The sequence below is a fragment of the Klebsiella sp. CN_Kp066 genome (assembly GCF_040065135.1).
Taxonomy (GTDB): Bacteria; Pseudomonadota; Gammaproteobacteria; order Enterobacterales; family Enterobacteriaceae; genus Klebsiella; species Klebsiella oxytoca.
Genome location: NZ_JBEAIU010000043.1, coordinates 1 through 50,223, shown reverse-complemented (window position 1 = coordinate 50,223; position 50,223 = coordinate 1). Strand labels below are relative to the sequence as shown.

Genomic DNA, 50,223 nt, shown 5'->3' with positions numbered 1-50,223 from the left:
GCTCCTGCAGCAGCGGCCGCACGTCTTCCGGCGTCACGCTTTTACCGTCCTGCGGTACAGGCATGGCGGCCACTGCCTCGCTGACCATAGCGCCGATATCCGGCAACTGGGGAATATCGGGAGCCGGTAATGATGCTACTGCGTCCGCCAGCAGTGCTGTAAAGTCAGGCGCCGGAGAGTCCTTCAGGGTCGCAACTTCAAGAGAGAGCCGGGTCAGTTGTTCGTTCGTTGCCCGCTGATAGTCACTGAGGCTTCTTTCGAAAGACTGACGAAGTTCGCCAAGCGCCAGGGAAAATTCTTCCCCAAGAGCCCTGATAAGGGAAAGTTCACGTTCATTCATTTTGCTAACAATCCTCTCAGCATAGCTTTTGCCGCCGTCAGTTCAGATTCAGACATAGCCTTCCCACCAGTGTCGTCAGGCTGGGTGCTGATGGTGCCAGATTTAGCAAACGGATCTTCAGAGGCATCACGTCGTGCCAGAGCTTCAAGGCTGTAGTTTTGTTGCTGAAGATACAACGCATCACCACCGGGTAAAGGAGGGAGATTTTCACTCCTTCGCGCCTCATTTGGTGTCAGGATGGTATTTTTTACGCCTTCGCCGAGAGACTTGATACGGCGCTCACTGTCCATGCGCAGCAGAGCATTTACATCAAACTCCGTACCCGTTTCGCCTTCCAGATCAAAGGCTTCATCCAGAAGCAACTCTATCGACTCAATGAGCGACTGAAGGCACTGCGAATAATATTGCTGATCCTGCGCTTCGATATTGTCGTGAGTGGGGAGTTCGCCAACACCAACTTTATAGGCCGGAACGTGAAACACAGAACAGATGATCTGTGCCGTCATACTCAGTTGTTCGACGGTCTGCGCATCAGCAGCAGATACCGTTGTGGGATTGTACTTAGCCCCGTTACTCAGAATGGCGGTCTTGCCGGCATTCTTGCCAGAATATCCGGAGTCCCAGTTTTCCTTTATTGTTTTGGCGTTTTCTTCAGTGAGGGAACCAGGCACCTCAATCACGCCGCTGGGCTTTCCACCGTTACGAAAAAAAAAGGCGGAGTTTTCCTGAATATGGTGGCCCTGCATTGCCGCCAACCCAGCTGCGTAAATGGGTGACAAACCGATGAGAGGATGAAAGAGGCAGTTGAAGCGATCGTGAATCACCTCGCGCGCCGGGACAGTAACTGACGATTCAATACCGGTCATGTTATCAGGGTTTATCTGATAGAAGACAGATCCATCATCCGCCACCAATGGGGTAACCTTGTTCCAGTCAAGTAGCCTGAGTTCAGTAATTTTTCCGGCGTTATTGCGGATTTTTAACGCCACCGTATTTCCGTGACACAGTTTAGAGTTCAGCCAGTTCTCGAAGAACTGGATCCGGTTTTGAAAGGCATTTGGCCTTTTGTATAACGCCGGAATGTCCCCTGATTTTACCTCCTGCATGACTCCCTTTGAGTCGCGCCGCATCAGCCGCGGCGGCATTTTGGCAATATCACTCGCAATCAGCGATATGCAGGCAAAGACAGCATAATAAGAAAGAACGGTATCCTGCCTGATTTCAAGGTTACGCTGCCATGCCCCAGCAAACGGCTCATGGATAAAGCTGAATAACGGGTTCCAGCCTCCGCGACTGGCAGGCTGCTGCAGGGCTTTTTCATTTCCCTGTTTTCTCCGGAAAGGATTCCACATTAGCCATTCTCCGCTTTTCGCTTATTCTTTTTGCCATCGGTACGCACGACGGTGCAATATTCAGCCTTACCAAGCAGCACCAGCACCTTTGCGCACCGATCGTCCACGGCTTTCACGTCGCCCGGTATCGAGTCATGGGTACGTTGCAGATATCTGATTTTTGCCATGCAATACGGCGGGGTTTCCCCCGCCCTCCTTCCACCGTTTAGCTGCCCTGGTTAGAGCTGTAGTTCACACCAGAAATAACCGCTACCGCAGCTGTGCGGCGTCGTTTCCAGTTAATCCAGCGCTCAGCGCGAATAGCGACGCTATTGGTCTGGAACATGGATACCAGTTCGGTGCCGGTCGGGGTGATGCTATCGCCGGTGGGTTCGCTTTCCATTTCCAGCGATGCTTCACGCGACATATCCACTGCCACACCACCATCATCTGCCAGGTAAATATCTGGTGCATTCACCAGCACCAACTGACTGCCAACGTACTGAGATACAATGACCGGAAGCCCCTGGAAGGTACCGCCAAGCAGCGTCATTTCAGGGTATTCTTTCTGACCAAGAGCATTCTTACGCATGGAAAGTGCCAGCGCGGTCGTGCTGGACATCAACCAGACCGCACCGTTTGGCTGCAGATTTGCTGCAACGAATACCCCAAAGGCAGCTGCAGCATCATCATCCGGGATGCCGGTAGTCGGTATCGCAGCAATGCCATTAGTGACAGATGCAGGAGAAACGTTAGCAACTTCAGCTTTCGCCGGATTGATAAAGTCCGTATCCAGGCGGGCAATAACCGCTTCAGCAAGTGCATTACGCACCAGTGCATCGGCAGCCGGATTAGAGAAGCGGATCAGTTCGTCAGTCAGCACTGCGATGGCGGAAACTTTCGCAAAGCTAAAAGTGATCGGCTCGAAGTCAAAACGGGTAAGCGGCTTTGCCTTACCCTGGCCTACCCAGTTAGCTGATCCACCGGAGGTTTGCGCAGTTATACGGATATTAAACGGTACCTGGCGAAGAGCTGGAATAGATCCCTGACCAAAGCGGCCAACAATGGTTTGCGGTCGGAGGAAATCGACAAAATCCTGTGCGTAGTCCTGGTATTCAACCAGTGCACCGGCCCAACTAGGATCAGTGGTGGTACCTGCCCCAACGGCTGCCTTTAGGACATGATGAAGTTTGGCATCATCAGGATACTGCTTACGTGCAATCTCCAGCGCCTCGGAACGGCTGCCGTTACCAGCGGCTAGTGCTTTCGCGAAGCGGGCAAAGGCGATACCTTTTTCCAGCTTCTGTTCGACACGGATAATACCTGGCGCACCAGTCTTAACCGTGATGACTTCGCCATTAGCGGCTTTTGATACCGGTGTAGCGGTCGATGCCATATTGCGTTCCATGTCGTGGAGGCGTTTCAGATGCTCATCAACCGCCTTAATTTCGGTAGATGTGTTGTCGTAGCTTTCGGTTTCTTCTGCGTCAAGCGTACGGCCTTCATCTGCTGCTTTACTCATGATGTCGCTCAGTGAGGCTGCCAGCGCTGAACGCTTCGCTTCGAAGCTCTTAATTTGTTCTGAGATATTCATCGAATTGGTTCCTTTTTTGGTATTGGTTGCTGTAGCGCCAGCGGTTTTAGAGGTTTTCACTACCAGCTTCTCAATGCCAGACGCGGCAAGAAGCTGGCGATCGAAAGATTTAACGGTCTGGATGGAACATTCTGCGTTTGCAGGAATAGTCACCGCCGAGACTTCAAGCAGGTCCCAGGACAAAAAGCGGATACCGCCTTCATCCAGGAAGGAGTACTCGATCGGCCGAAAGCCAATAGACAGCCCCCGGACCAAACCCGCCTTTATTGATGCCCATGCTTCATCAAGACGGGCAACCAACTGCGACGGCATGTCAGAGGTTGGTTTCACCAGCTTGGCGGTGATCTGCAATCCTTCTTTCACCATTTTTGGTGTGCATGTGCCGATAGGTTGCGAGCGGTCGTGCTGCCAGAGGAACGGCGTGTCACTGCGGAATTTCGCCCCCTCTGGCTCCATGATGTCACCGTCACGATCTGGTGACGGTGTGGAGGCGATGCCGGTAATAATCCGATCATCCTCGTTTACCGACTTCACCGTCATGAGGGTACAGGCGCGCTTAAGCGTCATTTACTGTCCTCCAGAAATGAAAAAACCCGCCTGAGCGGGTCATTAACTGACGTGTTTGTTATACGAAAAATACCTGGTAATCTTTTTTAGCCGGTTCAGGATTAAGGGCCATGAGAGAAACGGCGTTAAACAATGCCATCAGCGGATCAATCTTGCCCTTACCACTGGCCTGTTTGGTAATCAGAATGGCGTTGCCTTTCGGCTCAACTCTGGCGTTTCCAACACACCACGCCATCATCGGTTGACCTCCATGTATCAATATGCCTTCAGCTAGTTTTCTCTCGGTGGTTTTAATCGCTCCACCAAGGCGCCAGCCCTGACTGACTCCAACTACCGCATCGGCGGGAATTCCCGCCTCAATCAGCGCATCGAGTATTTGCCCGACACCGGACGGGTCAATACCGATCTTGTCGAGCAACTCGGCCTCGTAGATACGGCTGACGTATTCAGCCACCTCCTCCGTATCCTGTCCGACGCGCTTCACAATGGTCAGGTCTCCGGCTTTCACGAAGTCGTTAAATCGGGACTCTTCACTTTTACGCCGGCGGATCGCTATCTCATGTGCCCACGCATGACACCAGCAGAGCCACTCTCTTGTTTTGGCATCACGCCCAACCGCAGAGGCACCCAGCAGGTCATCAAGGCCGCCGCCATCTATACCGACGGTGATCACCTCTGAGCGTCGTAATAAATCTTCAAAACTGACACGCTGCGCCTGCTGTTCCCAGAAATCGACGCCTGCCCAGCGGTCGCTGCGCAGGTTAAGGCCAATCTCGATGTTGAGATGCTTTGCCAGAAACTGCTGCAGCGTGCCGTCAGTTTTCGCCTGGTTCTTTCGCAGGTTATCGGCAATCCACTCCGGACTGACGGAAAGCCCGATGTTCGGGTTGGTGATATAGAAGTTCTCAGGCTGCAGATAGGCCTTGCTCTGGATCATGCTCTCCGGGAATTCATAGAGGATGCCCAGCGTTTTAGGATCGCTGATTTTGCCGTCGCGCACATCGCGCCAGTAATCGAGACGCTCTTTAAACACGCCAGCCGGCGGGTCATCGCTCTGCGTGGTAAGGTAAATAACCCAGCCCTCATTACGCGATACCTGGCCGCCAAGAGCCTCCATAAACATCGCCTCTGCGTTGGCACGCTTTCCGAAAAGCCAGAGTTCGTCGACGAGGATCCGGCCTGATTTCTTCCCGGAGACCGTGTCGGTATCAGCGGCCACCACTTTCAGCGTATTTCGCGTCACCCGGTGGGTGATCGTGCGGATATGATCCTGAATCTGGAACATATCCGTCAGTTCTTCATCCGCGCGTATCATGCCGGCGGCGGGTTTGAAGCTGTTGTCGGCCACCTCTTTTGTCGGTGCCAGAATGAGATGCTCCTCATCCTCACGCCAGCAGAGAATGAGCGCAGTCAGCATGATGCCAGCGGCAATCGTCGACTTGGTGTTCTTCTTCGATATCAGCAGGCCGTATTCACGGATAAGCTGATTACCGGTCTCGGCGTCATACCCGCCGAAGATAACTTTTACAAAGTCGAACACCCACGCCTCTGAACACTCACCGAAAGTGGGCTTGCCCGGCAGGTCTGACACACGAAGTTCTCGGAATATACTCAGCGCCTGTTCAGCCTGGTCAGCAAATATTGGCGGCGGAATAATGGACTCGCCGTCGATGAGGCGATTTTCCCAGTCGGTGCAGGCCGTGGACCACTGCGCCATGGATTACCCCTTTTTGTTGTTTACCACCAGCTTTGGCGGTGCCATGGACCCGAACTTGCTCACGCCTGCGGCTACTTTTGCCGCAGCATTGCGTGCTTCTTTTTTGCCAGTCTCCCCTTTTTTGGGGTGAACGTAAGGCAGCATGGCTTTGGCCGCATCCTTCCGGGTGTCGATGTCTTCAGTGGAGTCGTTCATCACAGCCATTAGAAACTGAAGAGGATCGTCAAACTCGCCGACAACCGCAGGGACCACTGGTGACGCTACAACCCTCTCTTTTTTTTGGGGCGAGTTTACTGATGGGGTGTAAACCTTTTTACCGTAGGTAGGTACGGCATCTGTCTCGATGACTTCCTGTTTTTTTCGACTTATAAACGCGATGACCTCCGGGTCTTTTGCAAGCTGCGACCCCTTGGACCGTGCGGATTTCTCCGAATACCCCGCCTTTATTGCCGCATCTTTTTGAGACATACCGGACATCAGCGCGACAGCGAATTTCCGCTTTTGCGCTGTTAACATGTTTACACCCTCCAAAAGGGAATTTTTTCTGTGCGTGAGAGGGGGCGCGGTGTCCAGGTCGATCGAGGTTAACACCCACTCCTCCCCCCCCTCGCAAATGAGAATCGGTATCATTTCAAATGAAATGATTTCAAGAACAATCAATTCCAATGGTACTGAGAGTCGTTATCAATTGACGTCAGATCACCACGATGCCTGGCGCCTGGTCGTCATCGTTGATGTAATGGTTCAGAGCCTCTCCATCTGGTTGGCCCGTCGAGGCTTCACGCGATGATTTAGCTGAGTGACATTCAATGCAGAGCGTCCAGAGGTTGTGCTCGCCGTTATCGCCGCCGAACTGCAACGCCACCCGGTGATCCAGTTCGCTATAGTGAAGGTCAACGACACGGCCACACATGCAGCAATGACCACCGTCACGCGCATATATGCGCCGCTTAAGGCTTACCCTTGCGCTGCCGCTTACACGTCTCTGCTCGCCAAATACCGGCTTTATCCTACGGGTGTCGATGGCTTTCAGCCTGGGCTGCAATGTCTTCAATCTAGCCATGTAACCTCCAGGCTCTGCGGCGTTCAGTCCGGGATGAACCATCAGGGTGGCGCTCTACCGGCTCAGCATCGGCATGGTCAACCAACGAGTAACATGGGTAGATGACGCTACCTCCGTATGCATCACCCACTGCATAATCAGCAGGCTTGCTGTTGTCCCAGCGGGATAGCACCCGACCGATATGCTGCGGCGGTACGGTATAACAGACGCCGTGAATCAGTCGCGGCAACGTGATGTAATCCGCGCGGGTCTTGTCAGCCACTATCAACCGCTCAACAATCTGCAACTGGTACTGCGGCGGGCGTCCAGTGCCAAGATAGAAAGAGCATAAAGCGTCAGGAAAGCGCTCTAACCATCCAGCAATCAGGGCCACAAAACGCGGTACTGGTATCGCATCATCCTCAATGATTACCACCCGGCAATCCTGTTCAGCAGCCCACTCCAGAGCCCGCCGGTGATTCCATGCTGCCCCATGATTGCCAGGGTCGATCATCACGTGGGCACTCGGTCCAATTTGGTAAGCCAGTGCTCGCGCCTGAGGTTCTCTTGAGTGATGCCCGACCACCGCAAATTTCATTTGTGCTTCCAAAAGGCATACTCCTTACCGATACCATCCGACTTAAACACCGTGTGGATGCGCGGGCCGGTTACTATCCGATCGCCAAAAGATTTAGCGACAATGCCAAAGGCAATCATGTCCCCTACAGCGGCATTCGCCTGTTCTTTCTTCCAGAAACGATAACTCTCGATCCGGTAGTAAAGACGTATAATGCCGTGAGCGAACGACATTACATCAGCGCGGGAACCACCCAGAAGACCAGCGTTAAGCATCACATCGTTGCTGTGCTCGTCGATGAACTCCTGATAGATACGCTCTGGATGGTTCTGCTTTGCCCAGATGTCGGCATAGGTCTTAGGTTCTGAACCAACATAGACCTTACCGGAAAGCATTTCTTCCCACGGCGCGCAGAGCATTTCGACATCGGCACCATCGGTACACCAGACGAACCGATATTCAGGATGCTCACGAAGATGCTGCCAGATGTGCAGCCAGCGCCGGAAATAGACATTCATTGCGACATCCGGGACCGTCACCAACTGAGCGCCATCAGGAGCGGAGGTTAGCTGGTCGGCCAGCACTACGGCATCGGCACCCCGGATTGATTTAGCCCAGGTGGCCAGCGCCGCCGGGTCAGGCTGCATTCGGCTACCGCGCTGCGGGTCAGGCTGACTGGTCAGCAACGTTGTGATTACCACGTCGCGCTGCTGCCGGTACTCAACGTAACCAGTAAAACCGGCATCTCGCCGTTCGTTGTGGATCTTCACGTTACGTTCCACCAGCGCCTGTCGGTCTGGACGCGGTACCGAACGCTCTACAGCTTCATGCTCATCGAGAGAATGAATCAACTTTTCTGAGCCAGTTACATCGGCATAAGTCCAGGTAGTCAGCCCGGCGTTATGGATGCGCAGGGCAAGGTCGCTGTGTTCGTACATGCCGCGGCCGTAAACCGGATCGAATCCACCTACTTTCTCAATGGCGCTGCGGTGGTAGTAAAGCATCACGCCGCGCTGCCCGGTATATGCCACATGCTGTTCGTCTCGGTAAAGCGCCGCAATGTCATTCAGCTTATTGCGTCCAGCCAGATCAAGAAACTGGTAAGCCAGGTGCGGCTCTGGTGATTCGATGTAGGGAAGATGCCAGCCATCGGTGATGGGCCAGGCATCATCATCCCACAGGAAAAGGTGTTCACACCCGGCATCCATCAGCGCAGATAAGCTGGCGTTCTTCGAGGCAACAATGCCCAGAGATGTTTCATGCCGGAGCAGCTGCACGCCATCGGGGACTACTGCAGCAGGTTTGGAACCATCATCGATGACAACCACCAGCGCGCCGGCGGGCAGATACTTCATGTGCTGCTCAATAGCTCGCTTCAATACCTCTGGGCGCTGGTGGGTGGTTATCGCTATCCCTATACGCGCAGGGACTGAGCTTTCAGGAACAAAACGAACTCCGCCTATCAAGACCTCCATACCCCACCCTCTTACAATTGATGTCGGGCAAGGAAGTCATGCAAAACATTATTAAGCTCTTCCAGATGCGTAGCTGTTAGTGTTCTTTTGGGATGAATGACAATCTGAAATTCGTTTGAAACACGGGGGTCTTTTAAATCAATATGCGGCTGGTTTTCTAAATGTTCACTCTTCAGGTTGAATGTCGCAATAACGACAGGTCTTCCTTCTGTCGTGGTTTCTACCGTTGTTGACACTTGATCTTCAAGAAGCAATCCAGCAGCAGCGATACCATACCCGAAGAAGCGGTCATCCCAGTACAATTTTGCGAGTTGATATTTCATGTGCGTTTCCTTTAAGACGTGAGCCTGTCGCACAGCAATGCCGCCCGAGGGGTAAACGCTACCTAACGGCATTACTCTGGCTCACTACTGAGAGACTCTCTTTGAGAGGGTGTATGCGATGCGCATCAAAATGCCACTAAATATTGGCTGTTGTCGTCATAGAAGGGTATTACTTGACATTAACCTTGGGTAAGGTAGTTGTTCAGCCCAACTGTGGTGGGACGCAGTTGAACAAAGAAAGGTGTAGTGGCTGATCACCTCTGAAAAGGAAAAATATGGCTATTACGACATGTCCTAAATGCCCTTCAACTTATTTTGAATTGAAGGAGGCAAAAGTGAGCGGATCACGATATAGAACATTTTTCGTTCAATGCTCAAGTTGTGGTGCTGCTATTGGAATAAAGGACTATTACAACGAAGCTGACTTACTTGTGAAAATTTGTAAGAAACTCGGCATCCCGACTTAAATGGTCCAAAAGCCTCTAAAGTATTCTCCAAGAGCTCATCAAAGTGAGCTCTTTTTTATTAAATAATTTATTAAAGATCATTATCGAAACTATCTTTGGGAGTGGATCTGTAATGCCTTAGCTGGACTCTTCAGCGCCGGTATCGAAGAGCGGCAGCGCTTCAGTTGCTTCCTGCACAGCTTTCATCGTCTTTGCAACCACTTCAGTTTCTGATGTGACGCGGCTGTATTGCTGGATGAATAGCTGGTACTTAAGCGAGCTGTCCTGAACAAATTCTACAGCGACTTTTGCGGCGGCAGTGTCATAGTTCAGGGTGGATAGCAGGTTCAGGCGAATCTGCTGGGCGTCTGTGATTTCGACCATGTCGTACCTCTATGCGAGTGGGAGGCTTTATCAAACCACTTCGGAAAGCGGCTCCGTAATGCCATTAAAAAAGCCACCCTGAGGTGGCCTTTGTGATGGCTATGAAAAAGGCCGCAAAAGATATGCGGCCTTTTGTCATGCACAGTTATCGATTAAATAAACTCTCAGGAGCCATCCGGGAGAGCATCACTTAAACGAGTAACTGACCCCCGACAGACTGGTGTTGGGACGGAGGTGCAATGAGAGTAGTGTGTTTCATTTTTTTTCATACCAGCAACCACACAATAATGGCAGTTCTTCTTGTTAATCGATAACTGCTATTCAATTAGTCTGGCCAGACGGATGATTATCCTGCCAGGGGTCATCACACTCATACGATGAAAATCTTTAAAATAAAACATTAGCCGGTTCACTCGCCTTCGAACAGGTGCAATGGCCTTGCACTGACGAAATTAGATTTAATTGTTCGTTGCCATCTTCCGTACGAACAAAATAGTCACAAAAAAATAAAGGTTAAAAAGTGAGCTATTTACTGTCCTGTGGTGTATGGTTAGCAATCACTCACGAGGATAAAACCATGTCTATGCTCAAAGACAAGATACGTACACTCAGGCCTGTAAAAAGCACTTGTCCTCACTGCTCTCGCCAGTCCACATATAGCCTGTCAAGGATTAAAAACGATATAACATTGATCTGCCCATACTGCGGAAATATTTTCCTCCCCTCAGAAAGTAAACCTATCAAGTAACTGATCGACTACTTTTCTGAAGCTTAAGTACACTCTTAGGCTTCAGAAATCGAAACGGCTCAGCAATCAGCATCAGGACGCGCTACAGCTCGGCAAGCCCACATACAGGCTTCCTGCATTTTGGTGCGGGCGATTGCCAGGCAGCGCAAAGCTTCATCAATCTCCCGAGCCTGCTCAGCACTTAACATTGCCGGGCCATTACGGACAGCCAACAATTCACCTCGCTCGGTATCAAGCAAACTACAGAAGTGGCGGCTGACGCTTTTGAGGCGGTTCATGCGCTCAATGTCGCCCGCGGTTAATGTGCGGTAGCCCTTTACTGTGGTGCCGTTCTGCGGTTTTGCTTCACTCATTTCGTAGCCTTTTCGGTTGATTGCGGGCAATTGGCCTGTACTGCTTTGTTGTGCGCCAGAATGTCGCGTTTGGTCTGCTTATCCAGCACGTCGATATCGTGGCCAGTCAGGTAGATGATCCGCACCCAGTTGCAGGCGGTATCAACCACCACCGGGGCGGGTAAATCTTTCGCGCAGCTCGCGATCAACATCATCATCAGGCATATGGCTAACAGTCTGCTGTACATTGCTGGCCTCTTTGGTGACTTCTGCTTTTCTTTCTGCTGCGGCAACGGTAGCAGCGGCGTTCTCTTCGGTTCGCTGCTGCTCGGCTTTGGATTCTGCCTTGCTGCTGCCGCGTGAATGGCCTAACCCAAATGCGCCAGCGACAATGGCCAGCAATGCAGTTGCCAGACCAATAATCATTTCAATGCCCATGAGGACCTCACACCAGCGTTGATTTAGCCTGGTTAAACAGCACGCGGCGTTTATCCAGACCGTTGCGGCCACCGTTAATAAGCAGCGTTACGCGCTCAACATCACCGGAATGAAGCAGGCAACCGTGGGAGACATAAAACCATGCGGCCGAACGTGCAGCGTAATCATCTCGCTCCAGCAGCTCAGGCTGGGTGACAAGGTCAAGTTTCAGCGCTTGTCCGCAGCTGCGATAGTTGCTCAAGCCAGTAACTTGTTTCAGGCCGCGACCGCGATATTTCCAGCCATCACCGGCAACCTGATTACCGAGATTCTTTTTGCCCCACTCGCCCCCATACACCAGGTTAGCGATAGCTCGCTGATTCGCTGGTTGTGTTGCCGTTCTGCCGAGTGCTGCGGCCTGCTGGGCGGTGATACGGTGTTTACCGAACGTAGGCACAAGGCTATCTGCTGCATAGTTCAGATTTTCCACCAGCCGGGTAAAGCCTCCGGACTCGTGCCCCATCTGGGCAATGAACATCGCCTGATCTAGTGGAGCTGTGATACCGAATTCTTTCATTGCAGTATCAATGTGCGGAAACCAGCGCGCAGCTAACCCGGCGCTAATACCAGCCGCCCGTTGAAATTGTGATTGGTTCATCAGTGCCTCAGTGCATCAACCAGTCGCGCCACATTCCCCCTGAACCAGAGAACCGCGCCGCAGATAAGAATGTTAGCCAGCACCACCAGCCAGTGGGATGACTCGTACAGGCCAAACAGGAAACGGAAAGGGATGCTGGCATAAACCAGCACCATGAGATAAGCCAGAACGGATATGCCCGGACGGTGTCTCGCACTACCTCGTTGGTAGAACATCAATGCCAGCACAATGACGGCGCAAATGACTGCATTGGCCAGCGCTGAAGGATCATTTACCACTTGAACCTCCTCCCCGGAACCGGGTCAGCATATTGAACAAGCTATTTAGATCCTGGCTGTTAAGAAACGTCAGAACTTTGATGATAAGCGCTGATATTAATACGGCTCCCAACGCATCAAGCGGACGGTCGCTGTAGCCAGTCCAGCTTGAAAGCTTGGAACCCACCAGACCGGCGCCCAGAACACCAACAATGAATGACGTCATAAAGTATGCCACCAGCTTACCGCGCGATATGTTAGCTGCCGTGGCCACGTAAAAAACCGCCCCGGCGAACGCACCAAACACCACGCCGTAATCTATTCCGGTAGCCAGACCGAACATGCTGGCCCCCATCAGGCCGCCGGCCGCAACTGAAGTACCAGAGACAGGATCGGACATTTAGCCCCCTCTATTGCTGTGAGTCCTCTCATGAACGAGGGGAATAAAAAAAGCCTGCTCAAAATGAACAGGCTCAAGAAAAATGACTATCGAGGTTTGTGGTGCCGGGTGCCTCCCGGTGAGCATGCCCCAACAGACATTACTCGCGCGGTATTCACAGGGCTTTCGCTCTATTAGTTGGACGCCCCTCCGCATAGGGGGATTCACCACACGGATAATTTAGGATGTAGTCATAGGCGGCGTCAATAACTGACACTCTGTCAAAGGCACCATTACGATGCCTTTTGCACAGTGCTAATCACTGGATCTAATAAGGGGCCAGAGCAAAGCGATTACCCCGGCTACCAGCACGCCATCAGCCAGGATTGACATCATTTTGCTGGTGAAGTCGATAGCAACCACCAGAAACAAAAGCACCCCGGCTGCGGCCCAGCGAAGTTTACCGATCACAGGTACTGGTCCAGAGGAAGTTGCAGAGCCTGGGCAATTTTCTTCAGCTGTTTCTCTTCTTCTTCCCCGATGCCGTCGTTATCAGCTACATCAAGACACAGGCAAAGAACATCGACAGCGTCATCCGTCCCGGCAACGTCAGCCAGTTCGCGCAACGCCTGAGCATTGGCTGAACGTGGTGATGCTTCATAGCGAGCGCGAATATTCGAACTCATCTGGGCAATTTCACCAGCAAATGGCGCAAATGCAGGGAGGGCCGAAATAGTCTTCTCCAGCACTGCAATCTCTTTTGCATCGCAGGTACCATCAGCGTATGCAATCGAGTACGCTCCCCAGACCGTGGCTTCTACGGCATCGCGGTTTTCCATTTTTTTCACTTCAACAACGGCTTTACGGGCTTTCTTTTTAAAAATACCAAACATAGTGACTTTCCTTTTAGCGGGTGAGCCAGCGCTCAGGAATGATCAGCCCACAGAGACAGTCACACTGACTATTCCCTATGGCTCACCCCTGAAAGGCTCTGTGGTTAAATAACGCCGAGCGTGGCGCAGATACGAAAAAGGCCCGCGAATGCGAGCCAGGTGGATCCGCTTACTGATACGGAGCGACCAACCTAAGTTGTCGCAGATTCAAATTGTGGCCCTGCCTTTAAGTCACTTTGCGCGCAGCTGGGACATGTAGTTTTCGCATCGTGATCGGGATTCGCTTCAGACGCCGGCCCCGCAGCCATATAAGTGCCGGTTACGGTTCCGGCCAGGCCTCTTCCTCAACGGGTTATTCTCCATACGGATTACCGTTTGTTGGTCGTTCCTGCGAGTTCATTACGCCGGTTACGTTTATCCGGCGGCTTTCGCCCGGTTAAGCCCTAAGGTAAGGGATTTGGTTGTGGTGGCTGGCGCCCATCTCCTGCTTAACGTCAATCAACGCTTGCACATCGCTACGTTATGGGCCGGGATAAACCGATATGTTCTCTCACCACAACGGAAAGGGCACCGGTTTTAAAAACAAACATCCGCTGCAACCGCCAAGAAGCTCGGATATTTATCCCACCGCTCCATGACCAATGCCCTTACCTGTTATGGGCTCCGTTTCGTGGAGCAACGACCAGGTGATCAGCCTGGTACCGGCAGAGACTTATTTTAGGCCCTTCAGCCTTTGCTCAGTTCTGGTGCTGATTGACGGAATCGAACCGCCGACATCCTGCTTACAAGGCAGGCGCTCTACCTACTGAGCTAATCCAGCAAATTGCGCATTTCACTGACCGTCTGTTCAAACCGCTCGGTTTCCAGCTCAACGCCTATACCACGCCGCCCGAGCAGAGCAGCTTGCTTTAGCGTTGAACCAGAAGAACTAATTGAAAGAGAAGAAGATTTTATCGATTTTAGCCCATAAAAAAACCCGCTCGCTGGCGGGTTAATCAACGTTGAACATACAAAGCCCATCGTTATAGATAAAATTACACAAAAGCGGCAACTTTGCAAGTAACGTGTCGCTAAATTATGCGATATTTATCAAATCAGACACCTTTGTCACACGTTTAAGTTGTGAGTCGGTATAACTCTCTTCCTCAAAGCATTTTGTAACCAGACTTTCATAGAAAGGTTTCCAGCTGTATCGCCAGGTACGTTCTGGCAGACCAGGCAGCTCAGAGAGCATACCTCTGTAAGCATTTGAAGACTTAGGACGACTATAACCGCGGCCTTCACAACGTTTACATACTTTGTAGACAGGCACTCCCTGCAGCTCTGACTCTTTACGGTCCAGGGTTTTTCCCGTACCGCCACACTGGCATCGCTTGCTGATTTTCCCGGTGCCGCCGCATTTGAAGCAGAGAACATGGTCAATCTCTTCCACCTGACGTTTTACTTCAAAATCCGAAGGTGACTGCCCGAGGTCTTTTGCCCATTGCGGTAATCTCATTTTGTAGTGGCTTTTTTCCACCATTGAGGTTTTTTTTATGAAGCCTGAACCAGAACACTTCCTGCAATCTACGCTGTCAGCTGCAGACGAGGCATAGTCGTTATAAGCGAACCGAGCTATTATCAGCATACACAGCGGGAACTTCTTCCCTGCTGCTTTTCTTATCGATCGAGGCGCTTTTGATTTTGCATATTCAGCCAACCAACTGACGGATGCCTTTCTGTCATGTTCGCTGATTCCAGCTTTACCCAAAAACATTGACAGGCCTATTCCTGCCTCTGCCTGTGTCATCCCCAGTGCGGCCATTACATCTGTCACCGTGAGTTGCTCGCTGGCGGTTGCACGACCGCTATCGGAAATATGCATTCCTTTGGGCGCGAAAAATTTGGGAATTGATTCAATATTCATGCTCAGTACTCCATACACTCAAGCTTTTACAATGACGCCGATACCCATTACCCGATCCAGAAAACGAGCCCACAGCTCTAACTGAGTGCCATATTTCTTTTCGAACTCTGATGTATTGGCGTGTAATTCATCGTGATGCACTCTGCACAGTGGTATCACGAAGAGATCATGGGCCTTGGTGCCAGTTCCCCCCAGACCATTCCCTATTATATGGTGTGGATCGTCTGATGGTTGCCTACAGCATTCACATGGCTGAGTTTTAACCCAACGTGTGTAAACTTCGCAGATCCAGCGCCGGCGCTTTGGGCGGCGCATAAATGATTCGGGGCTGTTCGGATCGACACTAAGCCTCAGAATGGGTTTACTTTCAATCTGAGGTTGCTCAATGAGTACGCTGGCGTCCGCCAGGTCTATGCCCTCAACAAGATCCTGAAGGATTTCACCTGCAGCAAATGACGGGACAATATCGCTATCCTTATAAACTGACAGGAAAGGTTCCTCAGGCAGTCTTAAGGCCTGTTGCGCCATCGTCTCGGTTATTGCGTCAGCAATGCCGGATTTCACAGCCCACCAGCAGAGCTCCGCCATCGATAATTCGCGCTCCTTATTGTATCCAAGGCTGATCAGCACCCTTTCAATCACCCACTGAACCAGATTCTGATAAGCCAGCTCTGACAACATTTCGGTGGTCTGCTCACGTAATTCATTATCACAATGCCAGCAGACAACCATGGCGCCAGGCGGATGCCGCATAGTCACTAATTCATGGTGGTGATAGTGGGAATGCGGGTACTGGCACTCTCTGACATGTCGTAGAAGCCAGGCCTCAAGAGCGTTAATTCCACCAGCTGCGTTAATTACCCTCTCATCCCTCATGAAAAAACGCAGAATGTCCATTTCTGCAAGCGGCTGACGTGCATCGGCGATCCGCCCAGTGGGCAGTGTTTTCATCTTGTCTGGCTGACGCTCTATCAGGACACGGCCGCCGGTAAAGAGAGGCATCAATTCATGACCGGGTTTGAAAAGAACAACACCGAGACGAGACACGACTTCAGGGGTCAGTAATGCTCTCACTGAATGCCCCCAGAAAGCTCTTTATCGTGGGTATATTCCCCATTCCAGGATTGCTTCATCGGCAGTTGTCCCTTCAGATACTTGCGATAAAGCCAAACAGCCCCATCGCGTAGGAGGACGGGCTGGTATGTTGTGAAACTGGCGGCGGCGCTCGGTGAAACTTTTGTGCTCTTCTCGGTGAGATACTTATCCCTGACCTGAGATCTGACACGCCATTGCGCGTGATTGCCGTTAGGATTGTCATCGTAAAGCCAGTTAGCGCTCTGTAGGAAGGCGCTGACTTTACTGACGTTGACACCATTCAGACGTTTGCAGAACTGCACTGGGGATAAGCCGTCGGTAAACAGGTTTTCAAGATGATCGATATATTGAGCCTGCCGGTGACTTAAAGCCTCAATCCTCTGCCTGGCTTCATACTCATCAGCCCACGCCCTGGCAGCCAGCGCCGGGTTGGAAAAATCAGGATGCGTATGGCTTATCGCTGATTTTGCCTGCTGCTCGCAACTAATGAAATAGCGCCTTACCTGACGACCTTTTTCATTGCGTTCTACCATCGCTAACTCTTTACCCATATCGATGGTGACCATGTAATCCACTGCCGGGCGCCCGCCGAGTGGGTTTTCGCCAGAACTGGCGATAACTGTATAATCGATGTTTTCAGTAAAACCGTACTGGCTAATACGAGACTTTATCCAGTTGCTGAAGTCACGACCGACCCCAAGAAAATTATGCAGTCGCCTGGCGCTTACCAACGAAGCTCTCTGATCGCCGATTGTGCCCTGCATTACCGGAATTACCTGATGCAATTGATTATCGACAGGCGTAGCTACGCCCATAACATGGTTAGCCATATTTATCTCCATACACTTTGAAGTGACGAAAGGGCCTGCACGCCCGTTTCGTTTGCACCATTCGACATTACTGCCAACTCGCAAATCTTTCAACCCACAGCTGTACATACATCCACCACTTTTTGATAGCAGACTATGGTGATTTCTACCCTGCCTCCTTTGACGATTTCACCCCATTCAATAGCCATACGCTTAACCTGGTTGTCGTCCTCCCAGATACCGGCATAAGTCAAAGCATCAAGAAGTGCCTTGTTGTAATTGTCCAGGTCACGCCGGCGATAGTCTGGCGGATAGAGAATAATTTCTACCGCTGCTGGCGCAGTAGATGGTTTTGGTATTGCACGCAGTTGCTCAATGATCGCTGACCGTACTGCATGTTTGAATTTACGGCCGGCTGCGCTGACAAGATGTTTACCTTTTGCGGGCCCCTTATTTGGGGACCGCCAGTAGGTGTTCACGCTGGGTGGGAATGGAAGAATAAATTTCATTCTGCCTCCAGCACTATTTTCAACTCAAACGGAACATCTCCTCCGCAATAGCAGAGCGGGCCAAGGTCAGACATGAGGCTCCACAGGGTCATTGACGTATAGCCATTTTCGTCTGTTACCGGGGGCGAAAAGTCCCCGAAGATCCCCGGGTGCTGGATTCGATTCTGCTCGTGTTGTTTTTCCAAATGCCTGAGGGAAACTTCATTAAGTTTCACTTTTACGATGCTGTTGAGATTGACCGATATTTCTCTGGCCAGCAGCGAAGGGGTAATACTGATACCGCGAGAAACCCCGCGGGTGATTGTGATAACACCCTTTTTCTCCAACGCCTTGAGGTGCGTTGCTGCTGCATTGGGGGACCGGCACCCCAGCATGCCGGTCAGTTCGTAAGTTGTAGGCGGAAAACCATGTTTACGCTGATATTCGATCAGGAGGTCCAGGACCTCCTGCTGCCTTAAGGTCAAGGAAGTCATGCTGCCTGCTCCTCTCTGTTCACGCACATTTCTGGTAAGTTGGCGCGTACCAGCGCTTCGGCGAACGGCGGCGGGACAGCATTGCCACAGCGCGCAACCTGCTTATCTTTCGCGTATTTCACGCCGCGGTAATCCTGGTCAATGATGTACCACTCGGGGAAGCCCTGCGCCCGGTAAAGTTCGTGTGGCTGCAGCATGCGCATGCCGATATCAACGATGCGGTAAGTCACTCCGCCGATTTCCACCAGCCCGGTGCATTCCTCTCCGCAGTATTCCTGCAGGAACGACAGCACCTGCTGCGCTCGATCTTCGTCATAGTCCTCGACCGCCAGAGTCGTTTTAACCTCGCCTACGTGCTGACCACCAGCAGTGATAGTCGGCATCGGCTCGTCAGTGCGCTGGCCATCGCGGCAGGTTCCGCGCAACTTAACCAGATGAGAAGCGACTAATGCGTGGTGATCGACAGTCGTTACTGAATGCGCTGGCTCATCCAGCCCCACGCCAGCGCCCTGATAATTCCCTCCGTAGTGTTTTGCCAGGAACGCACCAACTACGGCATGTTTCCCGCCACCAGCCACAACGGTGCCCAGCGGCTTATCCAGTCCTGGCACGCGAGGTGCCTGTCCTGGCCGTTCCCCGTATCCCATTTGAATGAGCGTCGGCACAACCAGCTGCGATTTACCTCCGCCGCCCGCGGTGATTGTTGCGCTAGGCTCATCCGCCCGGTGTCCGATGCTTGCGCCGAACTGCCGGGCGATAACCGGAGCGACGACACAGGCGCGCGATTCTTTCAGGATGGTGTGAGCGGGTTTATCGAGAGGGCGTGGTTTAGCCTGGTACTCGCTGCCGCCATTGCCAGCCAGGAACGGCGCCAGCTCTGCTTCAACAATACCCAGAGCGTGACCATTCCCGCCCGGGCGTTTTGCGGTACCGGCCGTCACCGTCGGCAACGGATCGGTGACTTCCTGCCCGGTAGCTCCGGTTCGGAATTTTGTCATATGAGGTACCGCAATTGCGTAGCCGTGGGTTTTCGTAATCGTCTGTAGCGGATCGTCCAGCGCCTGTCCCCGGAAACAGTCGTATTTGCCACGTGTCGTTGTGTGATTGCACTTCACAATGAATGGCGAAGCACTTTCGATAACAAAGCGCTGAATGCCGCGGGCAATCCGTTTTAGCGTATTCTCTGCCAGTGACTTTTTGCGACCGAAGATGCTCGGCGCGGGGATTGACCAGTCTATGCATTCCGCAGCTGTACGCCACGGCTCAAGCTGGCCCGCCAGCACGGTGGCAGACTTCGGATCCCCGTGCGTGGCTTCCGGCCAGACTATCGGTTTCCCGTCCCGGCGCATCACCATGAAGAACCGCTTACGGATGGTCGGCGCGCCATAATCGCAGGCGCGCAGCTCGCGAAAATCGACGACATAACCCAGCCCGGCAATTAAGCGCTTGGCCTGCTCGCTATCCGCTGAAAACTCCAGAAACTCGCAACACTCCACCAGTGCAGGATGATCTGCTGGAATACCGGTGGTAAGCATCCCGACAAATGCATTGAAAGTTTCACCGATGCGTGCCGGATCCGGTCGCATTTCTGCCGCGAGTAACGGGCCCCACGTTTTAAACTCTTCGACGTTTTCAAGCATCATGACTCGCGGGCCAACATCCAGCGCCCAACGAATGACGATCCATGCCAGCCCTCGAATAGCTTTCTCTACTGGTTTAGCACCTTTCGCTTTAGAAAAGTGACGACAGTCAGGCGAGAACCATGCCAGGCCGACAGGCTTGCCACTGGTAGCGGCTAATGGGGATACATCAAACACACTTTCGCAATAGTGAAGCGTGTCGGGATGGTTAGTGCGGTGCATAGCAACGGCGTTAACATCGTGGTTAATCGCGATATCAACGCTACGCCCTATCGCCAGCTCAATACCTGTACTGGCGCCACCGCCACCAGCAAAATTATCGACAATAATCTCACGCATGAGCGGTCCCCCTCATGCTGCCGACCAGCCCACCAGCAACGGTGATGATTTCGCTGGTGGGCACGCGCTCCAGCCACAACTGGTTAATGTGGGCCTTCAGCTTGTTCTGCTGGGAGAACTCCAGATCCTCTGCGCCTTGTACCTGTCCAAAGACGAGTCCAACTTCCAGTGGCCAGATCCGGGATTCAGGCTCAGCCAATGATGCAACAGCATCGGGGATGATCACTTCAGGAGACTGAACTGGCGAAACTGGTGACAGGAATTTTCCTGCAGCAAACTCAGCCAGCGCCATACTTGCGCGCCCTTTTGCTTCCAGCTCAACGCGATCGATATAGCTAAAATGTTCACCGCGCCAGGTCTTATCAAATACCGCAATAGCCCCGGCAAAGAAGGCGCTGGTGGGCTTCTGCTTTTCGTCGGCCGGCACAAACCACGTTGGGAGATCGAATCCGATACGACCACGAATAAACATGATGTGATCGGCATATTCCGGCCACCATGTTTCACTTGTTGCTGACTTCACGAGGTAAATGTAACGACCACCCTTTTCACGCTGCTCGGCGGTATAGTTCATAATATGAGTCATGCCAGTGATGGCTTGTTTTTCATGGTACTGCGAACGGCTGTACGGCGGATTAGCAAAGGCCGCTCCTCCGAGTTCTACCAAACGACCAGACCAGTCCTGCGTCAGCGCATTATCTTCAGCGGTATACCATGCCGGACATTTTGTATTGCTGTCGTCTGCAAACAGGTCCAGTACCAGCGGGCCAAACATAGCGTTAACGCCCCAGAACAGCAGATCAGGGGTACGCCATTGATCCCCGACTTCTTTTAAATAATGCGCACTACGCTGGCGCTGTTCCTCAAGTGCCAGGCAATAAGGGCTGACGGTTTTTGTTAAAGTTTGCTCTTCTGCGGTCATAGCTTCTTGTACTTCCTGACTCATAGTTTTCCCCTGCGCTGATCAGCATCAACAAGTGCTCTCAGTAACCAGTAACGGCGATCAAAGCTGAAAAGGTCATTTCTGAGGAGTGCATATTTTCTGCGAAAAATAACGTCGTGCTGCCACCAGTAACGCCAGTGATGCAAACGCACAAGGCGCCGGAGACTTATCAAAACCTTCTTCAATCGGAGCACAAGTCACCTCCGCAGTAATTTCCGGCCAGATAGCATGACCCGGCGGAATCATTCATGTTTCTGGCGTTTCGAACAGAAGCATTCTTAAGACGCAGGTACCGCTCTCTTGCTTTAGCCGTACAGTTGCTGTCACAAAGTTGCTGCCATACCGTCGCCGCACGGCGGTAATAGCGTTGCTCTTCCAGCTTTTTGGCTGTCGCTTCAAGGGCAAGAATCTCCCCCGAAAGCCCACCAGGCAGGTATTCTTCAATATCGATGGATCCCGCTACGAAGTAGATAAACCCACCAGTAACTTCAACGCTGGCAAGTTCCCCGTCGTAGTACAGGCGATGAACAGCGCTCTTCACTGTTACCGGTTTGGTTTCAGGAAATGCCGCAGTGATATCGCGCAGCATTTTGCCTGGATTATTCTCAATAAATTCAAAGATCGACTTGGCTATGTTCATCCCCGGAACCCCCGTGGAATAGTGGTTTGTACTGGGCTAATTGAATTAACATCCCGCGGTCTGGTTTTGTCCCACAACTCCCTTGGCGGGCGGCCTTTGGCATCCCAACGGATAGCGCTTTGCAGATATCCCTCGAATTTTTTAGGGCCGAAAAGTGTCTCGGGTCGCATGTACTGGTATTGCTCGTCGTTGCCATGCCAGTGCTCATGTTTGACGTCGATTACCAGTTTCAAGTCGCTAACGGTATGACCTTCGCGGAGGCGCGCGCGAATGTTCTCCAGTGAGGTCTTAGATTTCTGGTAACGGGAACCGCTGACCAGATTCAGGTGTGCCAGAACTTCGATCGCGTTATCGGTAATAACAACTTCAGGATCCGGCTTATCGTCGGGTTCCGCAGGAGCCCGACAAGAAGGTTTTTTAGATGACGGATCTAATGACGGATCTAATGACGGATCGCCTTCAACCATTGAGGGGTCCTCCCGCAATATTTGAGGGGGTACAGACCCATTATTTGAGGCATCAGAGTTTGCCCCCTCAAATTTTGAACCCTCAAATTGTGAGGCATCAAATTTTGATTGTTCACGTGGCGTTGCGTAGAAGATTTTTGCTTCAGCTGCTGCACGTTCCAGCATGTCAACATTGAGTTTATAAACGTTCGAATTATTCTTTCCGCCCACGCGCCGTTCCTGCTTCTTCAGCCAGCCTTTAGCCTGAAGCTTTTTGATAGCGCTGCGGACAGTATTCTCGCTCTTGGCGCCGATCTGTCGCTGAATAGTGGTTACCGCTGGCCATGACACACCTTCGTCATTACTGAAATCTGCCAGGCGAGCCATGACCGCTATTTCTGAGATTATCAGCCCTTTGAAAGCGCATGCTTCCCATACGAGGCCGTGTAATTTACTGCTCATGGCTGCCCTCTACTTCCCTGAACTTGCGTTGAAACTGATCGAGTGGGCTAAAGCACTCGTGGGAATAGCCTTCCCGCAGGTAGATGACGCGACGTGTCTCAGGCTCCCAGCGGATAACTCTGACTGGATTGCCATAGTGGTCTTTGAACTTCCGGTTAACTTCTCGCATAACGCTTTTGCCCTCCGGTTAAAGACCCCCACAACTCCGCGTGCCCGACTGTGGTTACACTCGACCCATTTACCGCATACCATGCGCTCATACCGAAACGACGAAACGCCCGGGATCGGGTACATCCGTAGTTGCGGTAATTGAAGATTTACGATTAAATTGCTCATGCGGATTATTTCTCCATACACAAAGATTTATTCGCCACGACGCCCGGAGCTGCACACTCGCGGGCGTCACTCTTTTCTGGAGTACAAAAAACGCGAAACAGAAGCGCTACATGCTCCTGGAACTTTGCCATCACCTGATAGCTGTTCTGCTCAATCTGAGCCTTTTCATCGGCATCAATAACCCCATCAGCAGTTGCTTTACGAATGAAGCTGGAGTGTTTTCCAATCCACTCAATCGACTCCATAAGGCGTTGATTAATGTCGCCATTGTCCACGTCTTCGACTTCAGCGAGCGGAACAAAGACGCCGTTGGAGTGTCGTGCGATAGCATTAGCTATATGATTTGTGCTCGCTGCACGTTGGAGTACCATTGCCCAACCGAGTGGGAATATCTGATCCCCTTCTGCGCGAAGTCGGTTAAAGAGCGCGTTTTCTGTAACGCCTAACCATTCAGCTGCTTCTGCGTAACCCCCGTCCAGTTCGGTGATAGTCTTTTTAATCGCGGCCACCAGCCACGCCGGTTGCTTCTCTACTTTCCATTCAGGTTCTATACCCACGGCTTACCCCCTGCGTCTGTGGTTACTGCTGAGTCGTTGGATTGATATTCTTGTGATAGAGGGAAGCGTCGTACTTCAGCCTTCCATCTGTGAGCCGCTCAATGTAGAGCGCTTGTTTTTCGGGGATAACATCTCCCCACTGGCATACAGCACTATGGGTCACTCCCAGAGCTGTAGCGGTTTTAGATATACCGCCATAGAACGTGACGACTTTAGCTTTCAACATGGATTACCTCCCCTATAAAGTTAGCATACTTACATGCTATATCGACAGCATACTTACGTCAATAAAATGTAAGATTGCTAACGTGTAATCCGGAGGAGATTTTATGGATACCGTTGGCAGCAGATTAAGATTTAGACGTAAGCAGAAAAAACTTACGCAACGTGATGTTGCTGAGTGGGCCGGCGTCAGCGCGTCTGCGGTTACACAATGGGAAAATGATTCCACCAAGTTATCAGGCGAGAATCTTGTATTGGCATGTCAGTGCCTGAGATGTTCTCCCGAATGGCTTATCTTCGGTACAGGCGATATCGAGAACGGTATCAACATTAACCTGATATCTGTTAGAGAAGTGCCTGTTATATCTTGGGTACAGGCAGGTAACTGGACCGAGGTTATTGGCGACCCAGCTAACGAACTGGTTAAAACTACAAAGAAGCTATCTGAATCAGCTTTTGCATTACGTGTTAAAGGTCACTCGATGACTTCGAGCCAAGAGCTTAGCATTCCTGATGGTTCGGTTGTCATTGTCGAGCCAGAATACGGTTTTGTTGATGAGGCAAATGGCAAAATTGTGATAGCCCAAACCGTTACTGGTGGTGAAGCGACCATTAAAAAGCTCGCCATAGACCCTCCATTTTCCTATCTCATACCTCTAAACCCGGCGTTTAAGCCTATAGAGGTGAACCAAGATACAAAACTGATCGGTATAGTTAAGCAAATAATCATCGATCTCTAAGCCCCAGAACCCGCATCCGCGGGTTTTTTTATTACCCCGCCACAAAAAGTAAGCTATCTTACATTTTCCTCTTGACTTAAAATGTAAGTATTCTAATATTACATTCATCAGCACACTTACTTTACGGTGAGAGGCAACCAAGATGAATTCAGCACAACGCCGCAAGGCATACCGCAAGCTACCAAAAGCAGGAGGAATTGTAATTTTACGCGGCGTCCCTCGTTTAGTTCTGGGGCTGTGTACATTCAATAGCTTTCTGGCGAAGAACGTAGCAAACCATCAGTAAACCGTATCAGAGTTCAAATGTCAGGCGGCTCAACGGCAGCCCCTCTGGTGCGTAATTTGAAGTTTTGATTTGAAACAGGTGTCTTCGGGAGGGGTTGCGGAGCTGGATTGACCACCAGCAACAGAAACTCACCCGACATACAGCAGCCGTTTAACCCACGGCGTCGGGGGTCCAGTAGACCTGGATTAATACTGTAGGGGTTGTGCCGGTTGGTCGCCGGCGCCCCGCCCGAAGATACCTGATCGAACATGGCGAAAGCCGACAGCGTTGAAGGCGATTTTCTCGGTTTGCGCGCTAAACAATAGCGGGGGTGAAATCGGGGCGGAGAAGCAGAATCCGCGATGTCGGGACTTGATACTTCCGGCCAGACCAACAAGCCGAATGATCGCGTAACGGTCCTTTGCATCTGCCCCGGCGAGGTGGCGCCGCCGGACCGGGGTAGATGAATCGTACACAACATGAAAGCGCATTCCATCTTCATCCGTCGTGGGGACTGGTTTGTAACTGAAGGAGTGCGCTTCCAGTTGTGAACGGCAATATTCACAACCGTTGTATGGCACATGCAGCGTTAGCAGCCCAGATGGTTCCCTTGAAGTTCCATGCGCTATCCGGACAACTGGAATGTGCAAGCCAAGTGTTTCAGGCACGACGTGCGCCCCACCAGCGCGGCGAAAAGGTGTGACGCCCGGGAAGAGTCCGGGACACAACAGGTAAGAGCATTCCCGCCACACGAGGCTGAAACCCAAGCGCCATGTGGATGCGCCGAAAAGCTACGACGGGGCGTTGGTAGAAGATCGGAGTGCTCTTTCCGTTGTGGTAATTGCGGCTATGCGCACGTGACGAGCCAAACCCGTGCAATGAATGCGCTTCCGGGCAGTGTACGTCGCCGGTTATGGCTTAACCCGGCAGGTGGAGGCACCACCGCCACAACCTAGTTAACTGTGCTGTGTGTAGTCTTGGCGGTTATCCAGTTTTCCACTATCCAAAGGAGGAAGAGGATAACGTTCTGATGGATAACCGCCCTTTTTACACAATACACAAGAGCATCACCGGGCGACGGGCTCATTACCCAATCCACCCGGGCGGCGTCCTAACCGCAGGTGCTCTTCTGTGTTGTGTACGGAGAAATTCCCGGCGGTGGCAGCCGCCTTTCGAGAGGGTAAAACCATGAGTAATGATCGCATGACAGTAGTGCCCGATTTCCTGGGTGAACTGGACGCCGGCGTATTCATGAACAAGATTGCGGCGGCTCTTAATACCACCGCGCTCGGCGTTCTGAACAACGGCAACAAAGGCAAGGTTGTCCTCACCTTTGATTTTGAGCGTATGGGCAACTCTGTTGAAGAGAAGCGCGTCAAGATTAAGCACAAGCTGAACTACAGCACCCCAACTCCCCGCGGCAAAGCGTCGGAAGAGGACACCACCGAAACACCAATGTGGGTTAACAAAGGCGGCAAGCTCACAATCCTGCAGGAGGATCAGGGGCAACTCTTCGGTATCACCGGCGCGGTGGACGGAAAGCTTAAAGCGGCTCAGTGAACCGCACGTACAAATTCACTGATACCACTTCGCTAATCAGTTAATAAGGAATTTTTATGTCTCAGTTAGACAGCGGTACTTTTCAGCAGGTTAAAGATCTGGTGCTTTCTGGTTATCACCTGAACGATATCCACGGCTTGGCCTGTCCGACCGCCCTGCTACCGCAGAATACCAGCGTTGAAAGCCTAGAGCGTTTTGCTCTTGAGCGTTTCCGTTTCCGCGGTGCCATGGACACGACCAGCATTGATGATTTCGTTCGCTATTCTGTCGCTTATGCCCAGGAAGAAGAAAAAGCACGTTGCTTTATTGATGCCGATAACATGCTGGCTCGTTCTATCTTCAATATCGGCACGTTGGACAACCCAGGCCACGCTGATAACGTCGCCTCGATCAAGCTTAAGAAGACAGCGCCCTTCCGCGCGTTACTGGCGATCAACGGCGATCACCTTAATCAGAAGCAAATCGCCGAATGGCTCGAAGACTGGAGTGACTATCTCACTGCGTTCGATTCCGACGGACAGACAATGAAAATTGCACAGGCAGCGCAGGCGGTTCGTCGTGTCACTATCCAGCAAACTAATGCCGCCGATCATGAAGACGGTGATTTCAGCGGCAAAAAATCGCTGATGCAAAGTATCGAAGCCAGCAGTAAAGATGTTATGCCGGTCGCGTTTGAGTTTAAGTGTGTACCCTATGAAGGCCTGGGCGAACGTCGTTTCAGTCTTCGCAATAGCCTGCTCAAAAGTAGCGATCCGGTATTCGTCCTGCGTATCGTCCAGCTGGAAGCCCTGGAAGAAGCGATCGCCAATGAGTTCCGTGATCTGCTGGTTGGCAAGTTCGACGGCAAGCCGGTAGAAACCTTTATCGGCAACTTCAAGGCCTGATTGCTCTCCATTAAATCCCCGTCGTTGAGGGGATTTATTAAAGCGTAATCCTGTAATTAATCGCCACCTGGCGAGGGATTCCTACACCCAAAAAACAGCGCTGTGCAGGCGTAAAGTATGGAGAAAATAATGAGCTTTATTCAAACCTTTTCAGGCAAACATTTTAACTATCTCGACATCCAGCAAGACGCCATCGAGATCGAAGATATTGCTAATGCACTCTCGAACATCTGCCGCTTTGCCGGTCACCTGCCTGAGTTCTATAGCGTCGGCCAGCACAGCGTTTTAACAAGCCAACTGGTACCTCAAGAATTTGCGCTTGAAGCGCTGCTGCATGACGCCGCCGAGGCATATTTGCAGGATATCCCTGCCCCATTAAAACGCCTTCTTCCTGACTACCGCGCAATTGAAGATCAGGTTGATGCAGCTATTCGCCAAAAATTCGGCCTGCCGGCTGTGCAGCACCCGACCGTTAAATATGCCGACCTGGTGATGCTGGCCAGCGAACGTCGCGACTTTGAGATCGACGACGGCACCCACTGGCCGATGCTCGACGGCGTCATTCCTACTGACCAGTTTGTGATTAACCCCGTCCGCCCGGGCCAGTCTTACGGCATGTTCATGAACCGCTTTAACCAACTGATGGAGCGGCGCTAATGGCACATGTGAAAGTGAAAGAATTAGTTGCTGCAGCATACGCTACAGCACCTGACCTACCACCAGCAGCAGCACAATTAATGCAAGACATAGCGTCAAGGCTGGATGTGACCTTTGTCGCCCTTACAGAGGCAATGGACCAGAACACCGCTATGGCCGCGATGATAGCGAACCTGAGCGAGGAAAACAGAAATGGCTAAAAACTCGATCGATGCTTATGGCGCCTGCGGCAAGACAAACGTTCTGATGTTCGAGCCGGAAAATCTGCATATTGTCACTGACAAGGCTCACCCGCTTTACGATGAGCGAGTCAATCTGCCGATCGATGAAGGGATGGTGCTGAATATCAAGGAGCTGGGTGTTCTTGAGCCGATTATTGTCTGGAGATGGCGTGATCGTTTATGTGCGCACAGCTGGCGCCACTGACAAGGTGGAGTCTGAGTGATGGCTCTGACCAAAGAACAGCGCGCAGAGCTGCGCATGAAATGACGGGCTACGCAGTGGTTGTTCGTCATATGCTTATAATATTCGATAACCGGGTGCAGCCGGTGTATGGAGAAAAAATGTCACGTATGGTCTCTTTACTCGAATGGGCGAAAGATGAATTCGGTAGTGAAGCCCCTAGCGAGCGCGTATTAAAAAAATACGCTAAAGGTCAAATGATAGCGCCACCACCGATGCGAGTTGGACGGCGCTGGATGGTTGACAGAGAAGCTCGTTTTATAGGTGTAGTTGCTGAACCTCAACTGCCAATAAATGTAAACCCAAAATTGAGACGGATAATTAACGATGGCAGCTAGACCGCGCACTCATAAAATCTCTATCCCAAACCTTTATTGCAAGCTTGATAAACGTACCGGTAAGGTTTACTGGCAATACAAACACCCTATTTCTGGACGTTTTCATAGCCTCGGCACAGATGAAGCTGAGGCAAAGCAGGTGGCAAGTGAAGCAAACATGATCATTGCAGAGCAGCGAACTAGGCAGATCCTTAGTATTAACGAGCGTCTGTCGCGTATGAAAGGAAACCGCGCGGACATTACAGTGACAGCATGGCTTGATAAATATGAATCCGTGCAGGAGGAAAGGTTGAAACACAACGAACTTAGACCAAATTCTTTTAGGCAAAAAGCTAAACCTATCCGGCTTTTTCGTGAGCATTGCGGCATGCAATATCTGAAAGACATTTCAGCACTAGATATTTCTGAAATAACAGATGCGGTTAAGGCAGAGGGTCATAATAGAATGGCTCAAATTGTTCGCATGGTATTAATTGATGTATTTAAAGAGGCACAGCATGCTGGACATGTTCCGCCAGGTTATAACCCTGCCCAGGCCACTAAGCAACCTCGAAACAAAATTACTAGACAACGTTTATCACTGGAGGAATGGAAGACTATTTATGAATGTGCTGAGCATCAACAGCCATATTTGCAGTGCGGAATGTTACTCGCAATAGTAACCGGCCAGCGTATAGGTGATATTTGCAATATGAAATTCACAGATATTTGGGATGATATGTTACATATTGTGCAGGAAAAAACAGGTACTCGTCTTGCCATTCCGCTCTCACTAAGAAATGAAGTACTAGATATTTCGCTACGCGATGTTGTTTCAAAATGTAGAGATGCGGTGGTTAGTAAATATCTGGTCCACTTCAGACATACCACCTCTCAGGCTAACTGTGGTGATCAAGTATCCACGAAAACTCTGACTTCTACATTTAAAAAAGCTCGGGACAAAAGTTGTCTTTCATGGGATGAAGGAAGTGCCCCAACCTTCCACGAACAGAGATCTCTTTCAGAACGGTTATACCGGGAGCAGGGCCTAGATACTCAAAAGTTACTGGGCCACAAATCGAAAAAAATGACGGATAAATACAACGATGACCGGGGTAAAGACTGGCTCATTGTAGGTCAAAAAACAGTATGATTTTAAGCCAGTTTTGAAGAAAAATATTCAACGATCGTAAAAATAGAAACACCAGACTCCCTTCTGTCTTTAATCAGCGATCGCCGATTACATGTTAACGATGAGCGCGTCGCCAAACTCACCACATTTCAGGAGCTTAGTGCCTTCCATCAGGTGTTCGAAGTCATAGGTCACGGTTTTGGTAGCAATTGCGCCTTTGGTACTTTTAACCCTCAGGTCTGCAGCTTCGAACCACTGTGTCCTGCAGTATCAGCGGACCATTTCACTTGGCCCCCTGTTTCCCGCTTTGTGGGTAACATGAAGAATCAGGGGGCGGAATTGATTGAGGCATTAATCTAACACTCGCCCAATAATTTTAGGTTGACAATTTTTATAAGGTTCGACAATACATATAAAATGTTTAAAGCTATAATTATCTATTTATTATAATTCTTCATAAGTTTAGAATTTGAAATAATAATTATTTCTGAACAGTATTTTGATGAAGCAAAAGATTTACTAAATTTTTTATCCAGTTAGAACAACAATCTGAGCGGATATGCTTTTAGAGGGCATTCAGATGAGCATTATCATTTATTAACATCCATATTAAGGGATTCATTAAGGTATATGACTGATAATCAACATCCAAAGGCCACATATCCAAGACATATTCGAAATTAAAATAGCGAATGGCATCAAATTCAACATTAACGAATAATTTTGAGGGAGTTCTACAGGTTAGCGGGTAACCATGGCCTTAAAGCTCCAAATGTAGTAAAATTATGTAACCCTTTAATAGGTTCATTTGATATTAATTTTGTAAATCAAGGTCTAGTTGAATGGTTTGCTCAAGATATCTTAGAAGTAGCGGCCTTAGCACAGCGCGGTTTATTCACACATACACCTATTAACTTCGACTTTTCAAATCTTGATAACTATTCTATCCCTGCATTTCGGACACCTTCAGACATCAAACTTGCTAACATACTTCCTTCAGAACCATACATACAAAATAGAGAAAAAATCTTTTTAAGACTCACATTACCATGTTCTAAGGAAAAAGACCTACCAGGATTCCTACTTAAACAAGGTTAAAGAGAGGCCCGAATTTATCCGGGATATAAAGGTATCGCTAATCAAGTAATGAATAAATACAGATAGACGAAAATTATAGAGTAGCTGCATTGCTTCATATTTTATATGATTGCTATACAACGAAGAAGGTGACATGAAAAACAATACAGGAGACCATAAATAATATTCTCCAAAAAATGATTTCGTCCAAAAATATTAATTATCAGCTTCTTATAGTGAGTTTTTCTGCATGGCGAAGCAACTTGTAAGCTTCATTTTTAGTAAAATTAATATTTAGACGATAGTCAGCTTTAACTCTTGTTGGTCTGATTTTAAGTAATAAGTCACCAAGAGCTTGATCATTTTGATCACTACTGTTCAACAATTTATTTATAACCCTTTGATGGTTTCCAACATTTTCATCATACTCTCCGTCTATTTTATCGGCTCTCATCTTTCCTATATGGAATATATAATAGTAGGCACTTCTTGCACAGTCCCTTAAATCCAATTCAAGACAACAAGAAGTACTGGGTTCTTGTTCACAAACGGAATAGACTGATTTCGCTTTTTTAAGGATTTCATCAGCAGTAATCATTAATCTAACCCCACTTCAATAACCCTTTCAGTGAAAGGAAGTGAATCTTTCGAACTAATAGGAAGGATATTATAGACAACTGACGACATTATATTCGCTTTAATATCCTTTGTATTTTCACGTAGTACTTTGTAAAAATAATTTTCAATGTCCATTGCATAGTCTATATCATCAGAAACATACTCAATGATGACATTCATAAACACATTGCCTTCGTCTGAAAAAATATCTGGCCTTATAATTGAAGGGCCAGCCACCTTATAGATTCTTGATGTTATTTTTTCACGATGTATTTTAATTATTTTATTAAAGTATTCTTTAACATGCAGCCTGTCTTCTTCTTGATAAGAAAAATAAAAAACCTCAAAGTTATAAAGCATTTCCAAGATTGACTCAATCTGTTCTCTGGATATGCAATCATCATTGACATCCAATTCTTCGATTAAAGCACGGGCGTCATCAAAATTAAAACTTAAAATTGCAGACTTAAGATAAACCGTTATTAATTCATCAATATGGAACGTTTTAATATCATAATTTTTTAATATACTATATAGCTTATCGAAGCAAGATGCATTATTCAGGGCAAAAATACATTGAAGGGCACCTTTACTTAACTGTTTGCCCTTTAATGAAAAGAAGTAATTCGCACATTCATCCATGCCCTTAGCATCCCCCGTAAGAGCAGCTAAATTAGCATAGCAGTAATAATAACTTGATTTATCAGACGAGTATAACGAATCAAGTATGCCGTCTACTTTAAATCTTTCAGGCACAGTCAAAGCACGTCGTTCATCAACAGCCAATGCAATGATGCTGTTAAAAGAATGAGTGATAGTTTCTGGATTACTCTGTGCCATTATACTCCCAAAATGATGCTTAAAGCTTTAAAGACATAATACACGGTCTTTCCACTATCATCCACCCTTCGTGTGATATGAAAAACCATGAGCTAATCAAGCTAGGAAAACATCCTCCTCAAGCTATCATCTACAAGCTCGTAAAACCACAATAATTAATTGATTCTATGAGGAATTCAGTTCAACTTTACTGACTGATCATCCGCCAGATTAGCGCCCTTAGTCTGCTTGTCCAGCGCGTCGATATCATGATGTGTTAGGAAGATGATCTGCAACCAGATGTAGGTGGTATCAACGACTAGCAGGGCGGGAGAAGTTTACGAGCAACTCTCGATCTACACCGTCACTAGAAATGTGACTATGCCGTGCAGCGCTTATGGCATACCACTCCTGGCTAACCGGGATGAGCATGTATCGACTAAAACTCTAACCTCTACGTTTAAAAAAATCGGATAAGATAGGTCTTATCTGGAACGATGGAACTACGCTCACCTTTCATGAGCAGGCGTCTCTTTCTGAACGATTATATTGTGAGCAAGGTTTAGATACTCAAAAACTGTTAAGCCATAAAGCTAAGAAAATGACGGATAATTACATGATGCTCGGGATAAAGACTCGCTCGTTGTAGGTAAAAAAGCCGTATGATTTTAAGCCAGTTTTGGGGAAGAATTTTGGGGAAAGTTTTGGGGAAAGATTTTGAACGCTCGTAAAAAAGGGAGCCACTTGGCTCCCTTCTGTCTTCAATCAGTGATCGCTGATTACATATTCGCGATAATCGCGTCGCCAAACTCTGAACATTTCAGCAGCTTAGCGCCTTCCATCAGACGTTCAAAGTCATAGGTCACGGTCTTGGCGGCGATTGCGCCTTCGGTGCCTTTAACAATCAGGTCTGCGGCTTCGAACCACTGCATGTGGCGCAGCATCATTTCGGCGGACAGGATAATGGAACCTGGGTTCACTTTATCCTGGCCGGCATATTTCGGCGCAGTACCGTGGGTCGCTTCAAACAGCGCGCACTCGTCACCGATGTTTGCACCCGGGGCAATACCGATACCGCCAACCTGCGCCGCCAGGGCGTCAGAAATATAGTCACCGTTCAGGTTCATACAGGCGATGACATCGTACTCCGCCGGACGCAGCAGGATCTGCTGCAGGAAGGCGTCGGCGATAACGTCTTTAACGACAATCTCTTTCCCGGTGTTCGGATTTTTGATCTTCATCCACGGGCCGCCGTCAATCAGCTCACCGCCGAACTCTTCGCGTGCCAGCTGGTAGCCCCAGTCTTTAAACGCGCCTTCGGTGAATTTCATGATGTTGCCTTTGTGCACCAGGGTCAAAGAATCGCGATCGTTGGTGATAGCGTATTCGATGGCGGCGCGAACCAGGCGTTTGGTGCCTTCTTCAGAGCACGGCTTGATGCCGATGCCGCAATGTTCCGGGAAGCGAATTTTCTTCACGCCCATTTCATCACGCAGGAATTTGATGACTTTATCCGCTTCAGCAGAGTCTGCTTTCCACTCGATACCGGCGTAGATGTCTTCGGAGTTTTCGCGGAAGATAACCATATCGGTCAGTTCAGGATGCTTAACCGGGCTCGGTGTCCCCTGGTAATAACGAACCGGACGCAGGCAAACGTAGAGGTCCAGTTCCTGACGCAGGGCAACGTTCAGAGAACGAATGCCGCCGCCGACTGGCGTAGTCAGAGGGCCTTTGATAGCAACACGATATTCACGAATCAGATCAAGAGTTTCGGCAGGCAGCCAGACATCCTGGCCATAAACCTGGGTCGATTTTTCACCGGTGTAAACTTCCATCCAGGAAATTTTACGCTCGCCCTTATAGGCTTTCTCAACGGCAGCATCAACCACTTTCAGCATCGCCGGAGTGACGTCAACACCGATACCATCGCCTTCGATGAACGGGATAATCGGGTTATTAGGGACGTTCAGCTTGCCGTTTTGCAGGGTGATTTTTTGACCTTCCGCCGGAACTACTACTTTGCTTTCCATTAACCTCTCCTTCGAGCGCTTCTGGTTCTGCTCTTCCCTCTTCACGCTAGCCGGGCGTTGGCTTTATTCGCCCACTCCCGTCAGTGGAATATCCCGCTAACCGGAGATTTCGCGTCCGTGTCGCCTTCCTGTAATGCGAATCGGTTTGAGCAACCTTTTTGTTAATAAGTTGTAATGAGCATGTCAATACTACCTGAATGTTTGCGTCCATGAAAGGCATTCGTAATTAGGCTATAATGCGGCAATTGACAGAGTCTGAAAATACCATGCAAAAAACTTCATTTAGAAAACATCGCGTTGAGCGATTCAGCACGCAACAAGTCACCAGACAACGTAAAGAACGCCAGCCAAAAACTGTGATCTTGTTCAATAAACCATACGATGTATTGCCGCAATTTACCGATGAAGCCGGGCGCAGCACGCTAAAAGATTTTATTCCGGTTGCCGGCGTCTATGCCGCCGGTCGACTGGACCGCGATAGCGAAGGCCTGCTGGTGCTGACCAACGACGGCGCGCTGCAGGCGGCTCTCACCCAACCGGGTAAGCGCACCGGTAAAGTTTATTACGTTCAGGTGGAAGGTGAACCCACGGTGGATGCGCTGACCGCGCTCCGCGACGGCGTCACGCTTAATGACGGCCCCACTCTGCCAGCAGGAGTGGAGCGTGTAGCGGAGCCAGAGTGGCTCTGGCCGCGTCATCCCCCCATCCGCGAGCGTAAATCCATTCCTACCAGCTGGCTTAAAATTACCCTCTATGAAGGGCGCAATCGCCAGGTGCGGCGGATGACCGCCCACGTCGGCTTTCCCACGCTGCGCCTGATTCGATATGCGATGGGAGGCTATACGCTGGATGGTCTGGCCAACGGCGAATGGCGTAAAATTGATTAACAGTAGCCTGAGGAAAAACAATGTTTAAGCCGCACGTCACCGTCGCCTGCGTGGTTCACGCTAAAGGCAAATTCCTGGTTGTTGAAGAGACGATCAACGGTAAAGCGTTATGGAACCAGCCGGCAGGCCATCTCGAAGCCGATGAAACCCTGGTTCAGGCCGCAGAACGCGAGCTTTGGGAAGAGACCGGCATTCGCGCGACGCCGCAGCACTTTCTCCGCCTGCATCAGTGGATAGCCCCGGATCGCACGCCATTTTTGCGTTTCCTCTTTACCATCGAGCTTAACGATACGTGCGCCACCGAGCCCCACGATAGCGATATCGACCGCTGCCTGTGGCTCAGCGCTGAGGAAATTCTTAGCGCGAGCAACCTGCGTTCGCAGCTGGTTGCCGAGAGCATTCGCAGCTATCAGCAGGATCTGCGCTACCCGCTGGCGCTCATCGGCGAATTTAACTGGCCGTTTACAGGGGGTGCCTCAACGGAGGACGCGTGCTAGAATACGCCGCCTCGAAGTTCAATGTAGTGAGTAATCCAATGTCAGAAAGCCAGAAAAAAGTGATCGTCGGCATGTCCGGCGGGGTTGATTCCTCAGTTTCCGCCTACCTGCTGCTCCAGCAAGGGTATAAGGTGGAAGGCCTGTTCATGAAGAACTGGGAAGAAGACGACGGCGAGGAATACTGCACCGCAGCGGCGGATCTTGCCGACGCGCAGGCCGTTTGCGATAAGCTCGGGATTGAACTTCACACCGTCAACTTTGCCGCAGAATACTGGGACAACGTGTTTGAATTGTTCCTTGCAGAGTATAAAGCCGGACGCACGCCCAACCCGGATATTCTGTGCAATAAAGAAATTAAATTTAAAGCCTTCCTCGAATTTGCCGCAGAAGATCTCGGCGCTGATTACATCGCCACCGGCCACTACGTGCGCCGGGCCGACGTCAACGGCAAGAGCCAGCTGCTGCGCGGCCTCGACGGTAATAAAGACCAGAGCTACTTCCTCTATACCTTGAGCCACGAACAGATCGCGCAAAGCCTGTTCCCGGTGGGGGAGCTGGAAAAGCCGCAGGTGCGTAAAATCGCCGAAGAGCTGGATCTCATCACCGCGAAGAAAAAAGACTCGACCGGTATCTGTTTCATCGGCGAACGCAAATTCCGCGAATTCCTGGGCCGCTACCTGCCTGCTCAGCCGGGTAAAATTATCAGCATTGACGGCGACGAAGTTGGCGAGCATCAGGGTCTGATGTACCACACGCTGGGGCAGCGTAAAGGTCTGGGCATCGGCGGTATCAAAGACGGCGGCGAAGACCCGTGGTATGTGGTCGACAAAGATGTCGAAAACAATATTTTGATTGTCGCTCAGGGCCATGACCATCCGCGCCTGATGTCCGTGGGGTTGATTGCTCAACAGCTGCACTGGGTTGACCGCGAGCCGCTCACGGGCACGCTGCGCTGCACGGTAAAAACCCGTTACCGTCAGACCGACATCTCCTGCACCGTGAAAGCGCTGGATGATGACCGCATTGAAGTGATCTTTAATGAGCCTGTAGCCGCCGTCACGCCGGGCCAGTCTGCGGTCTTCTACAACGGCGAAGTATGCCTCGGCGGCGGGATTATCGAACAGCGCTTGCCGCTGCAGGCCTGACAGACATATCAGCCGCTGAAGGCCCCAGCCGGGTATTTGGCGGTTTACAAGGAGAATGTGTGGCGAAGAATTATTATGACATTACGCTGGCGCTGGCCGGCGTTTGCCAGGCCGCGCGTCTGGTTCAGGAACTGGCGCACCAGGGGCACTGCGATAGCGACGCCCTGCATGTGTCGCTGAACAGCATCATCGATCTCGACCCGGAGTCTACGCTGGCGGTGTTCGGTGGTAGTGAAGCCAATCTTCGCCTCGGGCTGGAAACCCTCATCGGCGTGCTGAATACCAGCAGTCGCCAGGGGCTGAACGCCGAACTCACCCGCTATACTTTAAGCCTGATGGTGCTGGAACGTAAGCTTGCCGCCAGCAAAGGAGCCATGGATACCCTCGGCAACCGTATCGGCGGTCTGCGCCGTCAGCTTGAACATTTCGATCTGCAATCCGAGACGCTGCTTAGCGCAATGGCGGGCATCTATGTGGATGTTATTAGCCCGCTGGGCCCGCGTATTCAGGTCACCGGCTCTCCAGCCGTGCTGCAAAGCCCTCAGGTTCAGGCAAAGGTTCGCTCTGCCCTGCTGGCGGGTATTCGCTCTGCGGTGCTCTGGCACCAGGTCGGCGGCGGCCGTCTGCAGCTAATGTTTTCTCGTAATCGTCTGGTTAACCAGGCCAAACAAATTCTTGCTCATTTAACCCCGGAGTTGTGATCTATGGAATTATCCTCACTGACCGCCGTTTCCCCAGTCGACGGCCGCTACGGCGACAAAGTCAGCGCGCTGCGCGGTATCTTCAGCGAATTCGGTTTGCTGAAATTCCGCGTTCAGGTAGAAGTGCGTTGGTTGCAAAAACTGGCCGCGCACGCAGCGATCAAGGAAGTTCCTGCTTTTGCTGCCCACGCAAACGGTTACCTTGATAAAATCGTCGCCGATTTTAGCGTAGAAGATGCAGAGCGCATCAAAACTATCGAGCGCACCACCAACCACGACGTCAAAGCGGTTGAGTATTTCCTCAAGGAAAAAGTCGCCGACGTGGCTGAACTGCACGCGGTCTCCGAGTTTATCCACTTTGCCTGCACCTCCGAGGACATCAACAATCTGTCCCACGCGCTGATGCTGAAAACCGCTCGCGACGAAGTGATCCTGCCATACTGGCGCAAGCTCATCGACGCGGTGAAAGAGCTGGCGGTACAGTATCGCGATATTCCACTGCTTTCCCGTACTCACGGTCAGCCGGCTACGCCGTCCACCATGGGTAAAGAGATGGCCAACGTCGCTTACCGTATGGAGCGTCAGTATCGTCAGCTGAACCAGATCGAAATCCTTGGCAAAATCAACGGCGCGGTGGGTAACTATAACGCCCATATCGCTGCCTATCCGGAAGTTGACTGGCATCAGTTTAGCGAAGAGTTCGTGACTTCTCTGGGCATCCAGTGGAACCCGTACACCACCCAGATTGAGCCGCACGACTATATCGCCGAGCTGTTCGACTGCGTCGCCCGCTTCAATACCATCCTGATTGATTTCGACCGTGACGTGTGGGGCTACATCGCGCTCAACCATTTCAAGCAGAAAACCATTGCTGGCGAAATCGGCTCCTCAACCATGCCGCATAAAGTCAACCCGATCGACTTCGAGAACTCCGAAGGCAACCTCGGTCTGGCCAACGCGGTTATGCAGCATCTGGCAAGTAAACTGCCGGTTTCCCGCTGGCAGCGTGATCTGACCGACTCCACCGTGCTGCGCAACCTCGGCGTGGGCATCGGCTACGCGCTGATCGCCTACCAGTCAACCCTGAAAGGCGTGAGCAAGCTGGAGCTGAATCAAGACCGTCTGCTGGATGAGCTGGACCACAACTGGGAAGTTCTGGCCGAGCCGATCCAGACCGTCATGCGTCGCTACGGCATCGAGAAGCCGTACGAGAAGCTGAAAGAGCTGACCCGCGGCAAGCGCGTCGATGCCGAAGGCATGCAGCAGTTTATTGACAGCCTGGCGCTGCCGGAAGATGAAAAAGTTCGCCTCAAAGCCATGACCCCGGCTAACTACATCGGCCGCGCGACCACGATGGTTGACGAACTGAAGTAAGCCTTTCGACCCTCTTTCCGCCGGGAAAGAGGGTTATTTTTCCTCCCTCTCATCTGCTCGTCGTCATCCCCCGGGTTATTAACCAGAATAGCAGCGCCAGCAGGCTAACTGATGCTCCCAGCAGGCAGACGCCTTGCCATCCTGCGCTGGCATATACCGCAGTCGTACTTATCGCTCCCAGCGCGCTGCCGAGGGCATAAAACAGCATATACAAACCGACCAGTCTGCTGTGCGCCTCAGGACGGCGACGGAAAATCATGCTCTGATTAGTGACGTGCAGCGCCTGGCCGCCGAGATCCAGCATGACAATGCCAATCAGCAGCGCCGCTGGCGACCATGCCATCAGTGATAAAGGCCACCACGCCATCAGCAATATCACCAGGGCCGCGGCGCTGGTGCGCTGGGCATATCCGCGGTCGGCCCATTGACCAGCGCGACCTGCCGCCAGGGCGCCGATCGCGCCCACCAGGCCCAGGGCGCCAATCTCGGTATGAGAAAAGCTAAAGGGTGGCGCGCTTAACGGCAAAACTAACGCGCTCCAGAAGATATTGAACGCGGCAAACATCAGTAATGCCAGCATGCCTCGCACCTGCAGGTTTTTCTCCTGACGCAGCAGCGCCAGCATGGATATCAGAAGCTGAGGATAGCTCAGTGGGCGCGATGCAACCGCCAGTACCGGCAGACGACGCCACAGGGGAAGCGCGATGCCCAACATTAGCAAAGCGGCAAAGATATATACCCCACGCCAGCCGAACAGATCGCTGATGCCCCCCGAAAATACCCGCGCCAGCAGCAATCCAATAAAGACCCCGCTTTGCGCTGCGCCCACTACCCTGCCCTGTTCAGAGGGGGCGGCCGCGCTTGCGGCATAAGCAATCAACCCCTGCGTCATGGCGGTACCCAGCAGACCAACGGCAAGCATGCTGGCTAACAGCATTACTGTCGATGTTGCCAGACTGACGGCAAATAGCGCAGCGATCAGTAATATCACCTGCGTCGCCATCAGTCGGCGGCGATTCAGCCTGTCTCCCAGCGGTACCAGCAATAACAAAGCCAGCGCGCAGCCAAGCTGAGTTGCCGCGATCGCGCCACCGATCGCGGCGTGGCCGATCGCAAAATCGCGCGCCAGGGCATCAAGGAGCGGTTGTGCGTAATAAACATTTGCCACGCTCAGGCCGCTGGCGATAGCAAACAGCAGCACCAGACTACGCGGCATGACCGTTGGCGGCCCCTCTGGCGATGGCGATAATAATGTCGCTTTCATCCTTCCCTCCTGGAGCATTCTGGTTTCAAAACAAAACTCATTGCAGTCTGGAGCATGAAGTTTTAAAATGCAACTAGTTTACCACTTCCTCAGGAGCGCCTGTGTCCTCATCAGAAAACAGGGAAAACACAACCTGCCCCGTCGCCCGAAGTGTGGATATTATCGGCGACCGCTGGTCGCTGTTGATTGTGCGCGATGCCTTTGATGGCATGAGTCGCTTCAGCGATTTCCAGCGAAGCCTTGGTATAGCGCGTAATATTCTCTCCGACCGTCTGCACAAATTGCTAAACTCGGGTATTCTCACTACCCAATCCGCCTCAGACGGCACGGCCTATCAGGAATACGTACTGACGGAAAAAGGCCAGCGCTTGTTCCCTGTCGTCGTTGCGCTACGCCAGTGGGGAGAGCAGCATCTCTTTGCCGATGGCGAACGCCACTCGGTACTGATCGATAAACGTACGCAGCGCCCGGTTCCCGTGATGACGCCGATGGCCGAGGACGGATTACCGTTGAATTTTCATGAGGCTAAGGTACAAAAAATTAAATAAAATTCTTTATTTAACAGCTGTTTATATTAAAGGTGTATAATTAGCGCTAAACTATTCAAATCATAAATAAAATGGAGAACGGGCATGCGCGTACTCGTGGTTGAGGATAACGCTCTGCTGCGCCATCACCTGAAAGTTCAGCTACAGGAGCTTGGCCATCAGGTAGATGCGGCGGAAGACGCAAAGGAAGCGGATTACTATCTGGGTGAACACGTTCCGGACATCGCCATTGTCGATCTTGGCCTGCCGGATGAAGACGGCCTCTCGCTGATTCGCCGCTGGCGCAGCCACGACGTATCGGTACCGGTTCTGGTCCTCACCGCGCGCGAAGGCTGGCAAGATAAAGTCGAGGTGCTGAGCGCCGGAGCGGATGACTACGTCACCAAGCCGTTTCACATCGAAGAGGTCGCCGCGCGTATGCAGGCGCTTCTGCGGCGCAACAGCGGCCTCGCATCGCAGGTGATCTCAATACCGCCATTCCAGGTAGATTTATCGCGTCGCGAGCTGTCGGTTAATGACCAGCCCATCAAGCTTACGGCGTTTGAATACACCATTATGGAAACCCTGATCCGTAACCGGGGCAAAGTAGTCAGCAAAGATTCATTGATGCTGCAGCTCTATCCCGACGCCGAGCTGCGCGAAAGCCATACTATCGATGTGCTGATGGGACGATTGCGTAAAAAAATCCAGGCTGAGTATCCGCAGGATGTGATTACCACCGTGCGCGGCCAGGGCTATCTGTTCGAACTGCGCGGATGAAAGGGCTGTTGCGGCATATTTTACCGCTATCGTTACGCGTCCGCTTTCTGCTGGCGACGGCCGCCGTGGTGCTGATCCTGTCGCTGTCTTATGGCATGGTCGCGCTGGTCGGCTATAGCGTGAGCTTTGATAAAACCACCTTCCGCCTGCTGCGCGGCGAGAGCAACCTGTTCTATATGCTGGCGAAGTGGGAAAACAACGCCATCGACGTTGATATTCCCGACAACCTCAATATGCAAAGTCCGACGGTGACGCTGATTTACGACGCTCACGGTCGGTTATTATGGGCGCAGCGCGATGTTCCCTGGCTGGTGAAGCGTATCCAACCGGAATGGCTCAAAAACAACGGCTTTCATGAAATTGAGGCCGACGTGGACAGCAGCAGCATGCTGCAGCACAACAATCATGAGATCCAACAGCAACTGAATGCCATTCGGGAAGAGGACGACAGCTCCGAAATGACCCACTCGGTGGCGATCAATATCTATCCGGCCACCAGCACCATGCCGCAGCTCAGCATCGTGGTTGTCGACACCATACCGGTGGAGCTCAAGCGCTCGTATATGGTATGGAGCTGGTTTATCTACGTACTGGCGGCCAACCTGCTGCTGGTGATCCCGCTTTTGTGGGTGGCGGCATGGTGGAGTTTGCGCCCTATTGAATCGCTGGCCAAAGAGGTGCGCGAACTCGAGGAGCATCACCGTGAACTGCTCAATCCCAACACCACCCGGGAGCTTACGCGGCTGGTCAGCAACCTCAACCGCTTGCTGAAAAGCGAACGCGAGCGTTATGACAAATACCGCACTACCCTGACCGACCTGACCCATAGCCTGAAAACGCCTCTCGCAGTGATGCAGAGCACCTTACGCTCCATGCGCGGCGAGAAGCTCAGCGTCAACGAAGCAGAGCCGGTAATGCTGGAGCAGATTAGCCGTATCTCGCAGCAGATCGGCTACTACCTGCACCGTGCCAGCATGCGCAGCGGCGGGTCGCTGCTGAGTCGCGAGCTGCATCCCATCGCTCCGCTGCTCGATAGCCTGACCTCGGCGCTGAATAAAGTTTACCAGCGCAAAGGCGTGAATATTAGCCTGGATATTTCGCCGGAAATCAGTTTTGTCGGCGAAAAGAATGATTTTATGGAAGTGATGGGCAACGTGCTTGATAACGCCTGCAAATACTGTCTGGAGTTTGTCGAAGTCTCCGTCCGTCAGACCAACGACAACCATTTACACATCCTCGTAGAGGATGATGGCCCCGGGATCCCCCACACGATGCGCAGCGCGGTATTCGATCGCGGCCAGCGCGCCGACACGCTGCGTCCCGGCCAGGGCGTGGGGCTCTCCGTCGCGCGAGATATCGTTGCCCAGTACGATGGCCGAATTCTCGCCGAAGAGAGCCTGCTCGGCGGCGCCTGCATGGAAGTTATTTTTGGCCGCCAGGCCCTGGAAGATAAAGAGAGCTAAAACAGTCGGTTTTTTAACGGCGCCTGCATCATGCTGGTGCCGCATCCGTTATAATCCCTGACAGACACCTGCTGTGGAATATAAATATGGATTATCAATTAACGCTTAACTGGCCCGACTTTATCGAACGCTACTGGCAAAAACGCCCGGTAGTGCTGAAACGGGGCTTTGCTAATTTCGTCGATCCGTTGAGCCCGGACGAGCTGGCCGGACTAGCGATGGAGAGCGAAGTCGACAGTCGCCTGGTCAGTCATCAGGACGGTAAATGGCAGGTCAGCCACGGTCCGTTTGAGAGCTACGACCATCTGAGCGAAAATAACTGGTCGCTGCTGGTACAGGCGGTCAATAACTGGCACCAGCCGACGGCGGCGCTGATGCACCCGTTCCGCGCCCTTCCCGACTGGCGCATCGACGATCTGATGATCTCGTTTTCCGTTCCGGGAGGCGGCGTCGGCCCGCATCTCGACCAATACGACGTGTTTATCATTCAGGGTACCGGTCGCCGCCGCTGGCGCGTGGGCGAAAAGGTGCCGATGAAGCAACATTGTCCGCACCCGGACCTGCTGCAGGTCGACCCGTTTGAAGCCATTATCGATGAAGAGATGGAGCCCGGCGATATTCTGTATATCCCGCCGGGGTTCCCGCACGAAGGCTACTCGCTGGAAAACTCGCTCAACTATTCGGTCGGCTATCGCGCGCCTAACGCCCGCGAGCTGTTCAGCGGCTTTGCCGATTATATTCTGCAGCGTGAACTGGGTAGCCAGCGCTACGCCGACCCGGACGTGCCGTCGCGCGAGCATCCTGCGGATATTCTGCCCGTCGAGCTGGACCGCCTGCGCGATATGATGCTGGGATTAATTAATCAGCCAGAGCACTTTAAGCAGTGGTTTGGCGAATTTATTACTCAGTCCCGCCACGAGCTGGACGTGGCGCCGCCGGAGCCGCCGTACCAGCCGGATGAGATTTACGATGCCCTGCAGCAGGGGGATAAGCTGACACGTCTCGGCGGCCTGCGCGTGCTGCGAATTGATGGTGAGGTGTTCGTCAATGGCGAGAAAATTAACTCTCCGCACCGCCCGGCGCTGGACGCGCTGGCAACCCACCTGACGCTCAATGCAGAGCATCTTGGCGATGCGCTGGAAGATCCCTCCTTCCTCGCCCTGCTGGCCGCGCTGGTCAACAGCGGCTACTGGTTCTTTGAGGACTAAGTCTTCGGTTCGCCCGGTAGCGGCTAACGCCTTACCGGGCCTGTACGTTACGCGCCTCGTTTTGCCGTTAGCTCGGCGATACGCACAATCACCTGCACCGCCTTCTCCATGCCTTCGAGCGTCACAAACTCATGCTTGCCGTGGTAGTTATAGCCGCCGGTAAACAGGTTCGGGCACGGCAGCCCCATAAAGGAGAGCTGGGCGCCGTCGGTACCGCCGCGAATCGGCTTCATCTGCGGATCGATTTGGCAATCCACCATCGCCTGACGGGCAATCTCCACCACGTGCGGATGCGCCATCACCTTCTCATGCATATTGTAATAGCTGTCTTCGATGACCAGCTCAATATAACAATCCGGATGCAGCCCTTTGCCGACCTTTTTGGCGATCTCCATCATTTTGCGCTTGCGGGCTTCAAACTGCTTACGGTCAAAGTCGCGGATGATGTAGTGCATGTCGGCGCGATCCACCGTGCCTTTGATACTGGCCAGATGATAGAAGCCCTCATAGCCTTCGGTGGTTTCCGGCGCTTCGTCAGCAGGCACCTCGGCATGGATACGCGCCGCCAGCGACAGGGCATTGACCATCACCCCTTTCGCGGTGCCGGGATGCACATTATTGCCCACGATCTTAATCGTAACCGACGCGGCGTTAAAATTCTCAAACTCCAGTTCGCCCACGCCGCCGCCGTCGACGGTATAGGCCCAGCGGGCATCAAACGCGGCGACATCGAAATGCTTCGCCCCTTTGCCCACCTCTTCGTCTGGCGTAAAGGCCACGCGGATATCGCCGTGGGGAATCTCCTTCGCCTTCAACGTCGCCAGCGCGGTCATGATCTCCGCGATACCGGCTTTATCATCGGCGCCGAGCAGCGTTTTACCATCGGTGGTAATCAGCGTCTGCCCCAGCAGCTGGTGCAGTACCGGGAACATCACCGGCGAAAGCACCTCATCGCCAATACCGAGTGCGATATCACCGCCGCGATAGTTTTCTACGATCTGCGGATTGACGTTCTTGCCGCTGAAGTCAGGCGACGTGTCGACGTGGGAAATAAAGCCAATCGCCGGAATATCGCCCGCAACGTTAGCTGGCAGGGTGCCCATGACCGTCCCTTTTTCACTCAGCGTCACGTTCACGAGTCCCATTTCTTCAAGCTGCGCCTGAAGCAGCCGTAACAGCTTCCACTGTCCTTCCGTGCTCGGTACCTGCCGCACGCCAGGCTTCGACTGCGTGTCCAAAGAAACGTACTGCAAAAAACGCTCAAGCAATTTATCCATGTAGCCACCCTCTTCTTTTGTGACAACATTATTGATAAGCCGGAAAAGACAAATATTGCGTCAGGTCATTTTTAGCCCGGCAAATGAGAATTTAATACATTTCGAACGATAATGTTGTAAAGGTAGCTCATCATGGCGCATCAATCATTGGCGATTACAGGCGTTTGCCGTAGAATGCTCGGCCTTATTATTTTATGTGCAAACCCAAAGGTGGTTAACCACAAACCCCGCATCGGTAAGCTTTCCGCTGCGTCTACATGGGACAGAGTCAAAAATTGAATATACAACCGCGTTCGCGTTCTCCGCTGGTTCAGCTGACGGAAATTCGCAAAAGCTTTGATGGTAAAACGGTAATCTCCGGCCTCAATCTGACCATCAACAACGGTGAGTTTCTCACCCTGCTTGGCCCCTCTGGCTGCGGTAAAACAACCGTTCTTCGTCTTATCGCCGGACTGGAAACCGTCGATAGCGGCCGAATCCATCTCGAAGATCAAGATATCACCCATATCCCGGCGGAAAACCGCCACGTGAACACCGTCTTTCAAAGCTATGCGCTCTTTCCGCACATGACGGTGTTTGAGAACGTCGCCTTCGGCCTGCGGATGCAGAAAACCCCGCCGGCGGAAATCGCTCCCCGCGTCCACGACGCCCTGCGAATGGTGCAGCTTGAAGAGTTCGCCCAGCGCAAACCGCATCAGCTTTCCGGCGGACAGCAGCAGCGCGTGGCCATTGCCCGCGCGGTGGTTAACAAACCGCGCCTGCTGCTGCTGGATGAATCCCTCTCAGCGCTCGATTATAAACTGCGTAAACAGATGCAGAACGAGCTGAAGGCGCTGCAGCGTAAACTCGGCATCACCTTCGTCTTCGTCACCCACGATCAGGAAGAGGCGCTGACCATGTCCGACCGTATCGTGGTGATGCGCGATGGCAAAATTGAGCAGGACGGCACGCCGCGCGAAATCTATGAAGAGCCGAAAAACCTGTTTGTCGCCAGCTTTATTGGCGAAATCAACATCTTCAACGCCACGGTCATCGAGCGGATTGACGAGCAGCGGGTGCGTGCCAGCGTAGAAGGCCGCGAATGCAATATTTACGTCAACTTCGCCGTTGAAAAAGGCCAGCGGCTTAACGTGCTGCTGCGCCCGGAAGACCTGCGCGTTGATGAGATCCACCACAGTAATGAAGCCGATGGCCTGATAGGCTATATCCGCGAACGCAACTATAAAGGAATGACGCTGGAATCGGTGGTCGAACTGGAAAACGGCAAAATGGTCATGGTCAGCGAATTCTTCAATGAAGACGACCCTGATTTTGACCACTCTCTCGACCAGAAAATGGCCATTAACTGGGTAGAAAGCTGGGAGGTTGTGCTGGCCGATGAAGAACACCAGTAAATTCCAGAATGTGGTGATTGCCACCATAGTGGGTTGGCTTGTGCTGTTTGTCTTTCTGCCCAACCTGATGATTATCGCCACCAGCTTTCTGACCCGCGACGATACCAACTTCGTCAAGCTGGTCTTTACGCTGGATAACTACGCGCGCCTGCTCGATCCGCTCTACTACGACGTGCTGCTGCATTCGTTGAATATGGCGTTCATGGCGACCCTGGCCTGTCTGGCGCTTGGCTACCCTTTCGCCTGGTTTCTGGCAAGGCTGCCGGAGAAGGTACGCCCGCTGATGCTGTTTCTGCTGATTGTGCCGTTCTGGACCAATTCGCTGATTCGTATCTACGGACTGAAAATTTTCCTCAGCACCAAGGGCTATCTGAACGAATTTTTACTATGGCTGGGCGTCATCGATACGCCGCTGCGCATCATGTATACGCCATCGGCGGTCATTATCGGCCTGGTCTATATTCTGCTGCCGTTTATGGTGATGCCGCTCTACTCCAGCATCGAAAAGCTCGATCGTCCGCTGCTGGAAGCGGCGAAAGATCTCGGCGCCAATAAACTACAAACCTTTATCCGCATCATCATTCCGCTGACCATGCCGGGCATTATTGCCGGCTGCCTGCTGGTGATGCTTCCGGCAATGGGGCTGTTCTACGTGTCTGACCTGATGGGCGGCGCGAAAAACCTACTGATTGGTAACGTCATTAAGAGCCAGTTCCTCAACATCCGCGACTGGCCGTTCGGTGCGGCGACCAGCATTACGCTAACGCTGGTGATGGGCCTGATGCTGCTGATTTACTGGCGCGCAGCGCGTTTACTGAATAAAAAGGTGGAGCTGGAATGATCGGTCGACTGCTGCGCGGCGGCTTTATGACCGCTATTTACGCGTATCTCTACATTCCCATTATTATCCTGATCGTTAACTCGTTTAACAGTTCGCGCTTCGGCATTAACTGGCAGGGTTTTACCACCAACTGGTATAGCCTGCTGATGAATAACGACAGTCTGCTGCAGGCAGCACAGCACTCACTGACCATGGCGGTGCTGTCGGCGACTTTCGCTACGCTTATCGGATCGCTGACCGCCGTCGCGCTGTACCGCTATCGCTTTCGCGGCAAGCCGTTCGTCAGCGGAATGCTGTTTGTAGTGATGATGTCCCCGGATATCGTGATGGCGATTTCGCTGCTGGTGCTGTTTATGCTGATCGGTATTCAGCTGGGATTCTGGTCGCTGCTGTTTTCCCACATCACCTTTTGCCTGCCCTTCGTGGTGGTCACGGTGTTTTCGCGCCTGAAAGGTTTTGACGTGCGGATGCTGGAAGCAGCGAAAGATCTCGGCGCCAGCGAAATGACGATTCTGCGAAAGATCATTTTGCCGCTGGCGCTGCCCGCGGTGGCTGCAGGGTGGCTGCTGAGCTTCACCCTGTCGATGGATGATGTGGTGGTCTCTTCGTTTGTAACCGGGCCGGGCTATGAGATCCTGCCGCTGAAGATCTATTCGATGGTCAAAGTTGGGGTATCGCCAGAGGTCAATGCGCTGGCGACGATTCTGTTGGTTCTGTCGCTGGTGATGGTCATTGCCAGCCAGATAATTGCACGTGATAAAACTCAGGGGACGTTAAAATGAAAAAATGGTCACGCCACCTGCTCGCTGCGGGCGCTCTGGCAATCGGGATGAGCGCCGCGCACGCGGACGATAGCAAAACGCTCTATTTCTACAACTGGACCGAATATGTCCCGCCGGGGCTCCTGGAGCAATTCACCAAAGAGACCGGCATCAAGGTGATCTATTCAACCTACGAGTCGAACGAAACCATGTATGCCAAGCTCAAAACCTATAAAGACGGCGCTTATGACCTGGTGGTACCTTCCACCTACTTCGTCGACAAAATGCGTAAAGAGGGCATGCTGCAGAAGATCGATAAGAGCAAGCTGAGCAACTTCGGCAATCTCGATCCTGAAATGCTCAATAAACCGTTCGACCCGAATAACGATTACTCTATTCCGTACATCTGGGGCGCGACGGCCATCGGAATCAATAGCGATGAGATCGATCCGAAAACCGTTACCAGCTGGGCGGATCTATGGAAGCCAGAGTATAAGAGCAGCCTGCTGCTGACCGACGACGCGCGCGAAGTGTTCCAGGTCGCGCTGCGTAAACTGGGCTACTCCGGCAATACTACCGATCCGAAAGAGATTGAAGCGGCCTATAACGAGCTGAAAAAACTAATGCCGAACGTCGCGGCGTTCAACTCCGATAACCCGGCGAACCCGTATATGGAAGGCGAGGTAAATCTCGGCATGGTGTGGAATGGCTCCGCGTGGGTTGCGCGTCAGGCCGGTACGCCGCTGGAAGTCGTGTGGCCAAAAGAAGGCGGCATCTTCTGGATGGATAGCCTGTCGATTCCGGCCAATGCCAAAAACGTCGACGGCGCGCTGAAGCTGATCAACTTCCTGCTGCGCCCGGAAGTGGCCAAACAGGTTGCAGAAACTATCGGTTACCCGACGCCAAACCTGGCCGCGCGTAAAATGCTGAGCCCGGAGGTCGCCAATGATAAATCACTCTACCCGGACGCCGCGACGATTCAGAAAGGCGAATGGCAGAACGATGTCGGCAGCGCCAGCACGCTTTATGAAGAGTATTATCAGAAGCTAAAAGCGGGTCGTTAATCATCTCACAGGCCGGGTAGCATTTCCCGGCCTCTTCGGGAGGACCGCCGCTAGCTTCTCAGCGGATGTATTCTCGACTTTATTAGCGCTTCCTCAACGTCAAAATCGGCCAGCGAATAGTTGGTCGCCACCAGATAAAATCGTCCATCCTGCGCCGGATATTCATGTACTTTGTAGTTCGCCATTTTCGGCTGCGCAGCAGAAGCATCTCCCCTGCCGGAACCGGCGGCGTATTTCGAACGGACCCGCAGAGAGTGGCTTTTAATATCCCGATGGATTTCGCCGTGATGCTCGTCGCCGAGGATCAGGTAGTCAACATACTCAGTGGCCATGGTGTTATTCCTTCTCTGTTGTCCGAGTTAAGAAACATGCCACAAATGTCTGTCTGATACTGTTTTGTTAATCACAACGTTACATATATGTGAAATAGACAATCAACATTATAACGGCCCTCCCACCAGACAGCGATGAGGGGCCGGATTTTAACGGTCGAAAATAACAACAGTGCTTTTACTCTGGCAACCGCGTTGTCTACGGTGAAGCCAGATTCTTTTCCCGCTGGCGGTGCCGCGCCGCCCCCGGGAAGGGGGAAAGGACTACAGCAGCGCTTTCGCTTTCGCGA

56 protein-coding genes, 1 tRNA gene and 7 pseudogenes are annotated in these 50,223 nt (G+C 51.8%); 24 read left to right on the top strand and 40 right to left on the bottom strand.

The features are described from left to right. The 33 genes and pseudogenes from ABLV75_RS18195 to ABLV75_RS18035 all read right to left on the bottom strand — a co-directional run. Positions 1-340 (bottom strand): annotated as a pseudogene (locus ABLV75_RS18195) (phage gp6-like head-tail connector protein); the annotation flags it as partial. Further along, positions 337-1,692 carry a phage portal protein gene (locus ABLV75_RS18190; RefSeq protein ID WP_249962835.1) on the bottom strand — a complete coding sequence of 452 codons (1,356 nt, stop codon included), beginning with the start codon at positions 1,690-1,692 and terminating at the stop codon, positions 337-339. The gene ABLV75_RS18190 and the pseudogene ABLV75_RS18195, both read right to left, overlap by 4 nt. After that, positions 1,692-1,859 (bottom strand): hypothetical protein, encoded by a 168-nt coding sequence (locus tag ABLV75_RS18185; RefSeq protein WP_177447676.1) that lies wholly within the window; start codon positions 1,857-1,859, stop codon positions 1,692-1,694. Before ABLV75_RS18185 ends, ABLV75_RS18190 begins: the two co-directional genes overlap by 1 nt. A 38-nt stretch (positions 1,860-1,897) precedes the next feature. Then, a complete protein-coding gene (locus ABLV75_RS18180; protein ID WP_311095467.1) occupies positions 1,898-3,832 on the bottom strand; it encodes a phage major capsid protein in 1,935 nt (644 codons plus the stop codon). 58 nt (positions 3,833-3,890) lie between these two features. Next, positions 3,891-5,549 (bottom strand): terminase large subunit, encoded by a 1,659-nt coding sequence (locus ABLV75_RS18175; protein WP_265845190.1) that lies wholly within the window; start codon positions 5,547-5,549, stop codon positions 3,891-3,893. Positions 5,550-5,552: 3 nt separating this feature from the next. Next, positions 5,553-6,065, bottom strand: a complete 513-nt coding sequence (locus ABLV75_RS18170; RefSeq protein ID WP_311095468.1) for a terminase small subunit — start codon at positions 6,063-6,065, stop codon at positions 5,553-5,555. Between the two features lie 178 nt (positions 6,066-6,243). Further along, on the bottom strand, positions 6,244-6,612 hold the full coding sequence (locus ABLV75_RS18165; RefSeq protein ID WP_311095469.1) for an HNH endonuclease: 369 nt from the start codon (positions 6,610-6,612) through the stop codon (positions 6,244-6,246). Further along, positions 6,605-7,189 (bottom strand): hypothetical protein, encoded by a 585-nt coding sequence (locus ABLV75_RS18160; RefSeq protein WP_205352080.1) that lies wholly within the window; start codon positions 7,187-7,189, stop codon positions 6,605-6,607. The genes ABLV75_RS18165 and ABLV75_RS18160 overlap by 8 nt, the downstream gene beginning before the upstream one ends. Next, positions 7,186-8,643 (bottom strand): glycosyltransferase family 2 protein, encoded by a 1,458-nt coding sequence (locus ABLV75_RS18155; RefSeq protein ID WP_348855059.1) that lies wholly within the window; start codon positions 8,641-8,643, stop codon positions 7,186-7,188. The genes ABLV75_RS18160 and ABLV75_RS18155 overlap by 4 nt, the downstream gene beginning before the upstream one ends. Positions 8,644-8,654: 11 nt before the next feature. Next, complete coding sequence (locus ABLV75_RS18150) at positions 8,655-8,966, bottom strand: hypothetical protein (protein WP_311095532.1); 312 nt, start codon at positions 8,964-8,966, stop codon at positions 8,655-8,657. A gap of 584 nt (positions 8,967-9,550) precedes the next feature. Next, entirely contained in the window at positions 9,551-9,796 is a 246-nt protein-coding gene (locus ABLV75_RS18145; RefSeq protein WP_311095531.1) for a DUF2560 family protein, read from the bottom strand. An 807-nt stretch (positions 9,797-10,603) separates the two neighbouring features. Further along, complete coding sequence (locus ABLV75_RS18140) at positions 10,604-10,897, bottom strand: hypothetical protein (RefSeq protein WP_024359394.1); 294 nt, start codon at positions 10,895-10,897, stop codon at positions 10,604-10,606. Next, the gene (locus ABLV75_RS18135) at positions 10,894-11,088 is read right to left on the bottom strand and encodes a hypothetical protein (RefSeq protein WP_311095533.1); all 195 of its coding nucleotides are present in this window, start codon (positions 11,086-11,088) and stop codon (positions 10,894-10,896) included. The genes ABLV75_RS18140 and ABLV75_RS18135 overlap by 4 nt, the downstream gene beginning before the upstream one ends. Next, the gene (locus ABLV75_RS18130; protein WP_311095530.1) at positions 11,039-11,314 is read right to left on the bottom strand and encodes a hypothetical protein; all 276 of its coding nucleotides are present in this window, start codon (positions 11,312-11,314) and stop codon (positions 11,039-11,041) included. The genes ABLV75_RS18135 and ABLV75_RS18130 overlap by 50 nt, the downstream gene beginning before the upstream one ends. 7 nt (positions 11,315-11,321) lie before the next feature. Continuing rightward, positions 11,322-11,951, bottom strand: coding sequence for a glycoside hydrolase family 19 protein (locus tag ABLV75_RS18125; RefSeq protein ID WP_311095529.1), 630 nt, complete (start codon positions 11,949-11,951; stop codon positions 11,322-11,324). Beyond that, positions 11,951-12,229, bottom strand: coding sequence for a phage holin family protein (locus ABLV75_RS18120; RefSeq protein ID WP_014228560.1), 279 nt, complete (start codon positions 12,227-12,229; stop codon positions 11,951-11,953). Before ABLV75_RS18120 ends, ABLV75_RS18125 begins: the two co-directional genes overlap by 1 nt. Next, positions 12,219-12,608: a phage holin family protein gene (locus ABLV75_RS18115; protein ID WP_004139418.1), complete on the bottom strand. Its 390-nt coding sequence runs from the start codon at positions 12,606-12,608 to the stop codon at positions 12,219-12,221. Before ABLV75_RS18115 ends, ABLV75_RS18120 begins: the two co-directional genes overlap by 11 nt. 294 nt (positions 12,609-12,902) lie before the next feature. Then, on the bottom strand, positions 12,903-13,058 hold the full coding sequence (locus tag ABLV75_RS18110; protein WP_048258054.1) for a DUF3927 family protein: 156 nt from the start codon (positions 13,056-13,058) through the stop codon (positions 12,903-12,905). Next, positions 13,055-13,480 carry a tellurite/colicin resistance protein gene (locus ABLV75_RS18105; RefSeq protein WP_015370231.1) on the bottom strand — a complete coding sequence of 142 codons (426 nt, stop codon included), beginning with the start codon at positions 13,478-13,480 and terminating at the stop codon, positions 13,055-13,057. The genes ABLV75_RS18110 and ABLV75_RS18105 overlap by 4 nt, the downstream gene beginning before the upstream one ends. A gap of 744 nt (positions 13,481-14,224) precedes the next feature. Beyond that, positions 14,225-14,300, bottom strand: a tRNA-Thr gene (locus ABLV75_RS18100). Continuing rightward, positions 14,291-14,404 (bottom strand): annotated as a pseudogene (locus tag ABLV75_RS18095) (site-specific DNA-methyltransferase); the annotation flags it as partial. The gene ABLV75_RS18100 and the pseudogene ABLV75_RS18095, both read right to left, overlap by 10 nt. Positions 14,405-14,555: 151 nt before the next feature. Beyond that, complete coding sequence (locus ABLV75_RS18090; RefSeq protein WP_049071743.1) at positions 14,556-15,386, bottom strand: antitermination protein; 831 nt, start codon at positions 15,384-15,386, stop codon at positions 14,556-14,558. Between the two features lie 18 nt (positions 15,387-15,404). Then, positions 15,405-16,460, bottom strand: coding sequence for a DUF968 domain-containing protein (locus ABLV75_RS18085; protein WP_138920439.1), 1,056 nt, complete (start codon positions 16,458-16,460; stop codon positions 15,405-15,407). Next, entirely contained in the window at positions 16,457-17,311 is an 855-nt protein-coding gene (locus ABLV75_RS18080) for an antA/AntB antirepressor family protein (RefSeq protein ID WP_200780674.1), read from the bottom strand. Before ABLV75_RS18080 ends, ABLV75_RS18085 begins: the two co-directional genes overlap by 4 nt. Before the next feature lie 89 nt (positions 17,312-17,400). Then, the gene (locus tag ABLV75_RS18075; protein WP_064398040.1) at positions 17,401-17,799 is read right to left on the bottom strand and encodes a RusA family crossover junction endodeoxyribonuclease; all 399 of its coding nucleotides are present in this window, start codon (positions 17,797-17,799) and stop codon (positions 17,401-17,403) included. A 269-nt stretch (positions 17,800-18,068) separates the two neighbouring features. Then, a pseudogene (locus tag ABLV75_RS18070) lies at positions 18,069-18,272 on the bottom strand (SOS-response repressor and protease LexA); the annotation flags it as partial. After that, entirely contained in the window at positions 18,269-20,251 is a 1,983-nt protein-coding gene (locus ABLV75_RS18065) for a DNA cytosine methyltransferase (RefSeq protein ID WP_311095528.1), read from the bottom strand. The pseudogene ABLV75_RS18070 and the gene ABLV75_RS18065, both read right to left, overlap by 4 nt. After that, positions 20,244-21,197, bottom strand: a complete 954-nt coding sequence (locus ABLV75_RS18060) for a phage N-6-adenine-methyltransferase (RefSeq protein WP_049106562.1) — start codon at positions 21,195-21,197, stop codon at positions 20,244-20,246. The genes ABLV75_RS18065 and ABLV75_RS18060 overlap by 8 nt, the downstream gene beginning before the upstream one ends. A 178-nt stretch (positions 21,198-21,375) precedes the next feature. Beyond that, positions 21,376-21,834: a hypothetical protein gene (locus tag ABLV75_RS18055; RefSeq protein ID WP_348855058.1), complete on the bottom strand. Its 459-nt coding sequence runs from the start codon at positions 21,832-21,834 to the stop codon at positions 21,376-21,378. Next, positions 21,831-22,742, bottom strand: coding sequence for a conserved phage C-terminal domain-containing protein (locus ABLV75_RS18050; protein WP_311095527.1), 912 nt, complete (start codon positions 22,740-22,742; stop codon positions 21,831-21,833). The genes ABLV75_RS18055 and ABLV75_RS18050 overlap by 4 nt, the downstream gene beginning before the upstream one ends. Further along, positions 22,732-22,911 carry a DUF4222 domain-containing protein gene (locus ABLV75_RS18045; RefSeq protein WP_064349867.1) on the bottom strand — a complete coding sequence of 60 codons (180 nt, stop codon included), beginning with the start codon at positions 22,909-22,911 and terminating at the stop codon, positions 22,732-22,734. Before ABLV75_RS18045 ends, ABLV75_RS18050 begins: the two co-directional genes overlap by 11 nt. Positions 22,912-23,083: 172 nt before the next feature. Continuing rightward, on the bottom strand, positions 23,084-23,635 hold the full coding sequence (locus tag ABLV75_RS18040) for a YmfL family putative regulatory protein (protein ID WP_015370235.1): 552 nt from the start codon (positions 23,633-23,635) through the stop codon (positions 23,084-23,086). 22 nt (positions 23,636-23,657) lie between these two features. Continuing rightward, entirely contained in the window at positions 23,658-23,861 is a 204-nt protein-coding gene (locus ABLV75_RS18035) for a Cro/CI family transcriptional regulator (RefSeq protein WP_047683642.1), read from the bottom strand. Positions 23,862-23,964: 103 nt separating this feature from the next. Here ABLV75_RS18035 and ABLV75_RS18030 point away from each other — a divergent pair, with 103 nt between their 5' ends. The 8 genes and pseudogenes from ABLV75_RS18030 to ABLV75_RS17995 all read left to right on the top strand — a co-directional run bounded on the left by ABLV75_RS18030 (position 23,965) and on the right by ABLV75_RS17995 (position 29,895). Beyond that, on the top strand, positions 23,965-24,597 hold the full coding sequence (locus ABLV75_RS18030) for a S24 family peptidase (RefSeq protein ID WP_047683645.1): 633 nt from the start codon (positions 23,965-23,967) through the stop codon (positions 24,595-24,597). A 1,453-nt stretch (positions 24,598-26,050) separates the two neighbouring features. Continuing rightward, positions 26,051-26,422, top strand: coding sequence for a hypothetical protein (locus ABLV75_RS18025; protein WP_001515608.1), 372 nt, complete (start codon positions 26,051-26,053; stop codon positions 26,420-26,422). 56 nt (positions 26,423-26,478) lie between these two features. Continuing rightward, complete coding sequence (locus ABLV75_RS18020) at positions 26,479-27,306, top strand: DUF2303 family protein (RefSeq protein ID WP_154927151.1); 828 nt, start codon at positions 26,479-26,481, stop codon at positions 27,304-27,306. A 129-nt stretch (positions 27,307-27,435) separates the two neighbouring features. After that, positions 27,436-27,963: an HD family hydrolase gene (locus ABLV75_RS18015; protein ID WP_148850117.1), complete on the top strand. Its 528-nt coding sequence runs from the start codon at positions 27,436-27,438 to the stop codon at positions 27,961-27,963. Continuing rightward, positions 27,963-28,163: a hypothetical protein gene (locus ABLV75_RS18010; RefSeq protein ID WP_049083081.1), complete on the top strand. Its 201-nt coding sequence runs from the start codon at positions 27,963-27,965 to the stop codon at positions 28,161-28,163. The genes ABLV75_RS18015 and ABLV75_RS18010 overlap by 1 nt, the downstream gene beginning before the upstream one ends. Further along, positions 28,156-28,344, top strand: a pseudogene (locus ABLV75_RS18005) (hypothetical protein); the annotation flags it as partial. The gene ABLV75_RS18010 and the pseudogene ABLV75_RS18005, both read left to right, overlap by 8 nt. A gap of 182 nt (positions 28,345-28,526) precedes the next feature. After that, positions 28,527-28,763 carry an excisionase gene (locus ABLV75_RS18000; RefSeq protein ID WP_074192178.1) on the top strand — a complete coding sequence of 79 codons (237 nt, stop codon included), beginning with the start codon at positions 28,527-28,529 and terminating at the stop codon, positions 28,761-28,763. Then, positions 28,753-29,895 (top strand): site-specific integrase, encoded by a 1,143-nt coding sequence (locus tag ABLV75_RS17995; protein ID WP_311095525.1) that lies wholly within the window; start codon positions 28,753-28,755, stop codon positions 29,893-29,895. Before ABLV75_RS18000 ends, ABLV75_RS17995 begins: the two co-directional genes overlap by 11 nt. Positions 29,896-29,982: 87 nt before the next feature. On the opposite strand, the pseudogene ABLV75_RS17990 reads toward ABLV75_RS17995, so the two are convergent. Continuing rightward, positions 29,983-30,132 (bottom strand): annotated as a pseudogene (locus ABLV75_RS17990) (NADP-dependent isocitrate dehydrogenase); the annotation flags it as partial. Positions 30,133-30,138: 6 nt separating this feature from the next. Between ABLV75_RS17990 and ABLV75_RS17985 the strand changes: the two are divergent. Both ABLV75_RS17985 and ABLV75_RS17980 read left to right on the top strand, forming a co-directional pair. Continuing rightward, positions 30,139-30,234, top strand: a pseudogene (locus ABLV75_RS17985) (SOS response-associated peptidase); the annotation flags it as partial. Between the two features lie 363 nt (positions 30,235-30,597). Further along, the gene (locus ABLV75_RS17980; RefSeq protein WP_311095524.1) at positions 30,598-30,972 is read left to right on the top strand and encodes a hypothetical protein; all 375 of its coding nucleotides are present in this window, start codon (positions 30,598-30,600) and stop codon (positions 30,970-30,972) included. 202 nt (positions 30,973-31,174) lie between these two features. Here the strand turns inward: ABLV75_RS17980 and ABLV75_RS17975 are convergent, their stop codons facing one another. Next, the gene (locus ABLV75_RS17975) at positions 31,175-31,549 is read right to left on the bottom strand and encodes a hypothetical protein (protein ID WP_123828242.1); all 375 of its coding nucleotides are present in this window, start codon (positions 31,547-31,549) and stop codon (positions 31,175-31,177) included. Beyond that, positions 31,549-32,409, bottom strand: coding sequence for a hypothetical protein (locus ABLV75_RS17970; protein WP_123828243.1), 861 nt, complete (start codon positions 32,407-32,409; stop codon positions 31,549-31,551). The genes ABLV75_RS17975 and ABLV75_RS17970 overlap by 1 nt, the downstream gene beginning before the upstream one ends. 393 nt (positions 32,410-32,802) lie before the next feature. Here ABLV75_RS17970 and ABLV75_RS17965 point away from each other — a divergent pair. Next, positions 32,803-33,054: pseudogene (locus tag ABLV75_RS17965) on the top strand (integrase); the annotation flags it as partial. Between the two features lie 113 nt (positions 33,055-33,167). Here the strand turns inward: ABLV75_RS17965 and icd are convergent. Beyond that, positions 33,168-34,418, bottom strand: coding sequence for an NADP-dependent isocitrate dehydrogenase (gene icd, locus ABLV75_RS17960; RefSeq protein ID WP_004101197.1), 1,251 nt, complete (start codon positions 34,416-34,418; stop codon positions 33,168-33,170). A gap of 236 nt (positions 34,419-34,654) precedes the next feature. On the opposite strand from icd, the gene rluE reads away from it, so the two are divergent. Genes rluE through purB form a run of 5 tightly spaced genes read left to right on the top strand, consistent with a single transcriptional unit; the run spans position 34,655 to position 39,022 of the window. Further along, on the top strand, positions 34,655-35,305 hold the full coding sequence (rluE, locus tag ABLV75_RS17955) for a 23S rRNA pseudouridine(2457) synthase RluE (protein ID WP_004101195.1): 651 nt from the start codon (positions 34,655-34,657) through the stop codon (positions 35,303-35,305). Between the two features lie 20 nt (positions 35,306-35,325). Next, positions 35,326-35,802 carry an NUDIX hydrolase gene (locus ABLV75_RS17950; protein WP_004101193.1) on the top strand — a complete coding sequence of 159 codons (477 nt, stop codon included), beginning with the start codon at positions 35,326-35,328 and terminating at the stop codon, positions 35,800-35,802. A gap of 38 nt (positions 35,803-35,840) precedes the next feature. Beyond that, positions 35,841-36,947, top strand: a complete 1,107-nt coding sequence (gene mnmA, locus ABLV75_RS17945; RefSeq protein WP_348855060.1) for a tRNA 2-thiouridine(34) synthase MnmA — start codon at positions 35,841-35,843, stop codon at positions 36,945-36,947. Between the two features lie 59 nt (positions 36,948-37,006). Further along, positions 37,007-37,648, top strand: a complete 642-nt coding sequence (gene hflD, locus ABLV75_RS17940; RefSeq protein ID WP_004101185.1) for a high frequency lysogenization protein HflD — start codon at positions 37,007-37,009, stop codon at positions 37,646-37,648. A 3-nt stretch (positions 37,649-37,651) separates the two neighbouring features. After that, positions 37,652-39,022: an adenylosuccinate lyase gene (purB, locus tag ABLV75_RS17935; protein ID WP_004101184.1), complete on the top strand. Its 1,371-nt coding sequence runs from the start codon at positions 37,652-37,654 to the stop codon at positions 39,020-39,022. A gap of 49 nt (positions 39,023-39,071) precedes the next feature. On the opposite strand, the gene ABLV75_RS17930 is transcribed toward purB, so the two are convergent. Next, positions 39,072-40,286 carry an MFS transporter gene (locus ABLV75_RS17930; RefSeq protein ID WP_004101183.1) on the bottom strand — a complete coding sequence of 405 codons (1,215 nt, stop codon included), beginning with the start codon at positions 40,284-40,286 and terminating at the stop codon, positions 39,072-39,074. 101 nt (positions 40,287-40,387) lie between these two features. Here ABLV75_RS17930 and ABLV75_RS17925 point away from each other — a divergent pair, with 101 nt between their 5' ends. The 4 genes from ABLV75_RS17925 to ABLV75_RS17910 all read left to right on the top strand — a co-directional run bounded on the left by ABLV75_RS17925 (position 40,388) and on the right by ABLV75_RS17910 (position 44,264). After that, positions 40,388-40,834, top strand: a complete 447-nt coding sequence (locus tag ABLV75_RS17925; RefSeq protein ID WP_004101182.1) for a helix-turn-helix domain-containing protein — start codon at positions 40,388-40,390, stop codon at positions 40,832-40,834. Positions 40,835-40,918: 84 nt separating this feature from the next. Continuing rightward, entirely contained in the window at positions 40,919-41,593 is a 675-nt protein-coding gene (phoP, locus tag ABLV75_RS17920) for a two-component system response regulator PhoP (protein WP_004101181.1), read from the top strand. Further along, positions 41,590-43,056 carry a two-component system sensor histidine kinase PhoQ gene (gene phoQ, locus ABLV75_RS17915; RefSeq protein WP_004101180.1) on the top strand — a complete coding sequence of 489 codons (1,467 nt, stop codon included), beginning with the start codon at positions 41,590-41,592 and terminating at the stop codon, positions 43,054-43,056. Before phoP ends, phoQ begins: the two co-directional genes overlap by 4 nt. A gap of 86 nt (positions 43,057-43,142) precedes the next feature. After that, positions 43,143-44,264 carry a cupin domain-containing protein gene (locus ABLV75_RS17910; RefSeq protein ID WP_004101179.1) on the top strand — a complete coding sequence of 374 codons (1,122 nt, stop codon included), beginning with the start codon at positions 43,143-43,145 and terminating at the stop codon, positions 44,262-44,264. Positions 44,265-44,311: 47 nt separating this feature from the next. On the opposite strand, the gene pepT is transcribed toward ABLV75_RS17910, so the two are convergent. Beyond that, positions 44,312-45,541, bottom strand: a complete 1,230-nt coding sequence (gene pepT / locus ABLV75_RS17905) for a peptidase T (RefSeq protein WP_004101177.1) — start codon at positions 45,539-45,541, stop codon at positions 44,312-44,314. A gap of 257 nt (positions 45,542-45,798) precedes the next feature. Here pepT and potA point away from each other — a divergent pair, with 257 nt between their 5' ends. From potA to potD, 4 genes are read left to right on the top strand one after another with little or no spacing between them, the layout of a single operon-like run. Beyond that, positions 45,799-46,935 carry a spermidine/putrescine ABC transporter ATP-binding protein PotA gene (potA, locus tag ABLV75_RS17900; protein ID WP_023320723.1) on the top strand — a complete coding sequence of 379 codons (1,137 nt, stop codon included), beginning with the start codon at positions 45,799-45,801 and terminating at the stop codon, positions 46,933-46,935. Next, the gene (potB, locus tag ABLV75_RS17895) at positions 46,919-47,776 is read left to right on the top strand and encodes a spermidine/putrescine ABC transporter permease PotB (protein ID WP_004101173.1); all 858 of its coding nucleotides are present in this window, start codon (positions 46,919-46,921) and stop codon (positions 47,774-47,776) included. Before potA ends, potB begins: the two co-directional genes overlap by 17 nt. Further along, the gene (gene potC / locus ABLV75_RS17890) at positions 47,773-48,558 is read left to right on the top strand and encodes a spermidine/putrescine ABC transporter permease PotC (protein WP_004101171.1); all 786 of its coding nucleotides are present in this window, start codon (positions 47,773-47,775) and stop codon (positions 48,556-48,558) included. Before potB ends, potC begins: the two co-directional genes overlap by 4 nt. After that, on the top strand, positions 48,555-49,601 hold the full coding sequence (gene potD / locus ABLV75_RS17885; protein WP_004101169.1) for a spermidine/putrescine ABC transporter substrate-binding protein PotD: 1,047 nt from the start codon (positions 48,555-48,557) through the stop codon (positions 49,599-49,601). Before potC ends, potD begins: the two co-directional genes overlap by 4 nt. A gap of 50 nt (positions 49,602-49,651) precedes the next feature. Here the strand turns inward: potD and ABLV75_RS17880 are convergent, their stop codons facing one another. Beyond that, positions 49,652-49,933 carry a hypothetical protein gene (locus tag ABLV75_RS17880; RefSeq protein ID WP_004101168.1) on the bottom strand — a complete coding sequence of 94 codons (282 nt, stop codon included), beginning with the start codon at positions 49,931-49,933 and terminating at the stop codon, positions 49,652-49,654. Positions 49,934-50,223: the final 290 nt, after the last annotated feature.

Coding starts and splice junctions, on each gene's coding strand:
- ABLV75_RS18190 (WP_249962835.1), bottom strand. CDS start 1,692: ATGTGGAATCCTTTCCGGAGAAAACAGGGAAATGAAAAAGCCCTGCAG.
- ABLV75_RS18185 (WP_177447676.1), bottom strand. CDS start 1,859: ATGGCAAAAATCAGATATCTGCAACGTACCCATGACTCGATACCGGGC.
- ABLV75_RS18180 (WP_311095467.1), bottom strand. CDS start 3,832: ATGACGCTTAAGCGCGCCTGTACCCTCATGACGGTGAAGTCGGTAAAC.
- ABLV75_RS18175 (WP_265845190.1), bottom strand. CDS start 5,549: ATGGCGCAGTGGTCCACGGCCTGCACCGACTGGGAAAATCGCCTCATC.
- ABLV75_RS18170 (WP_311095468.1), bottom strand. CDS start 6,065: ATGTTAACAGCGCAAAAGCGGAAATTCGCTGTCGCGCTGATGTCCGGT.
- ABLV75_RS18165 (WP_311095469.1), bottom strand. CDS start 6,612: ATGGCTAGATTGAAGACATTGCAGCCCAGGCTGAAAGCCATCGACACC.
- ABLV75_RS18160 (WP_205352080.1), bottom strand. CDS start 7,189: ATGAAATTTGCGGTGGTCGGGCATCACTCAAGAGAACCTCAGGCGCGA.
- ABLV75_RS18155 (WP_348855059.1), bottom strand. CDS start 8,643: ATGGAGGTCTTGATAGGCGGAGTTCGTTTTGTTCCTGAAAGCTCAGTC.
- ABLV75_RS18150 (WP_311095532.1), bottom strand. CDS start 8,966: ATGAAATATCAACTCGCAAAATTGTACTGGGATGACCGCTTCTTCGGG.
- ABLV75_RS18145 (WP_311095531.1), bottom strand. CDS start 9,796: ATGGTCGAAATCACAGACGCCCAGCAGATTCGCCTGAACCTGCTATCC.
- ABLV75_RS18140 (WP_024359394.1), bottom strand. CDS start 10,897: ATGAGTGAAGCAAAACCGCAGAACGGCACCACAGTAAAGGGCTACCGC.
- ABLV75_RS18135 (WP_311095533.1), bottom strand. CDS start 11,088: ATGTTGATCGCGAGCTGCGCGAAAGATTTACCCGCCCCGGTGGTGGTT.
- ABLV75_RS18130 (WP_311095530.1), bottom strand. CDS start 11,314: ATGGGCATTGAAATGATTATTGGTCTGGCAACTGCATTGCTGGCCATT.
- ABLV75_RS18125 (WP_311095529.1), bottom strand. CDS start 11,951: ATGAACCAATCACAATTTCAACGGGCGGCTGGTATTAGCGCCGGGTTA.
- ABLV75_RS18115 (WP_004139418.1), bottom strand. CDS start 12,608: ATGTCCGATCCTGTCTCTGGTACTTCAGTTGCGGCCGGCGGCCTGATG.
- ABLV75_RS18105 (WP_015370231.1), bottom strand. CDS start 13,480: ATGTTTGGTATTTTTAAAAAGAAAGCCCGTAAAGCCGTTGTTGAAGTG.
- ABLV75_RS18090 (WP_049071743.1), bottom strand. CDS start 15,386: ATGAATATTGAATCAATTCCCAAATTTTTCGCGCCCAAAGGAATGCAT.
- ABLV75_RS18080 (WP_200780674.1), bottom strand. CDS start 17,311: ATGGCTAACCATGTTATGGGCGTAGCTACGCCTGTCGATAATCAATTG.
- ABLV75_RS18075 (WP_064398040.1), bottom strand. CDS start 17,799: ATGAAATTTATTCTTCCATTCCCACCCAGCGTGAACACCTACTGGCGG.
- ABLV75_RS18065 (WP_311095528.1), bottom strand. CDS start 20,251: ATGCGTGAGATTATTGTCGATAATTTTGCTGGTGGCGGTGGCGCCAGT.
- ABLV75_RS18060 (WP_049106562.1), bottom strand. CDS start 21,197: ATGAGTCAGGAAGTACAAGAAGCTATGACCGCAGAAGAGCAAACTTTA.
- ABLV75_RS18055 (WP_348855058.1), bottom strand. CDS start 21,834: ATGAACATAGCCAAGTCGATCTTTGAATTTATTGAGAATAATCCAGGC.
- ABLV75_RS18050 (WP_311095527.1), bottom strand. CDS start 22,742: ATGAGCAGTAAATTACACGGCCTCGTATGGGAAGCATGCGCTTTCAAA.
- ABLV75_RS18045 (WP_064349867.1), bottom strand. CDS start 22,911: ATGCGAGAAGTTAACCGGAAGTTCAAAGACCACTATGGCAATCCAGTC.
- ABLV75_RS18035 (WP_047683642.1), bottom strand. CDS start 23,861: ATGTTGAAAGCTAAAGTCGTCACGTTCTATGGCGGTATATCTAAAACC.
- ABLV75_RS18030 (WP_047683645.1), top strand. CDS start 23,965: ATGGATACCGTTGGCAGCAGATTAAGATTTAGACGTAAGCAGAAAAAA.
- ABLV75_RS18025 (WP_001515608.1), top strand. CDS start 26,051: ATGAGTAATGATCGCATGACAGTAGTGCCCGATTTCCTGGGTGAACTG.
- ABLV75_RS18020 (WP_154927151.1), top strand. CDS start 26,479: ATGTCTCAGTTAGACAGCGGTACTTTTCAGCAGGTTAAAGATCTGGTG.
- ABLV75_RS18015 (WP_148850117.1), top strand. CDS start 27,436: ATGAGCTTTATTCAAACCTTTTCAGGCAAACATTTTAACTATCTCGAC.
- ABLV75_RS18010 (WP_049083081.1), top strand. CDS start 27,963: ATGGCACATGTGAAAGTGAAAGAATTAGTTGCTGCAGCATACGCTACA.
- ABLV75_RS18000 (WP_074192178.1), top strand. CDS start 28,527: ATGTCACGTATGGTCTCTTTACTCGAATGGGCGAAAGATGAATTCGGT.
- ABLV75_RS17995 (WP_311095525.1), top strand. CDS start 28,753: ATGGCAGCTAGACCGCGCACTCATAAAATCTCTATCCCAAACCTTTAT.
- ABLV75_RS17975 (WP_123828242.1), bottom strand. CDS start 31,549: ATGATTACTGCTGATGAAATCCTTAAAAAAGCGAAATCAGTCTATTCC.
- ABLV75_RS17970 (WP_123828243.1), bottom strand. CDS start 32,409: ATGGCACAGAGTAATCCAGAAACTATCACTCATTCTTTTAACAGCATC.
- icd (WP_004101197.1), bottom strand. CDS start 34,418: ATGGAAAGCAAAGTAGTAGTTCCGGCGGAAGGTCAAAAAATCACCCTG.
- rluE (WP_004101195.1), top strand. CDS start 34,655: ATGCGGCAATTGACAGAGTCTGAAAATACCATGCAAAAAACTTCATTT.
- ABLV75_RS17950 (WP_004101193.1), top strand. CDS start 35,326: ATGTTTAAGCCGCACGTCACCGTCGCCTGCGTGGTTCACGCTAAAGGC.
- mnmA (WP_348855060.1), top strand. CDS start 35,841: ATGTCAGAAAGCCAGAAAAAAGTGATCGTCGGCATGTCCGGCGGGGTT.
- purB (WP_004101184.1), top strand. CDS start 37,652: ATGGAATTATCCTCACTGACCGCCGTTTCCCCAGTCGACGGCCGCTAC.
- ABLV75_RS17930 (WP_004101183.1), bottom strand. CDS start 40,286: ATGAAAGCGACATTATTATCGCCATCGCCAGAGGGGCCGCCAACGGTC.
- phoP (WP_004101181.1), top strand. CDS start 40,919: ATGCGCGTACTCGTGGTTGAGGATAACGCTCTGCTGCGCCATCACCTG.
- phoQ (WP_004101180.1), top strand. CDS start 41,590: ATGAAAGGGCTGTTGCGGCATATTTTACCGCTATCGTTACGCGTCCGC.
- ABLV75_RS17910 (WP_004101179.1), top strand. CDS start 43,143: ATGGATTATCAATTAACGCTTAACTGGCCCGACTTTATCGAACGCTAC.
- pepT (WP_004101177.1), bottom strand. CDS start 45,541: ATGGATAAATTGCTTGAGCGTTTTTTGCAGTACGTTTCTTTGGACACG.
- potA (WP_023320723.1), top strand. CDS start 45,799: ATGGGACAGAGTCAAAAATTGAATATACAACCGCGTTCGCGTTCTCCG.
- potB (WP_004101173.1), top strand. CDS start 46,919: ATGAAGAACACCAGTAAATTCCAGAATGTGGTGATTGCCACCATAGTG.
- potC (WP_004101171.1), top strand. CDS start 47,773: ATGATCGGTCGACTGCTGCGCGGCGGCTTTATGACCGCTATTTACGCG.
- potD (WP_004101169.1), top strand. CDS start 48,555: ATGAAAAAATGGTCACGCCACCTGCTCGCTGCGGGCGCTCTGGCAATC.
- ABLV75_RS17880 (WP_004101168.1), bottom strand. CDS start 49,933: ATGGCCACTGAGTATGTTGACTACCTGATCCTCGGCGACGAGCATCAC.